This window comes from Planococcus sp. ISL-109 (assembly GCF_018613655.1).
Classification (GTDB): domain Bacteria; phylum Bacillota; class Bacilli; order Bacillales_A; family Planococcaceae; genus Planococcus.
The window spans coordinates 957,991-1,015,661 of record NZ_JAGGPW010000004.1 but is presented as its reverse complement, the minus strand read 5'-3'; the positions used below and the strand labels follow the sequence as shown (position 1 = coordinate 1,015,661).

Below are 57,671 nucleotides of genomic sequence, written 5' to 3'. Positions count from 1 at the left end.
ATTGCAGGTTTCAGAAGGCACCGCTTACCGTGCCATCAAAGAAGCGGAAAACAACCGGCTGGTTTCGACAATTGAGCGCGTCGGCACCATTCGGATCGAGCGCAAGAAAAAAGAAAATATCGAGCGGCTGACTTATGCGGAAATCGTCAAAATCGTCGATGGCCAAGTGCTCGGCGGACGCGCGGGCCTGCACAAATCATTGACCAAGTTCGTCATTGGCGCGATGCAGCTGGAAGATATGATGCGCTATACGGAAGCCGGAAATCTACTTATTGTCGGAAATCGGTACAAAGCGCATGAATATGCAATTCAAGCAGGGGCAGCGGTGCTGGTGACGGGCGGTTTTGAGGCGTCCGAGCAAGTGAAGAAGCTTGCCGATGAATACGAGTTGCCGGTCATTTCGACGAGCTACGACACATTTACTGTGGCGACCATGATCAACCGGGCAATTTACGATCAATTGATTAAAAAAGAGATTCTGCTCATCGAAGACATTTTAATACCACTTGAGAATACCCATTTCCTGCATTACAAAGACCCGATCAGCCGTTACCAGGAGCTTAACAATGAAACGACCCACGGCGGATTCCCGGTCGTTGATTCAAACGGCAAGCTGGTCGGCATCGTCACTTCCCGTGATGTCATCGGCTATTCCGAGACCGATTCGATCGATAAGGTGATGACAAAGGACCCGATTACCGTGTCCCTTCAAACAAGCGTTGCAGCAGCAGGGCACCGGATGATTTGGGAAGGGATCGATCTTCTGCCGATTACGGATGATCACCATAACCTGATGGGCATCATCAGCCGGCAAGACGTCCTGAAAGCTATACAAACGGCTCAGCGTCAGCCACAGCAAGGCGAAACGATTGATGATATCATCAAAAGCCAATTGACCTTATTGCAGGATGAAAAATTAAGTTTGGAGTTCAAGGTGACGCCGCAAATGACCAATGCTTACGGTTCGCTGTCGTACGGAGCTTATACGATGCTTCTCACCGAAGCTGCGGCTACAGCTTTAAAGACGAAAAACCGAAAAGACAGCGTCCTCGAAAATATGACGGTTTATTATTTGAAGCCGGTTCAACTGGATGCAACATTGACCATCCGCCCGACGATTTTGGACATTAGCCGGAAATCTGCGAAAGTCGATGTGGAAGTCCTTTTTGAGCAGAAAGTGATCGGCAAGGCGATGCTGACATTCCAATTGCTTGACCGTTAAACAAAAAAACCCCTCCGCGAAGGAGAGGTTATTTTATGGGTTGAGGCGGGTTTCCTCGTCGAGAAAAGCCTGGTAATGGCGGTTCGCTTTAAAGTTATGAACGATGAGCGCCACACCGAGGACGATGAAAATGCCGGCGATGATATACGTGACCGCTGTTTGGAAAATGAACAGCTGGTTGATACCGAAAAAGGCGATGAAACTGCCGAGAGCCATCGAAGCGCGGCTCGCATACCAGTTTTTCCGTACCGGCAAACGGGTGCGGATTTGTTTTGTTTTATAATAGAGATAAAAGGCAGCAGAAACAATGATCAGAAATATAAATATTAGCATGGGGAACCTCCTGTTGTGCAAATCTACTATCCATTGTAATGTGGATAGCAGGAAAATGCGAATGGATTTCCCCTTCCAACGGAGGATTAAGGCAATGTACAGTCAAATCATCGACACAATTAAACAATTCGATACCATTATCATCCATCGCCATGTACGGCCGGACCCGGATGCTTATGGTTCGCAAATCGGCTTGAAATACATGATCAGCCATAACTATCCCGAAAAGCGTGTGCTAGCAACAGGAACCCATGACTATACGATGGATTTCCTCGACTTCCCGGACGCTGTCGAAGATGCGGATTTCAAAGGTGCATTGGTCATCGTCACCGATACCGCCAATACCGACCGCATTGATGACCAACGCTATACGACAGGTGCAAAATTGATCAAAATCGATCATCACCCGAACGATGATGCCTACGGTGACATTTGCCAAGTCGATCCACAAGCGAGTTCTTCATCCGAAATGATCTATGAATTATTTACATATGGCCAAATTGCAGAAAATTGGAAGCTGTCCGATGCAGGCGCCAGGCTGTTGTATGCCGGAATCATCGGCGACACCGGACGCTTCCTATTCCCGAGCACCACTCAAAAAACTTTTGACGTGGCGGGGGAATTGATTAAATATGGTTTTGACCGTAACGAGCTCCATAACGGCATGTACGAAATGGACCGCAAATTGCTCCATCTTCAAGGGTATATGTATCAAAATTTCCAAATGAATACAAACGGTGCTGCCTTTGTTAAAATCACACGGGATATTTTAGCGGAATTCGATGTGACGCCAACCGATACTTCTTTGCTCGTCGGTACATTAGGCAATGTCAAAGGCATTAGAGCCTGGGTGATTTTAATCGAAGAAGAAACGGAAATCCGTGTACGCCTCCGCTCGAAAGGCCCGGTCATCAATACGCTCGCAAAAGAATTCGGAGGAGGGGGCCATCCGATGGCTTCCGGTGCTGTCGCTTATTCTTGGGACGAGGCGGACCGGGTGATCCGGCGCCTTGAGGAAATTTGCGCGAGCGCTTGAGGAAAGAAGGTGTTGAAATGGTCTATCCGCATATCGTGACGGCGGCCGATCCGCTGCAGAGCACGGTTCGCCTGGAAGAACTCTTCTCCGTTCTTGCCAAGCAAGGTGCACGCGCTGCAGCTCTTGTCAATTCCAAACTATACGGCGTTCTTCCTTTTTGGGACGCATGCAAAAAGGCTGGCATCCACGGGGTGCTCGGCCTTTCCGTGCCGATCGACTTTGAAGGGACTGCACTGCCGGTCATTTTATATGCTGAAAATAATGAAGGCTATCATATGCTCCTGAAACTTACGAGTGCTTTATCCACGCGCCAGGTGAGGGCGGTTCCGAAGAGATGGCTGTCAGCGTATCAACAAGGCTTGATCTGCGTCATCCCGAACAAAACCGAATGGGTGTTGACCGACCGCAGTGCAGCTGTTAGCTATGTGCAGGGGATTTTCGGTGACCGCTTGCTCGCGAGCATTGAGCGGCCGGGTGGTGCTGTCTGCGAAACGGAACAGACGTTTCGCGATTTATGTGCTTCGTTCGGCTTGACGCTTATCGCAAGCCAAGAAAGCCGTTACGTGAAAAAAGAAGACGCATTTGCATACGAAGTAGCAAATGCCATCGGGGGAGGCTTTAAACTAAGTGACTCGGAGCGGCCGCGGCCGGAACATTCAAATGCCTATGTGCCGTCTCGCGAAGAGCTGTCGGAATGGTTTTCGGATCATCCTGAATGGCTGCAAGAGGCGGAAAATTTACTCCTGAAATGCCGAGTCAGCATCCCGCTCCATCGCCAACTGTTGCCGCATTATCCGTTAAAGAGCGGACAGGACAAAGCAGAAGTGATCAAAACGCATTGCATGCGCGGGCTTGAAGAGCGCATCGAAACGGTCACTGCAGATTACCGTGAACGGCTCGACTATGAGTTGGGCATTATCGCATCGATGGGGTATATTGATTATTTTCTTATCGTTTCGGATTTTATGGCGTTCGCAAGGAAGAAAGGGATTTTAACGGGGCCAGGACGCGGATCTTCCGCCGGCTCACTCGTCGCTTTTGCGCTTCGTATCACCGATGTCGATCCGCTGGCACATGGTTTATTGTTCGAGCGTTTCTTGAATCCGGAACGCGTCACTTTACCGGATATCGACATCGATTTTGCCGATCACAGGCGCCAGGAAGTGGTGGAATACGTTGCGCAGAAATATGGCGCATTGCAAACTGCCCAAATCATCACCTTCGGCACATTGTCCGCCAAAGCAGTTGCACGGGATACGGCGAGAGTGTTCGGATTTGAATCCGAAGAGCTCGAGAAGATATCAAAAATGATTCCGAGCCGCCTCGGCATCACGCTGCGCGAAGCATTGCTTGAATCGAAGGCATTTGAAAGTTGGATCATCGGGAATGAAGTGCGTGAACGCTGGTTTAAAACCGCGCTGAAACTGGAAGGCTTGCCGCGCAATTCGTCGATCCATGCGGCAGGCGTTATTTTAAGTCCAGGGCCTCTAGTGGACTATGTTCCGATTGAAAAAGGCCATGACGAGATTTTCATTACACAATGGCCGATGCAAGAGCTCGAAGCAATCGGCTTGCTGAAAATGGATTTTCTTGGATTGCGCAATTTGACTGTATTGGAAAACATGGCGCATATGGTGAAGCGTGATTTGAATGAGCGCATCGATTATCGCAGTTTGCCTCTCGCTGATGCCGCAACGTATACTTTATTGGCAAAAGGCGACACGGCTGGGATTTTTCAGCTGGAATCCCCAGGAATGCGCCGCGCGTTGATGCTGATCAAGCCGAGCGCATTCGGCGACATTGTCGCAGTCAATGCCTTATACCGTCCGGGCCCGATGGAATTCATCCCTCTTTACGCCAGGCGCAAGCACAAGCAGGAGGCGGTAACTTACATTCATCCGGTGCTCGAGCCGATACTCGCGGAAACATACGGTGTTATCGTCTATCAGGAACAAATCATGAAAATTGCCGCCGAAATGGCAGGCTTTAGTTTAGGGGAAGCGGATCTTCTGCGCCGCGCCGTCAGCAAAAAAAGCCGTCAGATCCTCGATGAAGAACGCCAACATTTTGTCAGAGGCGCAACAACAAAAGGCTATGCAAAAAAAGAAGCGGAAGCGGTCTACGACTTGATTGTGCGGTTTGCCGCCTATGGCTTTCCGAAAAGCCATGCAGTCGCTTATAGCATGATTTCCTATCAGCTGGCGTATATGAAAGCCCATTACGCGGTGCAGTTTTATGCGTCGTTGCTGTCGAATAGCCAAGGCAACCAGGAAAAAACCGCTCAGTTCATGCGCGAGATGAAAGAGCGTGGCATCCCGCTTGCCCCGCCGTGCATCGTGAACAGCCGCCATGGCTTCTCCTCGGAAGAAAAGCTTGTAAGAACCGGGCTGAATGCCATAAAAGGTGTTCCCGGGACGGACGTCAAAGCGATTCTGTCGGCCAGACAAGACGGCCCGTTCCACAGCCTGTTCAATATTGCCGAACGGATATCAGCTGTCCACTTTACCCGCAAGGCTATCGAACCGTTGATCAAAGCGGGAGCGCTGGACATGTTGGGTAAAGACCGGGCAGTGTTGCTCGCTTCGCTGGACAGTGCGATCAAGCATGCTGAGCTGGTGAAACCGAATGAAGAGCCAGGCTTGTTTGATGACATGGGTTCATCATTCATGAAACCGAAATACACAAAAGCCGATCCGATGCCCGAAAACCTCAAACTGGATTTTGAAAAAGAAGCACTTGGATTTTATTTGAGCACGCATCCGGTTGCGCGGGAGAAAGAACAGCGTAAAACCAGTTATACGGCGCTCAACGACCTGCCGCAGAAAAAAGACCGTGAACGGGTGGACGTCCTTGGCTTGGTGGAGGATGTGCGTCGCATCCGCACAAAAAAAGGGGATGCGATGGCGTTCGTCACTTTGCAGGATGAAACAGGAGTAGCGTCGATCACCTTATTCCCGAAAGAATATGCCCAGTACAATGAACGGCTCGAAAAAGATGCACTGCTCGAAGTGCAAGGGGCGGTTGAAAATCGCCAAGGAAAGACAGCGATCATCTGCAAAACAGTCTCGATTGAATAGCAATATATTTCCCGATTGCATAAACTATTTCCTATTAAACTGCTTTTCTTTAAAAAGAAAAGCAGTTTTTTCTTTACGGGAGCCGAAATTTTTTGTAAAGTTATAGAAAGATTAGTGGTCAGACCACTTTCAAAAAAATGGAAACAAAAGGAGTTTTCATGAATCAGCCTAAGCGCTATTTAAACATCGTAAGTGAAATGCGGGATATGATCCGCGAACAAAACATACGTCCGGGCGACCGGATTCCATCTGAACGGGAATTGGCGGAAAAGCTCGCAGTGGGGCGCTCGACCATCCGCGAAGCATTGCGCAGCCTGGAACTGCTGGGACTTATTGAAACACGGCGCGGCGAAGGGACGTTTCTATCGGAACCGAGAAATCATCGTCTGGTCGAGCTATTGTCCACTTTTGTTTTGCAAGACAGTAAATCGCATGAAGATGTCCGGGAGACGATGTGCATCCACGAAACGGCGGCTATACAAGCTATCTGTGGAACCGATGCTGCGAAATTGCCGGTTTGGGATAGTTTTCTTGGACGGCTCGAAGCGCATGATTTCAAACGGGAGGATTTTGTCCGGGAGTTGATGGTACTATCCGGCAACCGCCTATCATTGAAAATTTGGTTCTTGTTAAAGCAATATAGCGGCAATCCATATGACGGCGATGTATCGCCTGAGGAAAAAAAACTATTGACGAATATACTGCAAGCGATCGAAGAGCAGGATGCCGAAGCGGCCATCCGGGGCTTTAAAGCCTGGAGCAGTGTCTTAACTAAAGGGGAGAATAAGGAATGGCGATGATACGGGATATATTCAAACGAAAACGCGACGAAAAAGAGGCGACAATTCCATCAAAAGCGGCTAAAGATGTGCCGGAAGGATTGATGACCAAATGCCCGAACTGCAAACACATCACTTTGACGAAAGAACTCGAGCATTTGGGCAAAGTCTGTCCGAAATGCGACCATCATTTCAAGATGACGGCGCACGAGCGCATTGTCCACTTGATGGACGACTCAAGCTTCGAATCGGTGGATGATCATTTGAAGTCGGAAAACCCGCTCAATTTCCCGGGCTACAGCGAGAAAGTGAAATCCGATAGCCAAAAAACCGGTTTGAATGAAGCGGTCTTGACTGGCAGCGGATCGATTAAAGGCCAGCAAGTCGTCATTGCGGTAATGGATTCCCATTTTCGCATGGGCTCGATGGGGTCAGTGGTCGGAGAGAAAATCACCCGCGCCATTGAGCTCGCGACAAAACTGAAAGTGCCATTTCTAATATTCACAGCAAGCGGCGGGGCGCGCATGCAAGAAGGTGTGTTGTCGCTCATGCAGATGGCGAAAACGAGTGTGGCTTTAAAGCGCCATTCGAACGAAGGCTTATTGTTCGTATCGATTTTGACGCATCCGACTACAGGTGGCGTGTCAGCCAGTTTTGCTTCTGTCGGAGACATCAACTTGGCGGAACCGAAAGCGTTGATCGGTTTTGCAGGACGCCGCGTCATCGAACAGACAGTGCGGGAGAAATTGCCGGAAGATTTCCAGACGGCTGAGTTCCTGCTCGCGCACGGCCAATTGGATGCAGTCGTGCATCGCTGCAAAATGCGCGAAACGCTTGCGACCATTGTTCGCTTGCATGTGAAAGGAGCTGGATCCGATGCCTAAAAAGAAAGTGAAAACGATGGCATTCGAAGAGCCGTTGATCGAACTGAGAAGAAAAATCTCGGAATTGAAAGACTATACGAAAACAGCTGATGTGGATCTCAGTACCGAGATTGCATCACTCGAAGAACGCTTTGCCAAACTAGAAGAGGAAATCTACGAAAACATGAAGCCGTGGGATCGCGTTCAAGTGGCACGGCATCCGGAACGGCCGACAACGCTCGATTATTTGTCGCTCGTGTTTACGGACTTTATCGAATTGCACGGCGACCGCCTTTACGGCGACGATGAAGCGATTGTCGGTGGCATCGGCAGTTTTGAAGGGCAGCCCGTGACCATCATCGGCCATCAGCGCGGCAAAGACACAAAAGAAAACGTCCGCCGCAATTTTGGAATGCCGCATCCAGAAGGTTACCGTAAGGCATTGCGCTTGATGAAGCAGGCGGAAAAATTCGGCCGGCCGATTATTTGCCTGATCGATACGAAAGGTGCGTACCCTGGGAAAGCAGCGGAAGAGCGCGGCCAGAGTGAAGCAATCGCCCGCAACCTCGTCGAAATGGCTGGGCTTGAAGTGCCGGTCTTGTCGATTGTCATCGGAGAAGGCGGCAGCGGGGGAGCGCTTGCGCTTGGTGTCGGCAATCAGATCCTGATGCTGGAGAACTCGACGTTCTCGGTCATTTCACCGGAAGGGGCAGCATCGATTCTATGGAAAGACGCAGCACTGGCGAAAACGGCTGCAGAAGCGATGAAAATCACCGCACCGGATCTTTTGGGCATGGGCATTATCGAGCATATGATTCCGGAAGTGCGCGGAGGCGCACATCACAACCCAGCCCGACAGGCGGAGCTGATCAGTGGGGCCATCCGTTATTCACTCAATGAACTGAAAGATTTGAGCGCGGACGAATTGATTGCACAGCGCTACGATAAATTCAGGGCGATCGGTGTTTTTACCGAATAAAAGCAGGCCGCATTTTGCGGTCTTTTTATTTTGGGGTAAAGTACAAAAAAGCGCCCTGCAAACAGGGGTTTTGGACTGACAGCGTACGGCTTGCATGGTAAGGTGAATAAAGTAATAAGGAAGTGTAGGAGGCGGTTCGGGTGAAAAAAATCGGAGTGTTGACAAGTGGCGGCGACTCGCCGGGGATGAATGCGGCGGTCCGTGCCGTTGTTCGTAAAGGCATCTATCACGGTGTTGAAGTAGCGGGCGTTTATTATGGCTACCAAGGCTTGATTGAAGGAAATATCCACGATCTACAGGCGGGAGATGTCGGGGATATTATCCAACGCGGCGGAACTAAGCTATACTCTGCGCGTTGCGAGGAATTCCGCACAGATGCAGGGCAATGGAAAGCAATTGAACAGATGAAAAAGAAAGGTCTCGAAGGCTTGGTTGTCATCGGCGGCGACGGTTCCTACCGTGGGGCGATTGCATTGACGAAAAAGGGATTCCCGAGTATAGGCGTACCGGGCACGATCGATAACGACATTCCGGGAACGGACTACACAATCGGCTTTGATACGGCACTCAATACCGTCATCGAAGCGATCGATAAAATCCGTGATACGGCGACGAGCCATGAACGGACATTCATCGTCGAAGTGATGGGCAGGGACGCAGGAGATCTTGCTTTATGGGCAGGGCTGGCAGGCGGCGCAGAAACGATCCTCATTCCGGAAGATCCATTCGACATGAACGCCATGCTTGAACGGCTGGAAAGCGGACGCAAGCGCGGCAAGAAGCACAGCATCATCATCGTAGCGGAAGGGGTCATGGGCGGTGCGGAACTGGCTTCCCTGATCGCAGACAAAACCGATATTGAAACGCGCGTCTCCGTTCTTGGGCACATTCAGCGCGGCGGTTCACCGACAGCACGGGACCGTGTACTGGGCAGCCTATTCGGTGCTCGGGCAGTGGAAGTGCTGATCGAAGGAAAAGGAGGCCTGGCGATTGGCATGAAAAATCACCAGGTGGTAGACTATGATATGACAACGGCGTTCGAACAAGAGCACGATGCCGATATGCGTTTGTATAAGCTTTCAAAAGAATTATCAATTTAAACAGGTAAATGGAGTGAGCCTATTGAGAAAAACAAAAATCGTCTGCACAATCGGTCCGGCCAGTGAATCGCCGGAAATACTAGAACAATTAATGGAAGCGGGCATGGACGTCGCGCGTTTGAACTTTTCGCATGGCGATCACGAAGAGCATGGGTTGCGCATCAAACGCATTCGCGAAGCTTCTGAGAAGACCGGCATAACGGTCGGTATTCTATTGGATACAAAAGGTCCTGAAATCAGAACACATAAAATGGAAAACGATGAAATCGAACTTGAAACAAACCAGGAAATCACAATTTCGATGATGGAAGTGCTTGGAACAAAAGAGATGTTTTCGATCACATATGACAAGCTGATCGAAGATGTAAATGAAGGTTCAATCATTCTGCTCGACGATGGACTGATTGAACTGCGCGTGACAAGCATCGATCTGGAGCGCGGATTGATCCACACGATCATCGAAAATGCGGGGACATTGAAAACGAAAAAAGGTGTCAACGTGCCGGGAGTTTCCGTGCAATTGCCTGGAATTACCGAAAAAGATGCAGAAGATCTGATGTTCGGTATTGCTCAGGATGTTGATTTCGTTGCGGCTTCATTTGTGCGCCGCCGCTCGGACGTTATGGAAATCCGCAGTTTGCTGGAGAAGAACGGCGGAGCTCATATCCAAATCATTCCGAAAATCGAAAACCAGGAAGGCGTCGACAACTTGGATGAAATCATCATGGTTTCAGACGGTTTAATGGTTGCCCGTGGTGACCTTGGTGTAGAAATTCCAGCAGAAGAAGTGCCGCTCGTGCAAAAATCGATGATCGAAAAATGTAATAGCGCAGGGAAGCCGGTCATCACAGCGACCCAGATGCTTGACTCGATGCAGCGCAATCCACGTCCGACACGCGCAGAAGCGAGCGATGTGGCGAACGCGATTTTCGACGGAACCGATGCAATCATGTTGTCAGGAGAAACGGCAGCAGGGCTTTATCCGGTAGAATCGGTCGAGACGATGCACCGCATTGCCGAGACGACCGAAGCGGCGCTTAATCATAAACAGATCGTCACGAACCGCCGCAAAGAAAAAGAATCGAATATGACCGAAGCGATCGGACAAGCGGTTGCCTATACCGCCCTTAATTTGCGTGTCAAAGCTATTCTTGCTCCGACGGAAAGCGGCCATACAGCGAAAATGATTTCCAAATACCGTCCAGGCTCACCGGTCATTGCCGTGACGTCTACAGCTCGCACAGCCCGGAAACTGACATTGAACTGGGGCGTTCATCCAATTGTCGGCGCTCGTGTGAAAACGACGGACGAAGTACTCGATATTGCCGTTGTAGAAGCGCTGAAACATGGATTAATTAAGCATGGCGATCTCGTCATTATCACAGCTGGTGTTCCAGTCGGTGAAGCCGGTACGACAAATCTCATGAAACTCCGCGTAATCGGAGACATTTTGGCAAAAGGCCAAGGTATTGGGAAAAGTGTCGGTTTCGGCGAAGCAGTCGTTGCCCGCACAGCAGATGAAGCTCTTGGCATGGATACTAAAGGCAAAATCATCGTCACATATGGCACAGACCGCGACATGATGGACGCTATTAATAATTGCGACGGCATCGTGACAGAAGAAGGCGGATTGACGAGCCACGCAGCTGTTGTCGGTCTGAGCCTTGGAATTCCGGTAATTGTCGGCGTCAAAGATGCTGTTGCTAAAATCGAATCCGGCCAGGAAATTACGATTGATGCAGCTTCCGGTGTGATTTATCAAGGACATGCGAGCGTTTTGTAAAGAAAATTTGGAGGTCGATTGACTATGATGAAGTGGATTTTTCTGGCATTGGTGGTCGTACCGACACTTGAGCTTGCGATATTGATTTGGGCAGGTGGCCAAATCGGATTTTTCTGGACGCTTGGATTGATCATCTCGACCGGGTTGCTTGGTGCTTTTTTGGCGAAACGCCAAGGGCTAAGAGCAATCCGTGATATTCAGTCGAGCATGAGCCAAATGGAGGCGCCTGGCGACCGTCTGATCGGTGCCGCGTTTATTTTGGTCGGCGGCACACTGTTGCTGACGCCGGGCTTCATTTCGGATGCTGTCGGGTTCAGCTTATTGTTCAGCCCGACTCAGAAACTATACAAGCCGCTCGTTTATCGGGTGCTTCAGAAGAAGATGAAAAACACCCGGATTATCGTTGGATAATTCCGGGTTCATTCATCATAAGACGATCGATTTTAAAATTTCACGAGCGTTTTCATTCACAAATTGTACAAAGTTGATTATAATAACTAGGTAAGTCTATTTACGGAAAACTGCATGAAAGCAGACGGCTCATTCATTCTGTTTTTTTGGAATGATGAAGTAGAATGAAGAAGGAGAGATTTCCATGACATCATCAAAAGGTTTAGAAGGTGTAGTAGCAACACAATCGGCAATCAGCTCGATTATTGACGACACACTTACATACGTCGGTTACGATATCGATGACTTGGCTGACAATGCCAGTTTCGAAGAAGTGATTTATCTTCTGTGGCACCAACGTTTGCCAAAAGCAGACGAACTGGCTGAACTGAAACAGCAGCTCGCCGACAACATGGCGGTGCCGCAAGCGGTGCTCGACCACTTCAAGACATACGACATCAAACATGTCCACCCGATGGCGGCACTGCGCACAGCGGTGTCCATGCTCGGCCTCTTCGATGAAGAAGCGGAAGTGATGGAAGAAGCGGCGAACTACCGCAAAGCGATCAAGATCCAAGCGAAGATCTCGACGCTCGTGACGGCATTCGGACGCATCCGTGCAGGCAAAGAGCCGGTTCAACCGAAAAAGGACTTGAGCTTCGCGGCGAACTTCCTGTACATGCTATCCGGTGAACTGCCGGAAGACATCGAAGTTGAAGCGTTCAACAAAGCGCTCGTCTTGCACGCCGACCACGAACTGAACGCCTCGACGTTCACTGCGCGTGTAGCGGTTGCGACTTTGTCTGACGTTTACTCCGGTGTGACGGCAGCGATCGGCGCCTTGAAAGGCCCGCTCCACGGCGGCGCCAACGAGCAAGTGATGAAGATGCTGACAGAGATCGGATCGGTCGAAAACGTCGAGCCGTTCATCAAAGAAAAGCTTGCCAACAAAGAAAAGATCATGGGCTTCGGCCACCGCGTCTACCGCAAAGGGGACCCGCGTGCGAAGCATTTGCGCGAGATGTCGAAAAGATTGACGGAGCTTCGCGGCGAACCGAAATGGTACGACATGTCCGTGAAGATCGACGAATTGATCACGAACGCAAAACCGCTTCCGCCGAACGTCGATTTCTACTCGGCATCGGTGTACCATTCCTTGAACATCGAGCATGATTTGTTCACGCCGATCTTCGCGGTATCCCGTGCATCGGGCTGGCTGGCGCACATCTTGGAGCAATACTCCGACAACCGCCTGATCCGTCCGCGCGCGGAATACATCGGACCGGGAATGCAAACTTATGTACCGGTTGAACAGCGCTAATTAAAGCAATAAAATAAAATTTGATGGGGCTGACACATTGTGCAGCCCTATGACTTTGAACTCAGGAGGAAATTATACATGACGAACGGTGAAAAAATTTCAGTTGAAAACGGCGTCTTGAACGTCCCAAATAACGCAGTAATCCCATACATTATCGGTGACGGAACTGGGCCGGATATCTGGAACGCAGCTTCACGCGTATTGGAAGAATCGGTAAAAAAAGCTTATAATGGCGAGAAATCAATCGTCTGGAAAGAAGTCCTTGCTGGACAAAAAGCATTCGACGAAACAGGCGAATGGCTTCCGGAAGAAACGCTTGACGTTATCCGTGAGTACCTGATCGCTATCAAAGGACCGCTTACTACGCCAATCGGCGGCGGTATCCGTTCATTGAACGTAGCTTTGCGCCAAGAATTGGATCTTTACACATGCGTGCGCCCAGTACGTTATTTCGAAGGCGTTCCTTCACCGGTCAAACGCCCTGAAGATACTGACATGGTCATTTTCCGCGAAAACACGGAAGATATCTACGCAGGCATCGAATACGCTAAAGGCTCTGATGAAGTTAAGAAATTGATTGCTTTCCTTACTGACGAAATGGGCGTTAAAAACATCCGCTTCCCAGAAACTTCAGGAATCGGCATCAAACCGATTTCAGAAGAAGGAACTAAACGCCTAGTGCGCGCTGCGATCGACTACGCGATCACTGAAGGCCGCGAATCGTTGACGATTGTCCACAAAGGGAACATCATGAAGTTCACTGAAGGAGCTTTCAAGAACTGGGCCTATGAAGTGGCTGAGCAAGAGTTCGGCGACAAAGTGTTCACATGGAACGAATACGATAAAATCAAAGACGAAAAAGGTACGGATGTTGCGAACAAAGCACAAGAAGACGCTTTGGCTTCCGGCAAACTGCTTGTTAAAGATTCCATCGCTGATATCTTCCTTCAGCAGATCCTTACACGTCCAAGCGAGTTCGATGTTGTTGCAACAATGAACTTGAACGGCGACTATATTTCTGATGCTCTTGCTGCACAAGTCGGCGGAATCGGCATCGCACCTGGTGCGAACATCAACTACGATACAGGCCATGCAATCTTCGAAGCGACTCACGGTACGGCTCCGAAATATGCTGGACTTGATAAAGTAAACCCATCTTCTCTTATCCTGTCAGGTGTTTTGATGCTTGATCACCTTGGCTGGACAGAAGCTTCGAAGTTGATCACAGCTTCTATGGAAAAAACAATTGCTTCTAAAGTTGTTACTTATGATTTTGCCCGCCTAATGGACGGCGCAACAGAAGTGAAAACATCTGAATTCGCTGATGAACTAATTAAAAACATGTAACATTAAAGAGGAGGCTATGCCTCCTCTTTGTTGTATCATCCGATGGGAAGGAGAGTTTTTTATGACATTCAAACGACACAAGATTTCAGTAATCGGTTCTGGGTTTACAGGCGCCACAACCGCATTTTTGCTCGCGCAAAAAGAGTTGGGGGATGTCGTCATCGTGGATATTCCAAATATGGAAAATTCGGTAAAAGGAAAAGCTTTGGATATGGCGGAAGCTGCACCGGTTTTAAATTTTGATGCGAAAATAACCGGCACCGCTGATTACAAGGACACGAGAGATTCCAGCATAGTCATTATTACTGCAGGTGTTGCCCGAAAGCCGGGCATGAGCCGTGATGATCTTGTCTTGACCAATCAGAAAGTGATGAAATCCGTTACGAAAGAAATAGTCAAATACTCACCGAATGCGACAATTCTTGTGCTGACCAATCCGGTTGATGCGATGACTTACACTGTTTTTAAAGAATCCGGCTTTCCGAAAGAGCGGGTAATCGGCCAGTCTGGTGTGCTCGACTCTGCACGGTTCCGCAGCTTTGTTGCCGAGGAACTCAATTTATCGGTAAAAGATATTACCGGATTTGTACTGGGGGGCCACGGCGATGATATGGTGCCGCTCGTCCGCTACTCATTCGCTGGAGGGATTCCACTTGAAAGCCTTATTCCGAAAGACCGGCTGGAGCAAATTGTTGATCGGACAAGAAAAGGCGGGGCAGAAATCGTTAACTTGCTCGGAAGTGGCTCAGCGTATTATGCGCCAGCTGCCTCTCTTGTGGAAATGGCTGAAGCGATCATCCGCGACCAAAAACGCGTCTTGCCGTCCATCGCTTATTTGGAAGGTGAATATGGCTTGGATGGAATTTATTTAGGTGTACCGGCCGTATTAGGTGCGTCTGGTATCGAGAAAATCATTGAAATTGATTTGAACGAAGAAGAGAAACAGGCGCTCGATCAATCGGCTGCTTCAGTGAAGGCGGTCATGGACGTGTTATCATAATGGAAAGACCAGGCAGTTAACCCTGCCTGGTCTTTTTTATAATATGAAAAAGCACAATTTTGAGTGAGCTATGGAGATTGTATGGAAAGCGGACGAACTTGCACATGTACGCTGGAAATTGATACTATAAGGATAAGAAACACTTAGGGGAGGGAAAGCCTGTGTTGCTAGGGAAAAAACGCAAATTGGGCAGGAAAATTGAAGACATTACAGTCGGCGAAAGATTAAAGTTGACGGAAAAAATCGAAGACAAAGATCTATTGCTTTATCTGGGATTGACGAATGATGGAAATCCTTTGTATATTCAGCATGATTTTGCTTCCACGACCAGCTTTGAGAAACCGGTCGTGCCCAATATTATGCTGACAGGTATCGTCACATCAGCAGTTTCCAAATATATACCGGGTCCTGGATCGTATATTTGTGAACAGCATTTAGTATTCAAAAAGCCGGTCTACCATTATGCGACGATCGATTTCTTGTTGGAAGTGGCGGATGTTGACGTTCGGAACAATCAAGTGACGATTCGTGTAGAAGGTAAAGATGAAGAAGGAGCAATTTACATTGATGGCACTATCGTTGCGCAACCACCGAAAACGATCAACCGCCTGACTACGCAAGCAATGGAAAATTTTTAAAGCGGTTTGGAATGGGGGTTCCAAATTGAATTTGGAGGATGTAAAATGCCGAAAAAAATATTGATTATCGAAGATGAACATCCGATTGCAACTCTTTTATCTTATAATCTGGTGCAGGCGGGCTATGAAACGGTCATCGCCAATGACGGGAAACAGGGCTATGATCTTGCATTAAGCGACAAGCCGGATTTGATCGTTCTGGATTTGATGTTGCCGTCAATGGACGGTGTCGAGGTATGCAAATCGCTGCGCCAGCAGAAAGTCAACACACCAATCATCATGCTCACTGCCAAAGGCGACGAATTCGATAAAGTGCTGGGGTTAGAACTAGGGGCTGATGATTATATGACTAAACCATTCAGTCCCCGTGAAGTCGTAGCCCGCATTAAAGCGGTATTGCGTAGAGCTGAGACGAGCCCAGTCATTCAGCAGGACGGGGCTACTCCATATGTTTTCGGCAAATTGCAGATTTTTCCCGATCGCTTTGAAGTGTTTTTAGATGACAAGCAATTGGATTTCACGCCAAAAGAATTCGAATTGCTCGTATACTTGGCCGAAAACAAAAACCGTGTTTTGACGCGCGACCAATTATTGAGCGCAGTGTGGAAATATGATTTTGCGGGCGATACGCGCATTGTTGACGTTCACGTCAGCCATTTACGTGAAAAGATCGAAATCAATACACGGAAACCGACATTCATCAAAACAATTCGGGGCCTCGGATATAAATTCGAGGAGCCGAAAAACTCATGAGCTTCCGGCGGCGCTTGCTGATATCATTGATGATTTGGATCGGTGTGCTGCTCGCTGGCCTTTATTTGATCACGCTCCAATTTTTCCCATTGTATGAAAATGCACAGAATAAATCGGCAGTCTGGATGGCGCTCGGAGTTATTTATTTGACGGGCTTGGCGATTTCCGCCGTGATCGGAAACCGCATCATCCGCCTTCAAGTAGAGCCGATCGAAAATGCGACAGCTACGGCGGTTGAATTAGTTAAAGGTAATTACCGAGCACGGGCGTATGAATCCGATGCACAGGGCAGTCTAGAGCTGAACAAGACGATCAACGTGCTGGCCCGTAATCTTCAGGAAATCGCGACGGTCCGCCAGATGGAGCAGGAACGGCTGAAAACTTTGATCGAAAATATGGGGAGTGCACTCGTCATGATTGACCGCCAAGGCCGGATTTCACTCATCAACCGGGCATTTCTTGAAGAAACCGGTTTGGCCAGCGAGTCGGTACTTGGCAGCATTTACCGTGAAATCAGCATTGCGCCTGAGTTGAAATCGTTTATTGAAAGAGTGTTTATGACCGAAACCCGTTCCCGTGACCAAATTGAGTTTGCCGATGGCATCACGATGAAAAACTTGGATGTCTACGGAGCGCCGGTCATCGGCGAGCATGAGCGCTGGCTCGGCGTGGTGATAGTTTTCCATGACATCACAGAGCTGAAAAAACTGGAGCAAGTGCGGAAAGACTTTGTGGCGAATGTCTCCCATGAATTGCGGACACCCGTCACATCGATCAAAGGCTTTTCCGAAACCTTGCTTGACGGAGCGTATCAAGACACGGACACTTTATTGTCGTTTCTGGAAATCATCCAATCAGAAAGCAACCGTTTGGAGATGCTGATCAACGACTTGCTCAATATATCGAATATGGAACGTTCGGCTTTCCATATACAGGTGGAGCCGACAGATATGAAAGCCATCATCGAACGGGCAGTTGAAACGGTGCATCCGAAACTGGCAGAAAAGAATATTCATATCGATTTGAAGCTGCAGCCGATCACGGTAAATGGCGATGGGAACCGGCTAATCCAGGTGATCGTCAATTTGCTGATCAATGCCGTGACCTATTCCCAAGAAAACACGACGATCTCCGTCCGGCTGTTTGCACAGGCGGAACAAGCGGTCATAACAGTGGAAGACCAAGGGATCGGCATCGAAGCGTCTGAAATCGGGCGATTGTTCGAGCGGTTTTACCGAGTGGACCGGGCCCGCAGCCGAAATTCTGGTGGAACGGGCCTCGGATTGTCCATTGTTAAACACATCATTGAAGCACATCAAGGCAAAGTCGAAGTGGAAAGTAAAGTCGGTGTTGGTACTGTGTTTACAGTATATTTGCCGCTTGTGAGTGAATTTTAGGAGGAACATATGGAAACCAAACACCCTTTTATGCCGATTATTATCGGTACAGATATGAATGCATACAATATGGCCATTTCATTTCATGAAGCATACGGCATCAAGCCGATTTTGATCGGAAAAGAACCGTTATCATTTACTGAAATGAGCTCGATTACAGAAACGATTGAACTAAACAAACAATTGTCTGAACCTGTCCATTTTGCTAATATATTGATTGAAATAGCAGAAAAATACAGAGCACCGGGGAAAACTTTGCTGCTCGTCGGCACGAATGATTTATATGTTCGCCTGATTATCGAAAACGCGAAAGTGTTGCGTGAGCATTACGTCTTTAACTATCCGACAGAAGCGCTCATGAACCAATTGCAGATGAAAGCGAATTTCTACGAATTGTGCGCTCAGCACGGCATTGATACACCGACCACTTATTTTTATGATTGCAGCCAAGATGCACCGTTCGATGACAGCGATATGATGTACCCGGTCGTCGTCAAACCGAGCGATGGCATCGAATACAGCCGCAATAAATTCGTCGGCCAGGAGAAAGTCTATAAAGTCGATAGCCCGAAAGAGTTGTTTGAAGTCGTCCGAAAAATTAAAGCGAGCGGCTACCGCGATGAATTGATCATTCAGGATTTCATCCCTGGTGATGATACATATATGTGGGATTCTGTAATATATGCCAATTCTCAAGGCAAGACGCAGCTGGTGACTTATGCTCAAGTCGTCCTGCAAGAACATACTGTAACTGCAATCGGCAATTACACAGCGCTCATCACGCGCTTCGACAAGGACATGATGCTGAAATTGCAGCATTTCCTCGAAGCGGTCGGTTATACCGGATTTGCCAATTTCGACCTGAAATACGATGCGCGCGATAAGAAGTTCAAAGTATTCGAAGTGAACATCCGCCAAGGACGCTCGAGTTATTATGTGACGGCGCTCGGCCATAATATGGCGGAGTATTTGGTTGGTGACTTGATTTTTCAAGCGGACAAGCCGATTACTTACTTGAACGAAGACTTTCTGTTCACAGTCGTCCCGAAGGTGGTCTTGCGCAATTTCGTCGATAACCAAGCGGTCCAAAAAGACATTAAGCGCTTGATCAAAGAAAAGAAATACGGCAATCCATTATTCTATAAAAAAGATACGCATATGAAACGCAAGCTGTATCTTTTTGCACGCCAAGTGAATTATTATAAAAAATACAAAAACAATCAATGGTAACTTTACACAGCCTTAACACCAGCTTCACAATCGGGTGCTATTCTTTAAAAGAACCCCCTTCAACCGCATGATCTGAAAAAGAGTCCCTCCCCGGACTCTTTTTTTCATTTTCCTGAAACTATTCTACAATCACACCGTATATACAGTTATAAAAGATTTAAGGGGGAAAACAACATGAGTACGAAACGTATATTAGCCATCATCGGGCTTTCGGTATTCGGTATTTTATTATTGGTCGCAGTTATGACGTCCTGGTATACCGTAGATGAGTCGGAACAGGCGGTCATCATTACATTCGGCGAGGCAGGGGAACCAGTGACCGAATCGGGCCTTCATTTCAAAATACCATGGCCGATCCAAAAAGCCGAAGTGATGTCGAAAGAAACCTATAGTTTGCAATTCGGCTATGACCAAAATGAAGAAGGCGAAATCACTACATACGACAAGGAAACGAAAATGATCACAGGTGATGAAAACATCGTCTTGACGGATCTGGTCGTCCAGTGGAAAATCACCGATCCGAAAAAATACTTGTTCAATGCAGAAGATCCGCGCGACATGCTTCATGACGCGACAACTGCTTCGATCCGTTCTATTATCGGAAGCTCCTTGATCGACGATGCCTTGACTGCCGGGAAAGCGGAAATTGAAGCAGAAACGCGTGATCTTTTGTCATCGCTGATCGAGGAATATGATATCGGCATTTCGGTATTAGCTGTAAAGCTGCAAGATGTGGAATTGCCGAATGAAGAAGTGCGAGCAGCGTTTACGAACGTGACGGACGCACGTGAAACGATGAATACGAAAATCAACGAGGCCAATAAATACGAAAACGAGAAACGCAATGGAGCATTGGGTGAGAAATCCGCCATCAATTCACGCGCAGAAGCGAAAAAAGTGGAGCGTGTCGAGCAAGCCCGCGGAGATGTAGCGGTCTTTGACAAGCTTTATGCAGAATATGAAGGCAATCCCGAAGTGACGAAACAGCGCCTCATTATGGAAACTTTGGAGTCGGTGCTGCCGAATGCCAAGCTTTATATCATGAACGACGATGAAGGAACGATGAAATATTTGCCGCTCGGTGAAATGCAGACTGCAATTCCACCAGCAGTGGAAGAAGAAGAAGAAGGAGGCGGCAACTAATGGATCCAAAACAGCCATTCGGCAATTCCAATACGACGGATATATTCGGAAATAGAAATCGCACGAAAAAGCCAAGAGAGCCGAAAGATCCGATCGATTACCGAAAATACTGGAAACAGATCGTAATCTCCACTCTTCTGTTCGTCGCACTTTTAATCGTCCTGACGAATACCTATATCGTGAAAGAAAACGAATACCGCATCGTCCGCCAGTTCGGGGAAGTCGTCAAAGTCCAGGAAGATCCCGGAATCAAAATGAAGGTCCCGTTCATCCAGAGCATTACGACGATTCCGAAATACCAGATGATTTATGATGTTACGGAAGCGGAAATCAACACAAAAGACAAAAAACGCATTCTGATCGATAATTATGCTGTTTGGCGTGTGACAAATCCACTGAGCATGATTTCAAATGCAGGCACAATCGTCAATGCCGAATCGCGCATGGAGGAATTCATTTATTCGGTTGTCCGGACTGAACTAGGCCAGCTGAATTACGATGAAATCATCAACGACGAGAATTCCTCACGCGGTAGCTTGAACGACACCGTGACAGAACGGGTTAATGAACTGCTCTCAACTGACGAATACGGAATTGAAGTCGTCGATGTCCGGATGAAACGGACCGACTTGCCTTCAGAAAACGAACAAGCCGTATTCACTCGGATGATTTCGGAGCGGGATTCGACAGCTCAGGATTACCTATCGCAAGGCGATGCACGTAAACTTGAAATTGAAGCGCAAGCAGACCGGGAAGCCCAGGAATTGATTGCAACCGCCCGGAAAGAAGCAGCTTTGATACAAGCGGACGGGGAAGCGGAAGCGGCACAGATTTACAATGAATCATTCTCGAAAGATCCTGAATTCTATGAGCTGTATCGCTCACTCGAGTCGTATTCGAAAACGATCGGCGAAGATACAGTCATCATTATGCCATCTGATTCACCTTACGCAAGACTGTTATCCGGAAATCTTGAATAATGGTTAGAGCCGTCATTTCTCTTCTTTTTGCCTGCGTGGTAAAATAAAGGGAATGACGGCTTTTTTTTATGGAAAGGGGTAATTTTGTGTCGAAGAAAATATTATTGCTCGATGGCAATAGCTTGGCTTACCGCGCATTTTTCGCGCTGCCGCTACTTACCAACGATAACGGTGTCCATACAAACGCAGTGTACGGCTTTACAATGATGCTGCAAAAACTATTGGAGGAAGAAAAGCCGACACATATGATGGTGGCATTCGATGCCGGCAAAACCACATTCCGAAACGAAACTTTTAAAGAATATAAAGGCGGCAGACAAAAGACTCCGCCGGAACTGTCTGAGCAATTCCCGTATTTGCGGAAGTTGCTTTCAGCATACAAAATCAAACAATACGAACTTGATAATTACGAAGCGGACGATATTATCGGCACGCTCAGTCTGCAAGCGGAACAAGCCGGAGATCAAGTAGTCGTCGTGTCTGGCGACAAGGATTTGACACAGCTCGCTTCCGATTCGACGGTTGTTTATATTACCCGCAAAGGCATCACGGATATTGAAAAATATACTGTGGGGCATATTCAGGAGAAATACGGATTGATGCCCCTTCAGATCATTGACATGAAAGGGCTGATGGGCGATTCCTCCGACAATATTCCAGGCGTTCCCGGTGTCGGAGAGAAAACAGCCTTGAAATTGCTGGCGAAATACCATTCCGTAGAAGGCGTTTACGAGGCGATCGATGATCAAAAAGGCAAAATGAAGGAAAAGCTAGTTGAAAGCGAAGAACTTGCACACCTTTCGAAAAAGCTGGCCACCATCGAGCGGCAGGCGCCAGTGGAAGTATCGATTGATGAGCTGGACTATGCTGGACCTGACCACGACGAACTGGTACGCATTTGGAATGAGTTGGCGTTCAAATCGTTGCTCGAAAAGTTGGATTATACGGCAGAAGAAACGGAAAAAGAAGAGCTGCATTTTGAAGTTCTCCAAACAGTCGACGCAGGGGTACTAGAAGACGACATGGCGGTCCACCTGGAATTGTACGATGAGCACTACCATAGCTGTGAGTTGCTGGGCGTCTCGCTCGCTTCCGACAAAGCGACCTACGTCATCCCGATGGAGGTCGTGGCGGAATCCGAAGCATTCAGAAAATGGCTGGAGAACGATTCGACGAAAAAATACATGTCCGATTCCAAAGCGGCGACAGCGGCATTCTTGCGCAATGGCATCAAGATCGCCGGCGTTGACTTTGATTTAATGCTCGGAGCGTATATCGTCAACCCGTCGTTAAAATATACAGACTTGGCGGATATCGTCCGGGAGTATGGCTATTCGGATGTGTCTACAAACGAGCAAGTATACGGCAAAGGGGCCAAGAAAAAAGTGCCGGAAGCTAGTATCTTGCAAGAGCACATGGCGAGAAAAGCCAGAGCGATCTTTAATGTCCGCCCAGTCGTAGTCAAAAAACTGGAAGAAAACGAACAGTTTGACCTATACGATAAGTTGGAGCTGCCACTGGCAAAAGTGCTTGGCCAGATGGAGTCGCTCGGCGTTAAAGTGGACCGCGAACAATTGGCTGAGATGGGCGTGGAGTTGAAGCGCAAACTCGGAATGATCGAGCAGGAGATTTTTGCACTTGCCGGACAAGAGTTCAATATCAATTCGCCGAAACAGCTCGGCGTCATTTTGTTCGAGCAGCTCGGTTTGCCGACCATCAAAAAGACGAAAACCGGCTACTCGACGGCAGCGGATGTGCTCGAAAAGTTGGAAGGCAAGCACGAGATCATCCATCACATTCTCATGTACCGCCAGCTCGGAAAATTGCTGTCGACGTATATTGAAGGTTTAATCAAGGAAATCCATGAAGACGGCAAGATCCATACGCGTTTCCAGCAGGCATTGACGACGACCGGTCGCCTTAGTTCGACAAACCCGAACTTACAGAACATCCCGGTGCGCCTCGAGGAAGGCCGCAAAATCCGTAAAGCCTTTGTTCCATCAGAACCTGGATGGGTTATGGTCGCAGCCGATTATTCGCAAATCGAGCTACGGGTGCTGGCGCATATGTCGAAAGATGAAAACTTGATCGAAGCGTTTCAGTCGGATATGGATATCCATACGAAGACGGCGAGCGATGTGTTCAACGTCTCTCTTGAGGAAGTGACATCTGATATGCGCCGCGCCGCCAAAGCGGTCAACTTCGGCATCATCTATGGCATCAGCGATTACGGGTTGTCACAAAACTTGAACATCACCCGGAAAGAAGCAGCCGACTTTATCGAGAAATATTTGGCGAGTTTCCCAGGTGTTCAAGGGTATATGTCCTCAATCGTCGATCAGGCGAAAAAAGACGGTTTTGTCACGACATTGATGAACCGCCGCCGTTATTTACCGGACATCAACAGCTCGAACTTCAATTTGCGCAGCTTCGCGGAACGCACGGCAATGAACACGCCGATTCAAGGAAGTGCAGCCGATGTCATCAAACAAGCGATGATCGAAATGGATGCCGCTCTTGAGCGGGAAGGCTTGAAATCAAAGATGCTGCTGCAAGTGCACGATGAGCTCATTTTCGAGGCACCTCCCGAAGAACTCGAGAGATTAATGGAATTGGTGCCAGAGGTCATGGAGTCAGCGGTGGAACTCAATGTTCCGTTAAAAGTGGATATCGCGACAGGTGACACTTGGTACGATACGAAATAAGGAGGAATGACTGATGCCGGAACTTCCGGAAGTTGAAGGGGTGGTCCGGCAAATCCGCCCCGTATCAATCGGCAAACGCATTGTCTCTGTCGATGTGTCCGATACGATTCGCCAGTCGAAGCAGTCTGGCAAAGAAGCCATTTTAAAACGCATTGAGCCGGATGATTTTGAACAGCGTCTGTCAGGCGCGCAAATACTCGCTGTGGAGCGGCGCAGTAAATATATTTACATGACGCTGAAAAAAGAACAGGAATTCCTGCTGGTGAACCATTTGGGGATGTCCGGGGCTTGGTTTTTCGTCGATAGCTTGCTGGCGATTCCGGAAGCCAAGTTCAGGCGTCACGTCCATGTGGTGCTGACTTTAGACGATGGCAATTTATTGGCATTTTCCGATATCCGGCGCTTTGGTGAAATGCGTGTTCTTGCTACTGAATCGGATTTTCCGCCGCTGCTGTTAATGGCGCCGGAGCCTTTTGACGCAGACGCGCCCGAATGGTTTTTGCAGCAGTCAGAGAGCCCAAGATTTTGCAACAAGCCGATCAAGGAAGTCATCATGGACGGTACTGTCATATCGGGCTGCGGCAATATTTATGCGACAGAAGTGCTGTTCCGCATGAAAATCCATCCGAAACGCGCAGCGAGCCGCATCAGCCGCAAGCGGAAAATTGAATTGTTCGAAGCGATTGCCGCCATTTTGCTCGAAAGCATCGAAGCAGGCGGCAGCACTATCTCGGATTACCGCAACATCAATGGCGAATCCGGGAGCATGCAAGACCGCTTTGGCATGTACGGCAAAAAACAATGCACCGTGTGCGGAACCGAGACAAAAACAGTGAAAATCGCAAGCCGGGCATCTGTGTATTGCCCCGCTTGCCAGAAATGAGGAGAAGCGATGATCATCGGACTCACCGGCAGCATTGCGAGCGGTAAAAGCACCGTCTCGCAAATGCTCCAAGAGTTAGGGTATCCGGTCGTTGATGCGGATCTCGTCGCCAGACAAGTCGTCGAGCCGCGTTCGGAAACTTTGCGTAAAATCGAAGAGGCTTTCGGTCCGGAAGTAATCCGTGAAAACGGATCGATGGACCGTGAAAAAGTCGGTGCAATCATCTTCAACAATCCGGCAAGCCGCAAAAAATTGAATGACATCATCCATCCGGCCATTCGCGCTGAAATGCTTAAACAGCGCCAAGCTTATTTGGATGCCGGCTTTAAAACCGTTGTCATGGACATCCCCTTGTTATTTGAAAGCAAGCTGCAACATATGGTCGACAAAATCCTTGTCGTCAGTGTGACGGAACAGGAACAATTAAGGCGTCTTGTCGACCGCAATAACTTCACCGAAAAAGAAGCGCGTGCACGCATTGCCTCCCAATTGCCGATGAGTGTCAAAGAGGCGGGAGCGGACGAGGTGCTGGACAATAACGGCACGGTGGAAGAAACTAAACGCCAGTTGATGCGCATATTGGCCAATTGGCAGACATACGCATAAAAAAGTAGGTGCTTTCTTCAGTTTTCAGGTTCTCTAAAGAGGGTATTGTGTTATACTATATATCGAATTGAAAAATATAAGTATGACTTATTTAATTGGAGGACAAATACATGACAGTTTCGATTGCAATTAACGGGTTTGGCCGCATTGGCCGTATGGTTTTCAGACAGGCGGTTTTGATGGATGATGTAACAATTGTGGCGGTCAATGCCAGTTATCCGGCGGCAACGCTCGCTCATTTGATTAAGTATGACACAAACCATGGCACATTCTCCGGTGAAGTGAAAGCGGAAGAAAATGCGTTGGTGGTAAACGGTAAGCATATTCAATTGGTTAGTGAACGTGATCCGTTGAAACTCCCATGGAAAGAAATGGGCGTTGATATTGTCATTGAAGCAACAGGGAATTTCAACTCTCGCGACAAAGCGGCTCTTCATCTAGAAGCAGGAGCAAAAAAGGTCATACTTACAGCTCCGGGAAAAAATGAGGATGTCACAATCGTTATGGGTGTCAATGAGGATAAATTGGATATCGAGAAACACGACATCATCTCCAATGCCAGCTGCACGACAAACTGTCTCGCACCTGTCGCAAAAGTTTTGAATGACGCATTCGGAATCGAAAACGGTTTGATGACGACAGTCCATGCTTATACGAACGACCAAAAGAATTTGGACAACCCTCATAAGGATCTGCGCCGTGCGCGTTCTTGTGCACAGTCGATCATTCCAACTTCTACGGGTGCCGCTAAAGCTTTGTCATTGGTGATTCCGGAACTTAAAGGGAAATTGCACGGCCTGGCGCTTCGTGTGCCGACACCTAATGTTTCTTTAGTCGATTTGGTCGTTGATGTTCAACAGGACGTAACAGTGGAAGAAGTGAACCAAGCGTTCATCGATGCTTCTGAAGGCGCGCTTGCTGGAATTTTGGATTTGACAATGGAGCCGCTTGTGTCGGTCGACTTCAATACAAACCCGAAATCTGCAATCGTGGATGGCTTGACTACCATGGTAATGGGCGACCGCAAAGTGAAAGTGCTCGCTTGGTATGATAACGAATGGGGCTATTCAGCACGCGTGGTCGACTTGATGAAAAAAGTGGCGAATTCTATGGCTGTCGCTTCCAAATAAGCAAAAAAGATTCCGCTTTTCTTCTTATTGAAAAGCGGATTTTTTTTATGAGGTCTTATTAGAAAAAATGGATTGTATAGCATTTATTTATTGCAATTCAGAAACATTCATCATATACTATAAATCGTAGCAAAAAATAGCTACCACTTCTCAATTCTATATACTTGTAGAGCAAGGAATTAGGAGCGTATATTATTATTCTTTGACTGCTTAAAGGGTTAGGACCTCTCTGGACTAACTTTCCCCCGTGGTAGTCAACTTTGAATATTTTGCGCAAAACCAAAATGTTATCAAAGGGGGAAACGAACCATGGAAACTATGGGACGTCATGTAATTGCAGAACTTTGGCAGTGTGATTTTGACAAATTGAACGATATGGAATATATCGAAAAGACTTTTGTTGATGCAGCACTCAAATCAGGTGCGGAAATCCGCGAAGTCGCTTTTCATAAATTTGCACCACAAGGTGTCAGCGGCGTAGTGATCATTTCTGAATCGCATTTGACCATTCACAGCTTCCCGGAACACGGGTACGCAAGTGTGGATGTATTCACCTGCGGAGATCTCGATCCAACGATTGCGGCCAATTACATCGCACAAGCTTTGGATTCAAAGCAAAGCGAATTAACGGAAATACCGCGTGGCATGGGTCCGGTTGCAGCCGGAATGACAAAAGTGTCATTAACCGTATAATTAACACCAATAAAGCAAAACACGAGCAGGGGAGAATATCCTCTGCTTTTTTTAATGTTCCGGCAAGAATTTTGTTATACTGTTACTACTAGATAGAGAATTTTTGGGGAGATGTCTGCCATGAAATGTCCAGCTTGCCAGCATAACGGCACCCGCGTTGTCGATTCGCGGCCAATAGATGAAATGAAATCGATCCGCCGGCGCCGTGAATGCGAAGCTTGCGGATACCGCTTCACAACATTTGAAAAAGTAGAAGAAATGCCGTTGATCGTCGTCAAAAAAGACGGGTCGCGGGAAGAGTTCAGCCGGGAGAAAGTGCTGCGCGGATTGATCCGTGCTTGTGAAAAGCGTCCCGTGTCGCTGGATATTCTAGAAAGTGTTGTCTTTGATATTGAAAAAGAATTGCGCAGAAGCGGCAATCCGGAAGTGAAATCGGAAGAAGTCGGCGAATTGGTCATGAACCGTTTGGCGGATATTGACGAAGTCGCATACGTCCGCTTTGCCTCGGTCTACCGGCAGTTTAAAGATATCACGGTCTTTATTGACGAACTGAAAGAACTGCTTGACCGCAATCCTGGGAAAAACGACAGCAAATAAGGCGGTGACAACATGACTTTATATAATGAACTTCAGCCCGCCGACCTTTACCGGATCCGCATGCCGTATCCGTTCTCCAATTATGATCGCCAATTGCTGACGCTGTTGTATCAGCCGATGATCGGTTCAGCTGCCGTCTCTCTTTATTTGACGCTATGGGCGGAATGTGAGGCGCGCGGAGAGGATTCGACCCATTACACGTTGATGAATACGCTTGGCACACCGGTCAAAACGATATTCGAATCGCGCATTCAACTTGAAGCGATCGGTTTATTGAAAACATACCGGAAAGATGAAGAAGAACGTTCGTTCATTTACGAGCTATGTCCGCCGCTCAATCCTAAAACCTTTTTTGCCGACCCGCTGTTGTCGATGTTCCTCTTCAGCAAAATCGGTGAGTCTGCATATCGGCGGGTTCGTGATCGTTTCATCATCCAGACGCCTGTTGCGTCCAATTACGAGGAAGTGTCGAGAACATTCACGGATATTTTTCAGCCTGTCCATGCAAAAAGCGGATATCCTGCAGATGACAAAGAGCTCGAGTCCCGCATAAACGGCGACTACAAAATGGACGAAGACTTTGATTTTGCGCTCTTGCGTCAAGGCTTGTCTGAACAGCTTGTGCCAAAGCGCGTCTTGACCCCGTCCATCCGCAAATGGATTGGAAAACTTGCTTTCTTATACGGCTTCGGTCCAATGGAAATGCAGAAGGTCGTGCTGCTCGCGATCGAAGACGATTACCGCCTCGATGCGGAAGGGCTGCGAAGAGCGGCTTCTGATTACTACAAGATGACCGTCACGACGACAGCGCCAAAACTCGAACAAATCAAGCAGATAGAGCCGGATGGCGACAAGCAGGATTCAGCACAGCCACCGGCAACAAAAGAAGATGAATTGGTCGCTTATTTGGAGTCGGCTTCACCCATTCAAGTGCTGCGAGATATTGCAGGGGGCAAAGAACCGCTTCCGGCCGATGTGCAATTGGCCAATCAGTTGGTCACCCAGCACGGCATGGAGCCGGCCGTCGTCAATGTGCTGCTGCAATACGTGTTGCTGCGGACAGATATGAAATTGACGAAAGCGTACGTAGAAAAAATTGCTTCCCACTGGCTGCGCAAAAACGTGACGACGGCCAAGCAGGCGATGGACTTTGCGCGCATAGAGCACGGGCAGTATATGAAGTGGAAAAATGAAGCGGGCTCTGCACCGAAAAAAGCGGCGTCATCCGCGCGCAAACCGATCCGTGAAGAAAAGTTGCCGGAATGGTTCCTTAAAAAAGATGAAGTGGAAGAGCCGGTACAAGGCATTCCGAGCGAAAAGCTGGAGCAAGAAAAGCAAAAACTGCTTGCGAAGCTTGCGCTGAAGAAAAGAAAGGGTGATTAGATGGAACCGATTCGTGAAACGATGAAGCGAGTGGTCAATGCGCCCTCTTTTTCTGATCGCTATAATGAGATGAAAAGAGAAGTGCTGGAGCATCCCGGTGTTGTTAAATTCCTGCAAGCGCATGGCGAGGAGATCGATGATGCGATAGTGGAAAAAGGGCTTGGCAAGCTATATGAATATATTGACCAATCGCACGACTGTAATAAATGTCAGGATCTCAGCGGCTGCATCAACCATTTGAAAGGCTTTGAGCCGAATCTTGTGCTGGAGCGCGGGAACATCGGCATTTCCTACACGAAATGCCGCTTGAAAACGGCTTATGACAACAAACGCCACGCCTCTTCACTAATCCACAGCATGTTTATGCCGAAAGAAGTGATGGAAGCGAAGATCGAGAACTTCGAGCTGGATGATCGCAGGCTTCCCGCTTTCCGGGCGGTTGATGAATTTCTTGAAAAAGCGACAGGTCCGGATTCCCTTCCGGAAAAAGGCTTGTATTTATACGGCAAGTTCGGAACCGGAAAATCTTATCTGCTCAGTGCTGTCGCGAATGAACTGGCTGAAATCAATGTCAAGACGGTACTCGTTTTCGTGCCGGAATTTATGCGTGAAATGAAGCAAGCGATCGGCGATCATACGCTGCAGGAAAAAATCGAGTACGTCAAACGAGCCGATGTACTCATGCTTGATGACATCGGCGCCGAAGCGATGTCGAGCTGGACACGCGACGAAGTGCTCGGTACGATTCTTCATTACCGGATGGCGGAGAAATTGCCGACCTTTATGAGTTCGAACTTCAGCTATTCGGAGCTCGCGCATCATTTGACGTATTCCCAGCGCGGTGAAAAAGAAGATTTGAAAGCGGCTCGCATTATGGAGCGAATCGAAGCACTGACCGTTCCCGTTAAACTCGAAGGCGAAAACCGTCGCAACAAGCACTAGAAACTATTGCCTTTTAGATTTTTTCATCGTATAGTAAGAACCATCAATAATGATTTACATGCATTGACAAGGACATGAGCCTTTATGCGCGGCATACAGAGAGGGAAGACACGGCTGAAAGCTTCCCGGCACAGCGTTTTGGTTTACCCCCTTCGAGCAGCGTCTGCGAACTTAAGTAGCATACGACGGAACCGGCCCGTTAGCCGATGCAGAGCTTCATTCCGTACGGGAGAAATCCGTGCAGAAGAGAAGAAGGGTGGAACCACGAACAAAGCTTCGTCCCTTTTGGGATGGGGCTTTTTGTGTGCACAAAAAGAAAAGCGGAAGTGGCCGTTCTGGCTCGACAGGCGTAAGCTGGGTTCCCGAAGCGGCGCTTTTTGCCGCACAGGGAAACTGGCTTAAGACCCGAGAGGCAGGCCACTGGAGCTAGCCACCAAGAAAAGCGGAAGCGTCTGTTCAGCTCCGACAGGCATAAGACGGGTTCCCGAAGCGGCATCTTTTCAACCCCCAAAAAGCAAGCGGCGATTCAGAACCTATGGATCGCCCTATCCACCAGATGACACTAAAAGGAGAGATTGATATGGCAGACATGATTCAATTAACATTTCCAGACGGCGCAGTAAAAGAATTCGCCAAAGGAACAAGCACTGAAGAAATCGCACAGTCGATAAGCCCCGGCCTTCGCAAAAAAGCAGTAGCAGGCAAGCTATCGGGTAATTTGGTTGATTTGAAAGCTCCACTCGAGCAAGACGGCGAGATTGCAATCGTCACACCGGAATCTGAGGAAGCGCTGGAAGTATTGCGCCATAGTTCAGCCCACTTGATGGCACAAGCGGTCAAACGCTTGTACCCGGATGCTAAACTCGGTGTCGGGCCGGTCATTGAAAATGGCTTCTACTATGATATCGATACAGAGTCAGCGATTACTGCTGAAGATCTACCGGTCATCGAGAAGGAAATGAAGAAAATTATCAACGAAAACTTGGACATCGTCCGTGTGGAAGTGTCAAGAAGCGAAGCACAACAACGCTTTGAGGCGATCAATGATCCGTATAAAATCGAGCTTTTGGAAGCGATTCCGGAAGATGATCAGGTGTCGATCTATGAGCAAGGTGAATTTTTCGACCTATGCCGCGGAATCCACGTGCCATCGACTGGCAAATTGAAGGAATTCAAATTGCTGAGTGTCGCGGGTGCCTACTGGCGCGGCGATAGCGACAACAAGATGCTGCAGCGCATTTACGGCACTGCCTTCTTCAAAAAAGAAGATCTGAAAGCGCATCTCGAAATGCTGGAAGAAGCAAAAGAACGTGACCACCGTAAAATCGGCAAGGAGCTCAACTTGTTCATGAATTCCCAAAAAGTCGGCCAAGGCCTCCCAATGTGGCTGCCTAAAGGTGCGACGATTCGCCGCATCATCGAACGCTACATCGTCGATAAAGAAGAACGGATGGGCTATGACCACGTCTACACACCGGTTCTGGGAAGCGTGGAATTGTACAAAACTAGCGGCCACTGGGATCATTACCAGGAAAATATGTTCCCGGTCATGCAGATGGACAATGAAGATTTGGTGCTGCGCCCAATGAACTGCCCGCATCACATGATGATCTTCAAGCAAGGCATCCATTCCTATCGCCAATTGCCGGTCCGCATTGCGGAACTCGGGCTTATGCACCGCTATGAAATGTCCGGCGCGTTGTCTGGCCTTCAGCGTGTGCGCGGCATGACATTGAACGATGCACATTTGTTCGTGCGACCGGACCAGATCAAAGATGAGTTCAAGCGCGTCGTCAATTTGATCATCGAAGTTTACAAGGACTTTGATTTGAAAGATTATTCGTTCCGCGTTTCCTACCGTGATCCGGAAGATAAGGAAAAATATTTTGATGACGACGCGATGTGGAACCGTGCACAATCGATGTTGAAAGAAGCGATGGATGAGCTCGGCCTTGATTATTTCGAAGCAGAAGGCGAAGCGGCATTCTACGGGCCGAAACTCGATGTCCAAGTGAAAACGGCTCTCGGCAAGGAAGAAACTTTATCGACTGTCCAGCTCGATTTCCTGTTGCCGGAGAGATTCGACTTGTCGTATATTGGAGAAGACGGCAAGCAGCACCGTCCGGTCGTCATCCACCGCGGTGTCGTTTCGACAATGGAACGCTTTGTCGCCTTCCTGATCGAAGAATATAAAGGGGCGTTCCCGACTTGGCTCGCGCCGGTGCAAGTGGAAATCATCCCGGTATCGCTCGATGTGCATAGCGAATATGCTAAAGAGCTTCAGGAGAAGATGCTACAGCATAAACTGCGCGTCGATATCGATGAGCGCGATGAAAAACTAGGCTACAAAATCCGTGAAGCCCAAATGCAAAAAGTACCATATATGCTCGTCATCGGTGATAAGGAACTGGAAAGCGGAGCGGTCAATGTCCGCAAATACGGCGAGCAGAACTCGGAAAGCATGCCGTTTGAAGAGTTCCTGAAACTTGTCCAATCTGAACTTCGCTGAAAGGCTTGACAGTTAAATAACTGCATGCTATCCTTACTAAGGTTATAGAATACTTAATATGTGCAAGCAGGAGCGCCCGCTTCTCACCTGATCGACCGATTGTCGGCAGGTAGACACGATTTGACTGTTACACGCTGTTGCGTGTTGTCATACTATGGCGGGCGGACTTCTGAGTCCGCCCGTTTTTTATTTGGATGCCTGTAGACCGGCTCGTTCGGTTCACACATTTAAGTTATTCGCGACACTACCCGGAGGTGGATCATTATTAGCAGAGACAACAATGTAAACGAAGGCATTCGTGCACGTGAATTACGGGTTATTGACCAAAATGGTGAACAGCTCGGCATTAAATCGCGCAATGATGCACTCGAGATTGCAACTCGTGCCAACCTGGACCTAGTGCTTGTGGCTCCTCAAGCTAAGCCACCGGTCGCACGGATCATGGACCATGGTAAGTTCAAGTTTGAGCAGCAAAAGAAAGAGCGCGAAATTCGTAAAAATCAAAAGATCATCAACGTCAAAGAGGTTCGCTTGAGCCCGGGCATCGATGATCATGACTTTAATACGAAGCTCCGCAATGCTATCAAGTTCCTTGAAAAAGGCGACAAAGTGAAAGCTTCAATCCGTTTCAAAGGCCGTGCGATTACGCACAAAGAAATTGGACAACGCGTCCTTGAGCGCTTCGCAGAAGAATGCAAGGAAGTCGCGACGGTCGAACAGCGCCCGAAAATGGAAGGCCGCAGCATGTTCTTGATGCTGAACCCGGTTAACGAAAAGGAATAACAGCATAATTGTTTAGGAGGAACCCGAAATGCCGAAAATGAAAAGCCACAGTGGAGCGTCTAAGCGCTTCAAAAAAACTGGAACTGGTAAAGTAAGACGTCACAGTTCCCACACTAGCCACTTGTTCGCAAACAAATCAACTAAGCAAAAACGTAAGCTTCGCAAAAGCTCAATGGTTTCTGCAGGCGATTTGAAACGCATCAAATCTTTGATCTATAACATGAAGTAAGAAAAGTCAAAGCGCCCGTATAGATTCGACGGGCATAAGACGAAGGGGCGAAGCAGCGCTTTTGCTGCAAAGCCACTTTGGCTTAAGACCCCGAGAATCTGGGCGCTGAGTCTGAACAAGAACAAAAATTCGAATGAACTATTCAGCAGGAGGTAATTGATATGCCACGCGTAAAAGGCGGAACAGTGACGCGCAAGCGTCGTAAAAGAGTATTAAAATTAGCTAAAGGTTTTTATGGTGCGAAACACTTACTATATAAAGTAGCGAACCAGCAGGTCATGAAATCAGGTAACTATGCTTACCGTGACCGTCGCAACAAAAAACGTGATTTCCGCAGATTGTGGATTACACGCATCAACGCAGCAGCTCGTTTGAATGATATTTCATACAGCCGCTTGATGCACGGATTGAAACTTGCCGGCATCGACATCAACCGTAAAATGCTAGCTGAAATCGCTGTAACTGATGCAGTCGCTTTCACAGCTTTGGTTGACCAAGCGAAAAAAGCTTCTAACATCTAATCATTACTAGGCAACACCTAGTTATATTGAAAAGGCCGGCTAATCGCCGGTCTTTTTCTATGCAAGCTGATTTGGAGGAGACGATATGATTATACTGGCATCCTATTTAGCGGCCATGTCCATTTTCGCCTTCATCATGATGTGGGTCGACAAGCGGCAAGCGAAAATGCGCGGACCGCGTATTCCGGAAAAGCGATTATGGCTCGCCGCGTTTCTTGGTGGAGGCATTGGGGCCTATCTCGGCATGATGCTGTTTAGACATAAAACACAGAAAGATATTTTTCGGGTCGGATTTTTCATGTTGGCTTTATTGCAACTGGTAATTCTGGTCTGGGTCGCATATTGAAAAAAAGAGGGAGAAGCCTAGGCTTCTCCCTCTTTTTTCATCAATTGTTCAATCGGGCTTTTCCAGGAAATATCGGCATCCGGGTAATTCATATGAATCTCCTTCTCCAAAAAATGGAAGTCTTCTTTGGTGAAGCCGATCAGTTTATCCGGCGTTTCGGTCCACACAAATATGGACACGACATCGAAAGCATCCTTGGTCGTACCTAAATATTTCTCACCTTCAAATTGCACACCGCGCAGAGCGATAAAGAAGTTTTTCCGGACGTTTCGCACATCGTCGTAGAAATAATAAGTGCTGGACTCAAGTGCTGCATCGAGCTTTCGTTTCGGGTCGAAAATGAATTTCAGGAGACGGTAAAACATATAGATAATCAAGGCGATAATGATCAAGCGGATCAAAAATGGCATCGTTTTGCCCCCTATCAGAATAGTCTTGTGTATAATACGTAACAGAAGCGCTGAAGTTTCAATACTTTTAGGAAAAGGAGCAAGTTTATGAACTTACAAGAGCTATTTTACATGCAGCGCGAACTCGACAAGTATATCCAGTCGAACCGAAATGTCGAAGAGCCGGTATTCCGAAAAAAAGTACTGGCACTTCAAGTAGAGCTGTCGGAGCTCGCGAATGAGACCCGCTGCTTCAAGTTCTGGAGCACAAAAGGACCATCGGACAAAGAAACTTTGCTGGAAGAATACGTCGATTGTATTCATTTTATGTTGTCGCTTGGCATCGAAAAAGGCTTCGACTCGCTGGACGTATGGCCAAGTCCGCTTGCGGAGCAGGATCTGACTGAACTGTTCTTGGCTGCGCATACGAGCGTCGGGCAATTCGTGGAACAGGCTACTATCGAGGAATACCGAAGCTTATGGCGGACATTCGGTGCAATTGCAACAGCACTCGGGTTCAGCTATGATGAAGTACTGCAAGCCTATGTCGAAAAAAACGAAACCAATTACAAACGCCAACAGGAAGGGTATTAAAAGAATTTTTTGATAACATTGGTATTTTCCTATATAATGGAACAGCAATGACTATTTAGGAGGTCGAAATAATGTCGAAATTAGATGAAACACAACAAATGTTGAAAGATCTTACGGATGCGAATGGCATTCCCGGCAATGAACGCCAGTCCCGCGAAGTCATGAAAAAATACATAGCACCTTTTGCCGATTCCGTTGAAACGGATAACTTAGGCAGTTTGATCGCGAAAAAAGAAGGGCTTGCAGACGGTCCTAAAGTGATGGTCGCTGGCCATTTGGATGAAGTCGGATTCATGATTTCCCAAATCGACGACAAAGGTTTCTTGAGATTCCAAACTGTCGGCGGCTGGTGGAACCAAGTGATGCTCGCACAGCGCGTGACGATCACGACAAGAAGCGGCAAGGAAATAACGGGAGTTATCGGCTCGAAGCCGCCGCACATCCTGTCTCCGGAAGCACGCAAAAAACCGGTGGAAATCAAAGATATGTTCATCGATATCGGTGCATCTTCCCGCGAGGAAGCGAAAGAGTGGGGCGTAACGCCAGGCGATATGGTCACGCCGTATTTCGAGTTCACCGTCATGAACAACGACAAATTGTTGATGGCAAAAGCCTGGGATAACCGCATCGGTTGCGCAATCGCCATCGATGTATTGAAAGGTTTGAAAGGCGTCGATCACCCGAATGTCGTATACGGCGTCGGAACGGTTCAGGAAGAAGTCGGCTTGCGCGGCGCGAAAACGGCGACTGCGTTCATCCAACCGGATATCGGCTTTGCAGTGGATGTCGGGATTGCCGGAGATACACCGGGCGTCACGTCAAAAGAATCCAATAGTAAAATGGGCGACGGCCCGCAGATCTTGTTGTTTGATGCATCGATGGTATCCCACCGCGGCTTGCGTGAGTTGGTCATCGATACAGCGGAAGAGTCAGGGATTCCGTATCAGTTCGAAACGATTGCAGGCGGCGGAACAGATGCCGGCTCGATCCATCTGACTGCAAACGGCGTGCCGGCGCTGGCGATTGGTGTAGCGACGCGCTACATCCACTCACACGCAGGCATTCTGAACCGTGATGATTACGAGAATGCAGTGAAATTGATCATTGAAGTGATCAAAAAACTTGACCGTGACACGGTAACGAAAATTACATTCGATTAAGTTGAAAAGCCCGGCGTATGCCGGGCTTTTTATTAATTTATTATTTGGAGATCCGCAAGCACTTTAAGGAGGACGCGGAATGATTTATGAATACGCATTGATTTTTATAGGGGCGGCGATTCCGTGGTTCGAAATCGCGCTCGTCATTCCGCTCGGCATTGTTTGGGGCCTGTCGCCTAGCATGGTGATGTTCGTGGCATTTGTCGGTAATATGCTGACGGTGCTCATACTCATCGTCGGTTTTGACAAATTCCGCGACTGGTATATAAAGCGCCAGCAAGCAAAAGGGAAAGCCAGATCGAAGAAAAGCGAAAGGGCAGTGCGCATCTGGAATAAATACGGCCTTCCTGGGCTGTCGCTTCTCGGGCCAATTTTGATCGGTACGCACATCGCTGCATTCATCGGCATGACGCTCGGTGCGACAAAGCGCAATACAACCGTGTGGATGGTCATCAGCATCGGTGTCTGGACGCTTGTCTTCGGCATAGTCACTGCGCTCGGCTTTGATTTCTTCACAGCATAAATAGCGCCTATGTTATACTGGAGCTATTCTGAAAAAAGTGGTGAACGTTTATGAAACGAATAGAATCCTTGCAAAATTCACTCGTCAAACATTGGAAAAAACTCAGCACGACCCGAAAAGAACGCGACAAATTTGCGGAGTTTCTGCTCGAAGGCTTTCATTTGACGGAAGAGGCATTGAACAAAAAAGAACTTGTCAAAAGCTTGATTGTCCGTGAAGGCACAACGATTCCGGACAATTGGGACATTGAAGGCGTCCCGCTTTATGTGGTGACGGCACAAATCGCAAAAGAAATTGCGGAAACCGAACATACGCAAGGCATTTTCGCCCATTGCGCACAGCCTGAATTTGACTCGGAGCAGCAGGGACAATGGCAGACGCTGCTATTGGTCGATGCCGTTCAAGATCCGGGCAATGTCGGCACGATGATCCGTACTGCAGCTGCGGCTGGAATCGATGCCGTCATTCTCGGAAAAGGATCGGCGGATGCCTACAATCCGAAAACGGTTCGCTCTGCGCAAGGTGCGCATTTCCAGGTGCCGATCGTCAAAGGCGATTTGTTCGACTGGGTCGGAAACTTGAACGGCCGTGGTATTCCAGTATACGGCACGGCGCTTCATCAATCTGTGCCGATGTACGAAGCCGAATCCCAGCAGCAGTTTGCGCTCATCGTCGGCAATGAAGGAAGCGGCGTCGAACCGCAGTTATTGGAGCAGACGACACAGAATTTGATGGTGCCACTTTACGGTCCGGCGGAATCGCTGAACGTTGCTGTAGCGACAGGAATTTTACTTTATAGCCTCGTTCCGAAAACTGGTGTTTGATTAACCGGTGAAAGTTCATTATAATTAAAGAGAAATAATAAATGCGTTGACCGGGAAAAGTACGTTGATATACTGCATCCAAGGAAGTCCGCCCTCGACTGAAAGCGCGGATATGCAGATTCATCAGAAGTTCACCCCGCGAGCTGTCTGACGGGGACCGGCACATTGCCGTAAAGTCGGGCCGGTGAAGAGCCGTTAGTAAATCGAGTGATCGCATACGTGCGATAACTAGGGTGGTACCGCGAATCTATGCCTCGTCCCTTTTTGGGGGCGGGGCTTTTTTATGTTCAAGGAGGAGAGAAAATGGAAGCAAGATTGCAGGAATTGAAAAAAGAAGCGCTCGGGAAAATCGAGACGGCGCACACAGTAAAAGAATTGACCGACGTCCGTGTTGCGTATTTGGGGAAAAAAGGGCCGATTACAGATGTCTTAAAAGGTATGGGCAAATTGCCTGCAGAAGAGCGTCCGAGAATGGGCGCACTCGTCAACGAAGTGCGCGGGGAAGTAACGGAATCTTTGGATGCGCGCATGGTGATTTTGGAAGAGCAGGCGATCAATGAAAAACTGCAGCGGGAAACGATCGATATTTCCTTGCCGGGGCGTCCTGCCAAAACAGGCAATCCGCACCCGTTGACGCGTGTCGTGGAAGAGATCGAGGACTTGTTCCTGTCGATGGGCTACGAAATCGCAGAAGGACCGGAAGTCGAGAAGGATTATTATAACTTCGAAGCGCTCAATTTGCCGAAAGGCCATCCGGCGCGCGATATGCAGGATTCCTTCTATATAACAGAAGACATTTTGCTGCGCACGCATACTTCACCTGTGCAAGCCCGCACGATGGAAGCGAAAGGCGGAGAGCCGATCAAAATCATCTGCCCAGGGAAAGTGTACCGACGCGACAATGATGACGCGACGCATTCCCATCAGTTCACGCAAATCGAAGGGCTCGTTGTCGGAGAAAACATCCGCATGAGCGATTTGAAAGGGACTTTGTCTGTGTTTGCCAAGAAAATGTTCGGCGAAGACCGCGAAATCCGTCTGCGCCCAAGTTTCTTCCCGTTCACGGAGCCTTCTGTTGAAATGGACATTTCCTGCTTTAAATGCGGTGGCGACGGCTGCAACGTGTGCAAAAAGACCGGTTGGATCGAAATTCTCGGCGCGGGCATGGTGCATCCGAACGTGCTGGAAATGGCCGGATATGACTCGAAACGCCTGACAGGATTCGCGTTCGGAATGGGGCCGGAGCGCATCGCGATGCTTAAATACGCCATCGAAGACATCCGCCATTTCTACACGAACGACGTACGCTTCTTAACGCAATTTCAACGAACGGAATTATAAGGAGGAACTTTCATGTTAGTATCTACAAAATGGCTTAAAGAATATGTCAATACACAACAATTGCCCCCGGCACAACTTGGGGAGAAAATTACACGCGCGGGCATCGAAGTCGACGCGGTCATTGACCGTTCGGAAGATTTGGCGAACTTGGTCGTCGGTTATGTAACGGAATGTTCGAAGCATCCGGAAGCGGATAAACTGTCGATTTGCCAAGTGGATGTCGGCGCAGGTGAAATCGACCAGATCATTTGCGGTGCACCGAACATTGCCAAAGGGCAGTCTGTCATTGTGGCACGACCGGGCGCTCTACTTCCGGGCGGCATGAAAATCAAAAAAGCAAAACTGCGCGGGGAAGAATCGAACGGCATGATTTGCTCGCTTCAGGAACTCGGCATTGAATCGAAGCTTGTGCCGAAAAGCTACGTGGAAGGCATTTACGTGTTGCCTGAACCAGTCGAACCGGGTACGGATGTACTTTCCTATCTGGATTTGGACGACACGGTGCTTGAACTCGGGCTGACGCCGAACCGCGCAGATGCGATGAGCATGCTCGGTGTCGCATACGAAGTCGGCGCGATTTTGGAAGAGGAAGTCACCTTGCCGAAAATGGATTACAAAGAGTCGACTGACCGAGCGGAAAGCATGTTGACTTTGGAAGTCGATGCACCTGAAGCGAACCCGTTATACGTCGCGAAAGTCGTGCGCAATATCGAAGTGAAGGAATCACCGGTCTGGCTGCAGCAGCGTTTGATGGCTGCCGGAGTACGCCCGCACAATAACGTCGTCGATGTGACGAACTATGTGCTGATGGAATACGGCCAGCCTTTGCATGCCTTTGATTACGATTCACTCGGCACCGGCAATATTACAGTGCGCCAAGCTAAAGAAGGCGAGAAAATCACGACGCTCGATGATACGGAACGCACATTGTCTCCGCATCACCTCGTTATCACGAACGGCAAAGATCCAGTCGCACTTGCCGGCGTCATGGGCGGGGCAAACTCCGAAGTGAGCGACAAGACGACGACCGTAGTCATCGAGTCCGCCTATTTCTCAGCCGACTCGATCCGCCGCACGTCAAAAGACCATAACCTCAGAAGCGATGCGAGTTCCCGCTATGAAAAAGGCGTGGATCCGAACCGTGTCATCCCGGCCGCTGAACGCGCGGCCCAATTGCTTTCAGAGCTCGCGGGCGGGGAAGTGCTCGGGGGATCGCTCGTATTCGATGAACTCGACAAACAAGAGCGCATCGTGAAAGTGTCACCGGATTTCATCAATAGCCGTCTCGGCATGAAAATCCCTTTGGAGGACATGCTCGATATTTTGAGCAGGTTGAAATTCAACACAGAAGCGGCAAACAATCAATTGATCATCCAAGTGCCGACGCGCCGCCAGGATATCCAGATTGAAGAAGACGTTGTAGAAGAAATCGCACGGCTTTACGGATACGACGAGATTCCGGCGACCTTGCCGCGCACAGATGCTACACTAGGCGGACTGAGCCCATATCAGGCAAAACGCCGCATCGTCCGCCACTTTCTCGAAGGGGCGGGGCTCTTGCAGGCGACGACGTATTCCTTGAGTTCCGAGCAGTCAGCAACGCAATTTGCTTTAGAGCCGACTGAAACGACACGCCTGCTTATGCCGATGAGCGAAGAACGCAGCACATTGCGTCAAAGCCTGCTGCCTCATTTGCTGGAATCACTCGCTTACAACACGGCTCGCCGCACCGATTCAGTCGCACTGTATGAAACGGGTGCTGTGTTCATGAAAGGCCAAGATGAGCTGCTCGATGAACAAGAACATTTGGCGATCGTCATGACTGGCCTATGGCTTGATCATGGCTGGCAAGGGGAAAAGAAGCCGGTCGACTTTTTCGTCGCGAAAGGCATTGTCGAAGGGCTTGCTGAAAAGCTCGGCTTTGAATTATCATTCGAACGTGGTGAACTCGACGGCTTGCACCCTGGCAGAACGGCGTTTATCATGCTAGACGGAACACGCATCGGCGTCATCGGCGAACTGCATCCGGCCGAGCAGAAAAAGCGCGACCTAAAAAGCACCATCGCTGTGGAGTTGAACTTGGCGACATTACTGACGCTTGAAACGGATGCGCTCATCTACACGCCGGTTCCGCGTTATCCATCGATTTCACGCGATGTGGCACTTGTCTTGTCGAAAAGGGTGGAAGCCCAGTCGATCGAACAAGTAATCCGCAAGGCGGGCGCCAAGCTATTGAAAGATGTCCGCGTCTTTGATTTATACGAAGGTGAAGGAATGGAAGAAGGCAAAAAGTCTTTGGCCTTCTCGCTGACGTATTTCGATCCGGAGAAAACTTTGACGGACGAAGAAGTGAATGCAGCGCATGACAAAGTTATCAACGCGCTCACTGAATCTGGAGCTGAACTGCGCTAATAAATAAAAAAGCTGGCTTGAACTCTATGAGTTCAAGCCAGCTTTTTTACGTGCGTTTTTTCTTCAATGCCAAAGCTTGAGCTTTTTTTGTATTGGCAAAATGCGCTTTCGTGATTGTTTTGAGAAATGCTTCGCCGCACGATAACAAGATTTTCGCGGCCGTCTTATCGACGATGGCACCGGCACCTTTGGGCAAGGTTGTCCCGGCGATGGCACTGAGCCGGTCCATTTCCTCCAGAAAAGCGACACGCGCGATGATTGACGCGCAGGCAACCGAGACGTGGAGGTTTTCCGCTTTTGTTGAAAATAATACGTTTTCCCGGATGATGTCCGGTTCTTTAGCGATGTGTTTGTAATAAATGCCACGTTCGGCGAATTGGTCGATCAGGATTGCATCCGGTTTTTCGGGTGCCATTTTCCGCAACACATGCTTGAGTACCTGATTATGCAGCAAAGCTTTGATTTTTCCTTGTGACCAGCCTTGCGATTGCACTTCGTTGTATTTATCGTTGTTCAATGTCAGGACACTATAGGTGAACGCCGATTGTAAGTCCGGTGCGATTTTGCGCATATAATCATCTGTCAGCTGCTTTGAATCTTTGACTCCGAGCTCTTTCGCGAGTGCGACTTGGTTGGTGGGGACGAAGCAGGCGGCAACGGCGATCGGGCCAAAAAAGTCTCCAGTGCCGGTTTCATCCGAACCGAGAACCGACAGTTGTTCGAAATTCGGAGGAAGCTGATCGCCTTTCGTCTGGGGCGTTTTTTCGGATGCCTGATTTACGATTCCCCATTTTGCAGTTTCTCGTGCCGCACCGGCTCCTTGGAACATCACTTTTCCGGAGTTGTAAACGGTAACCATCACATCCGATAGTTTGGCGGCAAAACGTGCATGGGGATTCTTTGTTTTAATTTCCTCTTTTTGGTAATGGTTGATGAGCCGCTGGAGAGTTTCTTCCGGCAGTTTCAGGACGCTATTGGACATCGGGAGTCCCCTTTCTTATGATTCACAATCTGCTTGTGTTCGTGTTATGATGGTCTATAGAATTCCAAAGGGGGAACGCACAGTGCAAGAACAGCATAAAATTCGCACAGTCGTTGATATATATGGCCATACATATAAGATGTTCGGTACCGAAACATCAGGCCATATGAGGCTTGTCGCTTCAATGGTCGACAGCAAGATGCGGGAGATCAACGCCGCCAATCCATCGCTTGACCAGGCGAAGCTTGCCGTATTGACCGCAGTAAATGCGACACATGAATATCTTAAACTGAAAGAGCAGCTAGAACAAATGGAAATTGAATTGAATAACTTGAAGGGTTGACGGATATGCTAGATTTAATTTTATTGGTATTGTTGTTAGCCGGCGTGTTGATCGGCTTTAAACGCGGACTCGTGCTGCAATTTTTCCACATGGTGGGCTTCGTGGTGGCGCTTATCGTCGCCTACACTTACTTCCGGCCTTTAGCAGAAAACTTTGTGCTGTGGGTGCCGTATCCGACTGTCGATGACAGTTCGCGTATTGCGATTGCAGTCGAGCAATTGAATTTGGACGAAACATTCTACCAGCTTTTGGCGTTCGCAATAATTTTCTTTACAGTGAAGTTTTTGCTGATGCTGATTGCTTCGATGTTCGATTTTGTCAAATATATTCCAGTGCTCGGCTTTCTTAGCCGCATCCTCGGTGCTGTGCTCGGATTCATCGAAGCATATGTCCTGTTGTTCTTCGCAGTATATGTGTTTGCGTTATTGCCAATTGATGGGATCCAAAACCAAATCGAAAATTCCGGAATCGCCCGTGCACTGCTTGAACATACGCCTTATTTCTCTGAGAAAGTGAAGGAATGGTGGTATATTTATATGTAGTAGGAACTTCTCTCTTACGAGGGAAGTTTTTTTATGAACCGATTAGGAGGTTTGTTTTCGATGAATAAAAAAATCATTATCCGCACTTTGGAAAATATTGCGTTATATATGGAATTAAAAGGAGACAATCCGTTCAAAGTATCCGCTTTCCGCAAAGCGGCTCAAGCGCTTGAATTGGACCAGCGCAGCTTAAATGAGATAGAAGACGTCACGAAACTAAAAGGCATCGGCAAAGGAACGGGCGATGTCATCACTGAACTGCTAGCCGAAGGAAAATCCTCCGTGCTCGAGGAATTGCAGGAAGAAGTGCCGAAAGGGCTTGTTCCAATGCTGAAATTGCAAGGCCTCGGCGGCAAGAAAATCGCCAAACTGTATAAAGAACTCGGCGTGGATTCCATGGAAACATTGAAACAGGCATGCTTGGACCAGCGCGTGCAGGCACTTCCAGGGTTCGGGCCGAAATCCGAAGAGAAAATCCTGCTGGAACTGGAAAACTTCGCGACAAACCCGGGCCGCCACCCGATCTGGAAAACGGAAGAAACGGTGGTATTTATCGAAAACTTGTTGGCGACGATTTCCGGCATCACGGACTTTTCGGTAGCCGGCAGCTTCCGCCGAACGAAAGAGACGAGCAAAGACCTCGACTTTATCGTCGCAACGGAAGAACCAGCCAAAGTGAAAGAACAGTTGCTCGCCGGATTGCCGGTAATTGAAACGATCGCCTCGGGGGACACGAAAGTTTCCGTTGCCGTGGAAGTGGTCGAGCCGATCGATGTCGATTTTCGCCTCGTCGCGCCGAAAGAGTTTGTAACGGCACTTCATCACTTTACAGGATCGAAAGACCATAATGTGCGCATGCGCCAGCTCGCCAAAGCGAAAAAGGAAAAAATCAGCGAATACGGTGTCGAACAGGAAGATGGATCCGTATTGACTTTCGATTCCGAAGAGGAATTCTATGCTCATTTCGATTTGCCTTTCATTCCGCCTACCGTGCGTGAAGACGGACGGGAAATCGACCGGATCGACGAATTGCCGTCACTCGTTTCGATTGAAGACATCCGCGGAGATCTCCATATGCATACGACTTGGTCGGACGGCGCCCATTCCATCAATGAAATGATCGACGCGTGCCGCGAGCGCAATTATGAATATATGGTCATCACCGACCATTCCCATTACCTCAAAGTCGCCAACGGCTTAACGCCGGAGCGGCTACTTGAACAAAACGCTAAACTACGGGAAGCCAACTCGCAACATGACGACATTGAAATCATGTCCGGAACGGAAATGGACATCTTGCCGGACGGCAGTTTGGATTTCGATGATGAGGTATTAGAGCAATTGGATTTCGTCATTGCCAGTATCCATTCGAGTTTTCAGCAGCCGCAGGAGCAGATCATGCAGCGCATACTCACAGCGATGAAGAATCCGTACGTCCATATGATTGCGCATCCGACCGGCCGCATCGTCGGCAAACGCGACGGCTATGACCCGGACGTCGAGCAGATCCTCGATTGGGCGAAGGAATACGGCAAGATTGTCGAATTGAACGCAAGCCCCTACCGCTTGGATTTGGCCGTGCCGTATTTGGTCATGGCCCAGGAAAAAGGCGTGCCGGTGGCGATCAATACGGATGCCCACTCGATCGAAGGACTCGACGTCATGGAAACCGGCGTGCGCCATGCACAAAAAGCGTGGCTGAAAAAAGACAATGTGGTCAACACGTGGCCGCTTGAAAAGTTGAAAGAGTTTTTGAAACGATAAAGGAGGAGTTTATATGATCGCGGAGCGCGCATTACGAACTCTCGAATTTTATAAAATCCGCGAAGCAGTGGCGGCTTTTTGCACCTCATCACTCGGGAAAGACTTGGTGAAGGGGCTGCTGCCGTCCACCGACATTGCGGAAGTGAACCGCTTGCTCGAGGAAATGGATGAAGCCTATCAAGTGCTGCGCATCAAAAACAATGTGCCGATGGGCGGGATTTTCGATATCCGCCCACATGCAAAACGTGCACAAATCGGCGGAAGCTTGAGTCCTGTGGAACTGATGGAAGTTTCCGCAACAATTCGGGCAAGCCGGATTTTGCGTCATTTTCTGGAAGCGATCGATGAGGAAGGCGACATTAAAATCCCTCACTTCATGAACAAGAAAGAAAGCATGCCGATTCTAACGCAACTCGAGCACGACATCAATGCGTGCATCGATGATAACGGCGTGGTCGTCGACAGTGCCAGTTCCGAACTCCGCAGCCTACGCCAGTCGCTGCGTGCGCAGGAAAGCCGCGTCCGCGAAAAGCTGGAGAGTTTGATCCGCGGGCGCAATGCGTCGAAAATGTTGTCGGATTCAATCGTCACGATACGTAATGACCGTTTCGTTATTCCCGTCAAACAGGAATACAGAAGCCATTACGGCGGCATCGTCCACGATCAGTCGTCTTCAGGACAGACTTTGTTCATCGAACCGGATGCGGTCGTGCAGGCGAATAATGAAGTGCGGCGCCTCAAGCTGAAAGAAAAAGATGAAATCGACCGCATCCTTCAAATGTTGTCCGCCGAAGTGCAGGAAGTCGCCCATGACTTGTTTACTTTGGTCGGCGTGTTGGCAGAAGTCGATTTGATTTTGGCGAAAGCGAAATACGGGGCGGCGCATAAATGCTCTAAGCCGGACATGAATACAGACGGATATATCAACTTGAAAAAAGCACGCCACCCACTCATCCCACAAGATGAAGTGGTGCCGAATGATATCGAGTTCGGCCGGGACATCACGGCGATCGTCATCACCGGACCGAACACGGGCGGCAAGACTGTCACCTTGAAAACGGTCGGCTTGTCGACTTTGATGGCGCAGGCAGGCATTCCTGTGCCGGCGCTAGAAGGCTCAGAACTTGCAGTGTTTGACCAGATTTTCGCCGATATCGGCGACGAACAATCAATCGAGCAAAGCTTGAGTACGTTTTCTTCCCATATGGTCAACATCGTCGATATTTTGCAGAAGTTCGACGAGAACTCGCTGGTCATTTTCGATGAGCTCGGTGCAGGGACCGACCCCCAAGAAGGCGCGGCACTGGCCATTTCCTTGCTCGATGAAGTTCACGGCAGAGGGGCGCGCGTCATCGCGACTACCCATTACCCGGAACTGAAAGCATACGGGTATAACCGGGAAGGAGTCGCCAATGCCAGCGTCGAATTCGATGTGGAGACATTGAGCCCGACCTACCGTTTATTGATAGGTGTCCCTGGCCGCAGCAACGCTTTCGAAATTTCGAAACGGCTCGGATTGCCGGAACATATCATTGCTCACGCGAAAAGTTTCACCGGAACCGACCGTAAAGAAGTCGATTCGATGATTGCCTCATTAGAGAAAAGCCGTCGTGAAGCGGAGCATGATGCGGAAGAGACAAAATCCGTTCTCGAACAATCGGAAATGTTGAAAAAAGATTTGGCGAAACGCTTGGCTGAGTATGAAAGCCGCCAAGAGCAGCTGGAAGACAAAGCGAAAGAAAAAGCGCGAAAAATTGTCGACCAGGCACGTGCAGAAGCGGATACCGTCATCAGCGAGCTGCGCAAGATGCAGTTGAACCAGCAGGCCGGCATCAAAGAACATCAGTTGATCGATGCGAAAAAACGCTTGGAAAACGCCATGCCCGAAAACCGTGTGTTGAAAAAAGCGAAAAAGAACAACGAACCGGTGCCATTAAAGCCGAACGATGAAGTGAAAGTGCTGTCGTTCGGGCAAAAAGGAACGTTGCTGGAAAAAGTGTCCGACCATGAATGGATTGTGCAAGTCGGCATCCTGAAAATGAAGCTGCCGGAGTCTGACCTCAATTACACGAAACCGGAAAAACAGAAAGAAACACGCACGATGACCACATTGAAAGGCCGCGATGGCTATACGAAGATGGAACTCGACCTGCGCGGTGAGCGCTACGAAGATGCACTGTCGCGCGTGGAAAAATATTTGGACGATGCGCTATTGGCGAATTATCACCAAGTGTCGATTATCCACGGCAAAGGGACAGGCGCACTTCGGCAAGGTGTCCAGCAGTATTTGAAAAAACATCCGCGCGTGAAAAGCTACCGTTTCGGTGAAGCGGGCGAAGGCGGTTCAGGTGTAACGGTCGCTGAATTAAAGTAAGCGCCGGAAAGGAAGGTTATAGATGTTCGAAGATGGATTTTGGACTCATCCTCTCGTTGAAACGGCAGGTTATTTCAGTGTCGTCGTTTTGTGCTTGATCGTAGCGATGGTTATTTTTGAAGCGGTAACGAAGTATAAGAATTGGGAAGAAATCAAAAGCGGGAATCTGGCCGTGGCGATGGCAACCGGCGGAAAAATTTTCGGCATCACGAATATTTTCCGGTTTTCGATCGAGCAGCACTCCACACTTTTTGAGATGATCGGCTGGGGCTTGTTCGGATTCGCACTGTTGATCTTTGCGTATATACTATTTGAGTTTTTGACGCCGAAATTCAAAGTGGATGAGGAAATCGCGCGCGATAACCGGTCGGTCGGCTTGATTTCGATGACCATTTCAATCGGCCTGTCTTTTGTCATTGGAGCAAGTATTTCATAGGAGTTGGAACGCATGGAGAACCTGATCAAAATTTTAATCGTTTTTTGCATATTGTTTGTGCTAGTAGGAATTGTCTTCCTGTTTGTTTTCTGAAACGGCCATTGAGCCGTTTTTTTTTGGAAAAGAACGAAAGTGAAAATAAAGTTTGAAAGCGCTGCCATCTTTCTTTATAATAAAATTAGGAATATTCTCATGATTCCGATAAATAAGGGGAGGTAGAAAGTATGTCTAATAAACCGTGGTTGGCTCATTATCCGCCAGAAATCCCGCACACGCTCACATATCCCAGCATACCGGTACAGGAATATTTAACGAAAGCTTACCAGGATTTTCCGAAAAAGACTGCCATCCATTTTCTTGGCAAGGATGTTAGTTATGAGGAACTGTATCAATCTGCCATGAAGATGGCGAACTATCTCCAAAAGCTCGGCATCCAAAAAGGCGACCGAGTCTCCATCATGCTGCCGAACTGTCCGCAGGCGGTCATCAGTTTCTATGGAATTTTGTATGCTGGGGGCGTCGTCGTTATGACGAATCCACTTTATACAGAACGGGAAATTTCTTACCAGATGAACGATTCAGGCGCTAAAGCCATCATCTCCCTTGATATCTTGTTCCCGCGCATCAACAAAATTCTGAAGGAAACGAAACTGGAAAATGTCATCATCACCGGCATCAAGGACTACTTGACATTCCCGAAAAACTTGATTTATCCGTTCATCCAGAAAAAGCAATACGGCATGACTGTGAAAGTCGAACACCGGGGCATCAATCACTTGTTCACTGAAATCATGAAAACAGCTTCTCCGCAAATTAAGGAAACGCCATTTGATTTCGAGGAAGATTTGGCGCTCCTGCAATATACAGGCGGAACGACCGGTTCACCTAAAGGGGTCATGCTGACACACCGCAACCTGATTTCGAACGCGACGATGTGCGATCACTGGCTCTACAAATGCAAACGAGGCGAAGAAACGATCATGGGCATCATTCCGTTGTTCCACGTTTACGGATTGACGACTGTCTTGATCTTGTCCGTCATGCAAGGCAATAAAATGGTGCTGCTGCCGAAATTCGATGCCGAGCAGGCGCTGAAGACGATCAACAAGCAAAAGCCGACCTTATTCCCAGGTGCACCGACACTTTATATTGGCTTATTGAACCATCCGGATATCGCAAAATACGATTTGTCTTCCATCGAAGCATGCTTGAGCGGATCTGCTCCATTGCCGACGGAAGTGCAGGAGAAATTTGAACGCATCACCGGAGGCAAGCTCGTCGAAGGCTATGGCCTGACGGAAACGTCACCAGTCAGCCACTCGAATCTCGTATGGGGCGAGCGGACGAAAGGCTCGATCGGCATGCCGTACCCGGATACGGATAGTGAAATTTTCTTGCCGGGCACAACTGAACAGGTTCCGAACGGAGCAATTGGAGAAATTGCCATCAAAGGCCCGCAAGTGATGAAAGGCTATTGGAACCGTCCGGACGATACGGCTGCCACGATTGTCGATGGCTGGTTATTGACAGGGGACCTTGGCTATATGAACGACGAAGGCCAATTCTTCATCGTCGATCGGAAAAAAGATATGATTATTGCAGGTGGCTTCAATATTTATCCGCGTGAGATTGAAGAAATCCTTTACGAGCATAAAGCAATTCAGGAATGTGTTGTTGCCGGTATTCCAGACCCTTACCGTGGTGAAACGGTAAAAGCATACATTGTCTTAAAAGAGGGGTATACTGTAACAGAAGAAGAACTTGATAAGCATTGCCGTGAAAATCTGGCAGCATTTAAAGTGCCGCGTATTTATGAGTTCAGAAAAGAATTGCCGAAAACAGCAGTCGGTAAAATCCTGCGCCGTTCTTTGGTGGACGAAGAAGTCGCCAAACAGAACGAAGCGGTTCCATCTTAAATTGATAAAGGCTTGACACAATTTTAACTAAACGATAATATGGAAATATGAATGAATCGCCATTCATATTTCCATATTTTTTTGGGTGGTGAAACGATGATAAAAAAAGACAAGCCGAAATACAAACAGATTATTGATGCTGCCGTCATCGTCATTGCAGAAAATGGCTACCACCAAGCGCAAGTTTCGAAAATTGCCAAGCAAGCAGGGGTAGCAGATGGCACGATCTATCTATATTTCAAAAACAAAGAAGACATACTCATTTCCGTGTTCCAGGAGAAAATGGGCGTTTTCGTTAGTGAACTGGAAAAAATCATCGCTAAAGACGCCACTGCCGCAGAGCAGCTCGGGATGATGATCAACAGCCATTTCAACTTGCTCGCGGGTGATCTGCATCTGGCGATCGTGACGCAACTGGAACTTCGGCAATCCAATCACGATATCCGCACGAAAATCAATAATGTGCTCCGCGGTTATTTGAAATTGATGGATCAAATCCTCATAAACGGCATAGATTCAGGGGAGTTTGATCAGAATATGGATATTAGGTTAGCCCGCCAGATGGTTTTTGGTACAATGGACGAGACCATTACTACCTGGGTGATGAACGATCACAAGTATGATTTGGTCGAACTCGCACCAAAAGTTCAGCGCTTGCTGCTAAAAGGCATGCAAGCATAAGGTAAGGGAAGGGATGAGCAGATGGAATTTATCACTTGGAAAAAACAAGACGGCGTAGCCGTTGCCACAATCAACCGGCCGCCGGCAAACGCTTTGTCGCGCGCATTGATTTTGGAAGTGGATGAGCTATTGAATGAAGTGGAGAACGACGCTGACGTCCGCGCAATCGTCTTGCACGGAGAAGGACGCTTTTTCTCTGCAGGAGCAGACATCAAGGAATTCACCAAAGTAACTTCCGGCGAAGAATTCTCGAAATTGTCAGCGAGCGGACAAGCCGTATTCGAGCGGGTGGAAACTTTCCACAAACCGGTCATTGCCGCTATCCATGGCGCAGCACTTGGAGGTGGTCTGGAGCTTGCGATGAGTTGCCATATGCGTTTTGTCACGGAAAATGCTAAACTAGGATTGCCTGAACTTCAATTGGGCTTGATTCCAGGGTTTGCAGGAACGCAGCGCTTGCCGCGTTTTGTCGGCGTCGCAAAAGCCGCAGAAATGCTGTTGACGAGTGACCCTATTACGGGCACAGAAGCAGCGCAGCTCGGTCTTGCGAACCGTGCTTACAGCGAGGAAGACCTTCTTCCGCAAACGCTTTCAATTGCGAAGAAAATTGCGAAAAAAAGCCCGGTTTCCGTGAAAGCGGCAATCGATATGCTGCAATTCTCCAAGCACGGGGCATTCGATGAAGGCGTAAAAGCAGAAGCGGATTCATTCGGTACAGTTTTTGTATCAGAAGATGCGAAGGAAGGCATTGGAGCATTCCTGGAAAAACGAGAAGCACAATTTAAAGGGAAATAATACTTGGGAGGTTTACGTTCATGAACATTTATGTATTGGTAAAACGCACGTTCGACACAGAAGAAAAGCTAGTGGTTTCCGGTGGCCAGATTCAAGAAGACGGCGCCGAATTCATCATCAACCCATACGACGAGTATGCGATTGAAGAAGCAATTACAGTCCGCGACGCTCACGGCGGCGAAGTGACAGTTGTCACAATCGGCGACGAGGAAGCAGAAAAGCAATTGCGCACAGCGCTTGCTATGGGCGCTGACAAAGCGGTCTTGATCAATACAGAAGACGATGTAGAAGAGCTTGACCAGTTTACTTCCGCGTACATACTGGCAGAGTATTTGAAAGACAAAGAAGCGGACTTGATCTTGGCAGGAAACGTTGCAATTGACGGCGGATCTGGACAAGTCGGGCCGCGTGTCGCTGATCTGCTTGGAATCAACTACGTGACGACAATCACTAGCCTCGAAATCGATGGCGATACAGTGAAAATCATCCGCGATATCGAAGGCGATGCAGAAGAGCTTGAAACGTCATTGCCATTATTGGTAACGGCACAGCAAGGCTTGAACGAGCCGCGCTATCCATCTCTTCCAGGAATCATGAAAGCGAAGAAAAAGCCGCTTGAAGAGCTTGAGCTCGATGATCTTGATATCGACGAAGAAGATGTAGAAGCGAAAACACAAACGCTCGAAGTGTACTTGCCGCCGAAAAAACAAGCCGGCCGTATTTTGGAAGGCGAAATTCCTAGCCAAGTTTCTGAACTAGTCAGCCTGCTTCGCAGCGAAGCGAAAGTCATATAAAACGTACGGCCAATCATTTATTTTCACATCTACTTAGGGGGTTAACGGACTATGTCGAAAAAAGTATTAGTATTGGGCGAAACGCGCGAAGGCGCATTGCGCAACGTATCATTTGAAGCAATTGCTGCAGCCAAGAAAGTTTCAGGCGGCGGAGAAGTTGTCGCTGTCCTGCTCGGTGAAACGGTCAGCGAATTCGGCAGTGAATTGGTGGCTTACGGTGCAGACCGCGTCATCACAGTTGAACACCCGCATTTGAAATCCTATACATCTGATGGCTATAGCCAAGCGTTCATGGCGGTCGTTGACCAGGAACAGCCGCAAGCAATCGTCTTCGGCCATACTGCGGTCGGCAAAGACCTATCGCCGAAAATCGCATCGAAATTGCAAACCGGCTTGATTTCGGATGTAACAGATATCGAAGGAGAAGGCGCAGACGCTGTCTTCATCCGTCCGATCTATTCCGGTAAAGCGTTCGAAAAAGTAAAACTGAAAGATGACGGCGTCGTCTTCATCACAGTACGCCCGAACAACATCGCACCACTTGAGCGCGAAGAACGTTCAGGCGATGTGTCAAGCTTGTCTGTCGATATCACAAACTTGCGCACAATCATCAAAAACGTTGTCCGCAAATCTGCAGAAGGCGTCGATCTTTCGGAAGCGAAAGTTATCATCGCCGGCGGACGCGGCGTCAAGAGCAAAGAAGGCTTTGACTCATTGAATGAACTGGCCAACCTTCTCGGTGGCGCAGTCGGCGCTTCACGCGGTGCGTGTGATGCTGATTACTGCGATTACTCATTGCAAATCGGCCAAACAGGGAAAGTCGTTACGCCTGACCTTTACATTGCAGCAGGAATTTCCGGCGCAATCCAGCACATGGCAGGAATGTCCAACTCCAAAGTCATCGTCGCGATCAACAAAGATCCGGAAGCAAACATCTTCAAAGTAGCAGACTACGGAATCGTCGGAGACCTATTCGACGTCATCCCATTGCTCACAGAAGAATTCAAAAAAGTAATGTAATCAAAACAGCCCGCATTTATGCGGGCTGTTTTTTATGTTGTCGAGATTCTCAAGAAAAACGTGGTTTTCCGAAGCTTACTGCACGCTTTCCGTGGGCTTGTACTCAGGAAAGCGTGCCCCTGCAGCGGAATCTCATGTACTATACCAATACTATCTAAAGATACATTCTCTAGATTTCTAGAAGTCCGTTTACCGGGAAGAACAGCCGGGTATGGAAAGACTAGGCAAATAAATAGCTAGGCAATAACGTGTCTGCTATAATCGAAATATAGTTTGGTTACTACTTAAGGAGGAATTATTCATGGCAATTGTTAAAGGAACAGATCAGAATTTCAAACAAGAAGTTTCAGACGGTCTCGTATTGGTGGACTTTTGGGCAGCATGGTGCGGACCTTGTAAAATGATCGCGCCGGTTCTCGAAGAACTCGATGCAGACATGGATGACAAAGTGAAAATCGTAAAAGTGGATGTTGATGAAAATCAGCAAATAGCTAGCGAATATGGCATCATGTCCATCCCGACACTTCTTTTGTTGAAGAACGGCGAGACGGTCGATAAAGTTGTCGGCTTCCGTCCGAAAGAAGCTTTAGCTGAATTGGTTGAAAAACACGCATAATTCTAAAACCGGGTCCCATTCGTGGAACCCGGTTTTTTAAATAGGGTGAGAAAATGAAAAATCAAATGATTCAACATAAACTGGCGGTATTGCCGGACCAACCGGGCTGCTATTTGATGAAAGACCGGCAAGGGACCATCATCTACGTCGGCAAGGCGAAAGTGCTAAAAAACCGTGTGCGCTCCTATTTTACGGGCAGCCACGACACGAAAACCCAGCGCCTCGTCAACGAAATCGAGGATTTTGAATATATCGTTACCTCTTCCGACAAGGAAGCGCTCATCCTCGAATTGAATCTCATCAAAAAGCATGATCCAAAATACAATATCCGTCTGAAAGACAACAAAACCTACCCGTATTTGAAAATTACGGGCGAACGCCATCCGAAACTGGTCATCACGCGCCAAGTGAAAAAAGATAAAGGGAGGTATTTCGGCCCGTATCCGAATGCCTATGCGGCAAGCGAAACGAAAAAACTTTTGGACCGTTTGTATCCGCTGCGCAAATGCCATACGATGCCAGACCGTGTCTGTCTGTATTATCACTTGGGCCAATGCCTTGCGCCGTGCGTCAAGCCGGTCGAAAAAGAGACATACCGCGAAATGATCGATGGCATCAGCCGCTTCCTAAACGGCGGGTTCCGTGAAGTAAAGCAAGAGCTGACGGAAAAGATGAGCGAGGCTGCGGAAAATTTAGAGTTTGAACGTGCGAAAGAATATCGCGACCAAATCAGCCACATCGAATCGGTCATGGAAAAACAGAAGATGGCGATGAATGATTTCACCAATCGCGACGTGTTCGCCTATGCTGTCGATAAAGGCTGGATGTGCGTGCAAGTATTTTTCGTCCGCCAAGGCAAACTGATCGAGCGGGAAGCCTCGATGTTTCCGCTGTACCGGGATCCGGAAGAAGAGTTTTTGACATTCCTCGGTCAGTTCTACGAAAAGCCGAATCACGTCAAACCGCAGGAAATCCTGCTTCCTGAAGCTGAAGATGAGGAGTTTCTGAAAGAGTGGCTCGGTGCGAAAGTGCTCGTTCCGCAGCGAGGGAAGAAGAAAGACTTATTGCTGCTGGCGCGCAAAAACGCAGAAATTGCGATCAAAGAGAAGTTCCAATTGCTCGAACGGCAAGAAGAGCGGACAGTCGGCGCCTGCAAAGAACTTGGTGAAGCGATGAACATCCACACACCGCTGCGCATAGAAGCGTTCGATAACTCCCATATCCAAGGGGCCGATGCGGTGTCTGCAATGGTCGTCTTCGTGGACGGCAAGCCATCGAAAAAAGATTATCGCAAATACAAAACGCGTTCCACCTCGAAACCCGATGATTACGCGGCGATGCGGGAAGTTGTCCGCAGGCGCTATAGCCGGGTGTTGAAAGACGGCTTGCCGTTGCCGGATTTGATCATCATCGATGGCGGCAAAGGGCAGATTGAAGCAGCGCGTGAGATTTTGGAAGATGAGCTCGGCTTGGACATTCCGATTGCAGGGCTGGCAAAAGACGCCAAACACCAGACCTCGCAGCTGCTGTACGGCAATCCAGTGGAAATGGTGCCGCTGAAGCGTACGAGCGAGGCATTTTATTTAATGCAACGTGTACAAGATGAAGTCCACCGGTTCGTTATTACGTTTCACCGCCAATTGCGCGGCAAAAATTCGATCCAGTCGGCACTCGATGGACTCGAAGGCATCGGGCCGAAACGCAAGCAGCAATTGCTCAAGTATTTCGGTTCTGTGCGGAAAATCAAAGAAGCGAACGCTGAAGAAATCCAGCAAGCCGGCATCCCAGAGAAGTTGGCACTGCAGATCGAGCAGCATTTCCAGGAACAACCGTTGCAACAGGAATAAGAACGTGTTATTGTAAAACCACATTTGAATCACTTGTAAAAGTGATGATAGAGGCGCGGACGCCATTAGTAAGCATTCCGAGATTTGCAGAATCGAAGAAGAATGCCGAAAGGGACGCCCGCCGAAGTATACAGTGCACTGCTTGCGCGTATGCTGGTTCTGCATTTAAGAGATGCAGAGCTGTCAGAGTTCAAACTCTGGAGGGCTATCTCACATGGACGGATGAAATCGTACATGAGAAGAGAGGTAGCTTGCCGAGCAATCGGCGAGTTGCCTCTTTTTTGTTGAGGGCCACTTAACTTAAGTGGGAGTGAAGGAAATGACAACAATCGTAATGAAATTCGGAGGGACGTCGGTGGCGACTCCTGAGAAAATCTTGGGTGTGGCAAAACGCGCCATCCGTGAAAAAGAACAAGGCAAGCGCGTCGTCATCGTCGTTTCAGCGATGGGCAAAACAACAGATACATTACTCGGCCTTGCGAGTGACATTTCACAGGAGCCGTCCAAGCGGGAGATGGACATGCTGCTTGCGACAGGAGAACAAGTGACGATTTCACTGCTCGCAATGGCATTAAAAAAACTCGGCCATGACGCGCTTAGCTTTACAGGATGGCAAGCCGGCATCGAAACAGAGTCGGTCCCGAGGAATGCGCGCATCGAAACAATCCATACGAAACGGCTCGAAGATGCACTCGAGCTCGGGTTTTTCTGTGTCGTCGCGGGGTTCCAAGGAGTCGATCGCAGCGGCAATATCACCACGCTTGGCCGTGGGGGATCAGATACGACTGCTGTCGCATTAGCGGCCGCTTTGGAAGCAGAGAAATGCGAAATCTATACCGATGTGGACGGGGTCTATACATCCGACCCACGCTATGTGACGGGTGCGCGAAAACTGAAACAAATTTCGTATGATGAAATGCTTGAACTGGCCAATCTCGGTGCGGGCGTTCTTCACCCGCGTGCTGTGGAGTTTGCAAAAAACAATTTAGTGCCCTTATCTGTTCGGGCCAGCTACTCGGATGAACCGGGGACAATCATTCAAGAGGTGATCACTGTGGAAAAAAATCTAATCGTTCGTGGCGTAGCGTTCGAGCCTGGAATTGCACGTATCACTGTCAGCTATAGCAAACCGTTCAACGGCTCTCTCGCCAACATCTTTACCAAACTGGCAGAACATCTGATCGATGTTGACATCATCGTGCAAAGCATCAGCGATGAGTTCCCGCCGTCGGTATCGTTCTCCATCAAAGAAGACAGCCTTGATGACGCTAAGCGTGTGCTGGCGGATGCCCGGGAGCATATTGGCTTTACAGCAGTTAACGTCGAAACCGATTTGGCGAAAGTGTCGATTGTCGGCTCCGGCATGGTGTCGAATCCTGGTGTCGCAGCCAGAATGTTTGATATTCTGCGTGCACAAGATGTGCCGGTGAAAATGGTCAGTACATCAGAAATCAAAATATCGGTCGTTGTCCCGTCGAGCATGATGAAGCTCTCGGCGAATGCGCTTCATGATGCATACGGATTGACGCCAGCCACAGTTCAATAAGTATTCGAGCCCGTGTGCACCGGGCTTTTTTTTCGTTGAAATTAGCTTGTGTAAAAATTCACAATTTGTTCAAA

The 57,671-nt window shown here is 48.5% G+C and carries 52 protein-coding genes, 1 pseudogene, 1 riboswitch and 1 other annotated feature (1 of these 55 running past the window's edge); of the genes and pseudogenes, 50 read left to right on the top strand and 3 right to left on the bottom strand.

The features are described 5' to 3' along the window. Positions 1 to 1,222 carry the 3' portion of a DRTGG domain-containing protein gene (locus tag J7E21_RS06840; protein WP_215105922.1) on the top strand. It extends 86 nt beyond the left edge of the window, so only the last 1,222 of its 1,308 coding nucleotides appear in the window; its start codon lies off the left edge, out of view; its stop codon occupies positions 1,220 to 1,222. A gap of 33 nt (positions 1,223 to 1,255) precedes the next feature. On the opposite strand, the gene J7E21_RS06835 is transcribed toward J7E21_RS06840, so the two are convergent. Further along, complete coding sequence (locus tag J7E21_RS06835; RefSeq protein ID WP_215105920.1) at positions 1,256 to 1,555, bottom strand: YtpI family protein; 300 nt, start codon at positions 1,553 to 1,555, stop codon at positions 1,256 to 1,258. A 94-nt stretch (positions 1,556 to 1,649) separates the two neighbouring features. On the opposite strand from J7E21_RS06835, the gene J7E21_RS06830 reads away from it, so the two are divergent. The 30 genes and pseudogenes from J7E21_RS06830 to J7E21_RS06685 all read left to right on the top strand — a co-directional run bounded on the left by J7E21_RS06830 (position 1,650) and on the right by J7E21_RS06685 (position 34,698). Beyond that, a complete protein-coding gene (locus tag J7E21_RS06830) occupies positions 1,650 to 2,591 on the top strand; it encodes a DHH family phosphoesterase (RefSeq protein WP_215105919.1) in 942 nt (313 codons plus the stop codon). Between the two features lie 17 nt (positions 2,592 to 2,608). Next, on the top strand, positions 2,609 to 5,668 hold the full coding sequence (gene dnaE / locus J7E21_RS06825) for a DNA polymerase III subunit alpha (protein ID WP_215105917.1): 3,060 nt from the start codon (positions 2,609 to 2,611) through the stop codon (positions 5,666 to 5,668). A 158-nt stretch (positions 5,669 to 5,826) separates the two neighbouring features. Next, positions 5,827 to 6,468 carry a FadR/GntR family transcriptional regulator gene (locus J7E21_RS06820; protein ID WP_215105915.1) on the top strand — a complete coding sequence of 214 codons (642 nt, stop codon included), beginning with the start codon at positions 5,827 to 5,829 and terminating at the stop codon, positions 6,466 to 6,468. Further along, positions 6,459 to 7,331, top strand: a complete 873-nt coding sequence (accD, locus tag J7E21_RS06815; RefSeq protein WP_215105913.1) for an acetyl-CoA carboxylase, carboxyltransferase subunit beta — start codon at positions 6,459 to 6,461, stop codon at positions 7,329 to 7,331. Before J7E21_RS06820 ends, accD begins: the two co-directional genes overlap by 10 nt. Further along, on the top strand, positions 7,324 to 8,289 hold the full coding sequence (gene accA, locus J7E21_RS06810; protein WP_215105912.1) for an acetyl-CoA carboxylase carboxyl transferase subunit alpha: 966 nt from the start codon (positions 7,324 to 7,326) through the stop codon (positions 8,287 to 8,289). Before accD ends, accA begins: the two co-directional genes overlap by 8 nt. A 140-nt stretch (positions 8,290 to 8,429) precedes the next feature. After that, positions 8,430 to 9,389: a 6-phosphofructokinase gene (gene pfkA / locus J7E21_RS06805; RefSeq protein ID WP_215105911.1), complete on the top strand. Its 960-nt coding sequence runs from the start codon at positions 8,430 to 8,432 to the stop codon at positions 9,387 to 9,389. A 22-nt stretch (positions 9,390 to 9,411) separates the two neighbouring features. After that, complete coding sequence (gene pyk, locus J7E21_RS06800; protein ID WP_215105910.1) at positions 9,412 to 11,172, top strand: pyruvate kinase; 1,761 nt, start codon at positions 9,412 to 9,414, stop codon at positions 11,170 to 11,172. Positions 11,173 to 11,196: 24 nt separating this feature from the next. After that, positions 11,197 to 11,583, top strand: a complete 387-nt coding sequence (locus tag J7E21_RS06795) for an FxsA family protein (protein ID WP_215105909.1) — start codon at positions 11,197 to 11,199, stop codon at positions 11,581 to 11,583. A 184-nt stretch (positions 11,584 to 11,767) separates the two neighbouring features. After that, positions 11,768 to 12,820, top strand: a pseudogene (citZ, locus tag J7E21_RS06790) (citrate synthase); the annotation flags it as partial. A gap of 141 nt (positions 12,821 to 12,961) precedes the next feature. After that, a complete protein-coding gene (gene icd / locus J7E21_RS06785; protein WP_215105907.1) occupies positions 12,962 to 14,230 on the top strand; it encodes an NADP-dependent isocitrate dehydrogenase in 1,269 nt (422 codons plus the stop codon). Positions 14,231 to 14,291: 61 nt separating this feature from the next. Further along, positions 14,292 to 15,230 (top strand): malate dehydrogenase, encoded by a 939-nt coding sequence (gene mdh, locus J7E21_RS06780; protein WP_215105905.1) that lies wholly within the window; start codon positions 14,292 to 14,294, stop codon positions 15,228 to 15,230. 161 nt (positions 15,231 to 15,391) lie between these two features. Beyond that, positions 15,392 to 15,868 (top strand): MaoC family dehydratase, encoded by a 477-nt coding sequence (locus tag J7E21_RS06775; protein WP_215105903.1) that lies wholly within the window; start codon positions 15,392 to 15,394, stop codon positions 15,866 to 15,868. A 45-nt stretch (positions 15,869 to 15,913) separates the two neighbouring features. Next, a complete protein-coding gene (locus J7E21_RS06770) occupies positions 15,914 to 16,621 on the top strand; it encodes a response regulator transcription factor (protein WP_215105901.1) in 708 nt (235 codons plus the stop codon). After that, entirely contained in the window at positions 16,618 to 18,018 is a 1,401-nt protein-coding gene (gene pnpS, locus J7E21_RS06765; RefSeq protein ID WP_215105899.1) for a two-component system histidine kinase PnpS, read from the top strand. Before J7E21_RS06770 ends, pnpS begins: the two co-directional genes overlap by 4 nt. Before the next feature lie 9 nt (positions 18,019 to 18,027). Beyond that, positions 18,028 to 19,248, top strand: a complete 1,221-nt coding sequence (locus J7E21_RS06760) for a carboxylate--amine ligase (RefSeq protein WP_215105897.1) — start codon at positions 18,028 to 18,030, stop codon at positions 19,246 to 19,248. Between the two features lie 174 nt (positions 19,249 to 19,422). After that, positions 19,423 to 20,391 carry an FtsH protease activity modulator HflK gene (hflK, locus tag J7E21_RS06755; RefSeq protein WP_215105895.1) on the top strand — a complete coding sequence of 323 codons (969 nt, stop codon included), beginning with the start codon at positions 19,423 to 19,425 and terminating at the stop codon, positions 20,389 to 20,391. Then, complete coding sequence (gene hflC, locus J7E21_RS06750) at positions 20,391 to 21,371, top strand: protease modulator HflC (RefSeq protein ID WP_215105893.1); 981 nt, start codon at positions 20,391 to 20,393, stop codon at positions 21,369 to 21,371. The genes hflK and hflC overlap by 1 nt, the downstream gene beginning before the upstream one ends. Before the next feature lie 68 nt (positions 21,372 to 21,439). Beyond that, entirely contained in the window at positions 21,440 to 24,076 is a 2,637-nt protein-coding gene (gene polA / locus J7E21_RS06745; protein WP_215105891.1) for a DNA polymerase I, read from the top strand. Between the two features lie 13 nt (positions 24,077 to 24,089). Continuing rightward, entirely contained in the window at positions 24,090 to 24,959 is an 870-nt protein-coding gene (gene mutM / locus J7E21_RS06740) for a bifunctional DNA-formamidopyrimidine glycosylase/DNA-(apurinic or apyrimidinic site) lyase (protein ID WP_215105889.1), read from the top strand. 9 nt (positions 24,960 to 24,968) lie between these two features. Beyond that, positions 24,969 to 25,565: a dephospho-CoA kinase gene (coaE, locus tag J7E21_RS06735; protein WP_215105887.1), complete on the top strand. Its 597-nt coding sequence runs from the start codon at positions 24,969 to 24,971 to the stop codon at positions 25,563 to 25,565. A gap of 110 nt (positions 25,566 to 25,675) precedes the next feature. Next, the gene (locus tag J7E21_RS06730; RefSeq protein ID WP_215105885.1) at positions 25,676 to 26,695 is read left to right on the top strand and encodes a glyceraldehyde-3-phosphate dehydrogenase; all 1,020 of its coding nucleotides are present in this window, start codon (positions 25,676 to 25,678) and stop codon (positions 26,693 to 26,695) included. Between the two features lie 309 nt (positions 26,696 to 27,004). After that, positions 27,005 to 27,388, top strand: a complete 384-nt coding sequence (gene speD, locus J7E21_RS06725) for an adenosylmethionine decarboxylase (protein WP_215105883.1) — start codon at positions 27,005 to 27,007, stop codon at positions 27,386 to 27,388. A gap of 120 nt (positions 27,389 to 27,508) precedes the next feature. Beyond that, on the top strand, positions 27,509 to 27,985 hold the full coding sequence (gene nrdR / locus J7E21_RS06720) for a transcriptional regulator NrdR (protein WP_215105881.1): 477 nt from the start codon (positions 27,509 to 27,511) through the stop codon (positions 27,983 to 27,985). Positions 27,986 to 27,997: 12 nt separating this feature from the next. Beyond that, a complete protein-coding gene (locus J7E21_RS06715; protein ID WP_215105879.1) occupies positions 27,998 to 29,368 on the top strand; it encodes a replication initiation and membrane attachment family protein in 1,371 nt (456 codons plus the stop codon). Next, positions 29,369 to 30,310: a primosomal protein DnaI gene (gene dnaI / locus J7E21_RS06710; RefSeq protein ID WP_215105877.1), complete on the top strand. Its 942-nt coding sequence runs from the start codon at positions 29,369 to 29,371 to the stop codon at positions 30,308 to 30,310. A 580-nt stretch (positions 30,311 to 30,890) separates the two neighbouring features. Then, on the top strand, positions 30,891 to 32,819 hold the full coding sequence (gene thrS, locus J7E21_RS06705) for a threonine--tRNA ligase (protein WP_215105875.1): 1,929 nt from the start codon (positions 30,891 to 30,893) through the stop codon (positions 32,817 to 32,819). A 261-nt stretch (positions 32,820 to 33,080) separates the two neighbouring features. Continuing rightward, positions 33,081 to 33,602 (top strand): translation initiation factor IF-3, encoded by a 522-nt coding sequence (gene infC, locus J7E21_RS06700; protein ID WP_215106168.1) that lies wholly within the window; start codon positions 33,081 to 33,083, stop codon positions 33,600 to 33,602. Positions 33,603 to 33,630: 28 nt separating this feature from the next. Further along, entirely contained in the window at positions 33,631 to 33,831 is a 201-nt protein-coding gene (rpmI, locus tag J7E21_RS06695; protein WP_215105873.1) for a 50S ribosomal protein L35, read from the top strand. A gap of 161 nt (positions 33,832 to 33,992) precedes the next feature. Further along, a complete protein-coding gene (rplT, locus tag J7E21_RS06690) occupies positions 33,993 to 34,352 on the top strand; it encodes a 50S ribosomal protein L20 (protein ID WP_215105871.1) in 360 nt (119 codons plus the stop codon). Between the two features lie 85 nt (positions 34,353 to 34,437). Beyond that, entirely contained in the window at positions 34,438 to 34,698 is a 261-nt protein-coding gene (locus tag J7E21_RS06685) for a DUF1294 domain-containing protein (protein ID WP_215105869.1), read from the top strand. A 17-nt stretch (positions 34,699 to 34,715) separates the two neighbouring features. On the opposite strand, the gene J7E21_RS06680 is transcribed toward J7E21_RS06685, so the two are convergent. Continuing rightward, on the bottom strand, positions 34,716 to 35,108 hold the full coding sequence (locus J7E21_RS06680) for a sigma-w pathway protein ysdB (RefSeq protein ID WP_215105867.1): 393 nt from the start codon (positions 35,106 to 35,108) through the stop codon (positions 34,716 to 34,718). 87 nt (positions 35,109 to 35,195) lie between these two features. On the opposite strand from J7E21_RS06680, the gene J7E21_RS06675 reads away from it, so the two are divergent. The 6 genes from J7E21_RS06675 to pheT all read left to right on the top strand — a co-directional run bounded on the left by J7E21_RS06675 (position 35,196) and on the right by pheT (position 41,941). After that, positions 35,196 to 35,681, top strand: coding sequence for a dUTP diphosphatase (locus J7E21_RS06675; protein WP_215105865.1), 486 nt, complete (start codon positions 35,196 to 35,198; stop codon positions 35,679 to 35,681). A 71-nt stretch (positions 35,682 to 35,752) separates the two neighbouring features. After that, positions 35,753 to 36,841, top strand: coding sequence for a M42 family metallopeptidase (locus J7E21_RS06670; RefSeq protein ID WP_215105863.1), 1,089 nt, complete (start codon positions 35,753 to 35,755; stop codon positions 36,839 to 36,841). A gap of 79 nt (positions 36,842 to 36,920) precedes the next feature. Continuing rightward, positions 36,921 to 37,364, top strand: coding sequence for a small multi-drug export protein (locus tag J7E21_RS06665; RefSeq protein WP_215105861.1), 444 nt, complete (start codon positions 36,921 to 36,923; stop codon positions 37,362 to 37,364). Positions 37,365 to 37,414: 50 nt separating this feature from the next. Then, positions 37,415 to 38,188 carry a TrmH family RNA methyltransferase gene (locus J7E21_RS06660; RefSeq protein ID WP_215105859.1) on the top strand — a complete coding sequence of 258 codons (774 nt, stop codon included), beginning with the start codon at positions 37,415 to 37,417 and terminating at the stop codon, positions 38,186 to 38,188. Between the two features lie 37 nt (positions 38,189 to 38,225). Then, positions 38,226 to 38,453: a binding site (T-box leader), on the top strand. A gap of 38 nt (positions 38,454 to 38,491) precedes the next feature. Beyond that, a complete protein-coding gene (gene pheS, locus J7E21_RS06655; RefSeq protein WP_215105857.1) occupies positions 38,492 to 39,529 on the top strand; it encodes a phenylalanine--tRNA ligase subunit alpha in 1,038 nt (345 codons plus the stop codon). 12 nt (positions 39,530 to 39,541) lie between these two features. Next, positions 39,542 to 41,941 (top strand): phenylalanine--tRNA ligase subunit beta, encoded by a 2,400-nt coding sequence (gene pheT, locus J7E21_RS06650; RefSeq protein ID WP_215105855.1) that lies wholly within the window; start codon positions 39,542 to 39,544, stop codon positions 41,939 to 41,941. A 46-nt stretch (positions 41,942 to 41,987) separates the two neighbouring features. Here the strand turns inward: pheT and rnhC are convergent, their stop codons facing one another. Then, positions 41,988 to 42,923 (bottom strand): ribonuclease HIII, encoded by a 936-nt coding sequence (rnhC, locus tag J7E21_RS06645; RefSeq protein ID WP_215105853.1) that lies wholly within the window; start codon positions 42,921 to 42,923, stop codon positions 41,988 to 41,990. An 82-nt stretch (positions 42,924 to 43,005) separates the two neighbouring features. Here rnhC and zapA point away from each other — a divergent pair, with 82 nt between their 5' ends. The 13 genes from zapA (at position 43,006) to J7E21_RS06580 (ending at position 57,597) form a co-directional block, all read left to right on the top strand. After that, positions 43,006 to 43,266 carry a cell division protein ZapA gene (zapA, locus tag J7E21_RS06640; protein ID WP_215105851.1) on the top strand — a complete coding sequence of 87 codons (261 nt, stop codon included), beginning with the start codon at positions 43,006 to 43,008 and terminating at the stop codon, positions 43,264 to 43,266. A gap of 5 nt (positions 43,267 to 43,271) precedes the next feature. After that, complete coding sequence (locus J7E21_RS06635; protein WP_215105849.1) at positions 43,272 to 43,808, top strand: CvpA family protein; 537 nt, start codon at positions 43,272 to 43,274, stop codon at positions 43,806 to 43,808. Between the two features lie 60 nt (positions 43,809 to 43,868). After that, positions 43,869 to 45,572: a DNA polymerase/3'-5' exonuclease PolX gene (gene polX / locus J7E21_RS06630; protein ID WP_215105847.1), complete on the top strand. Its 1,704-nt coding sequence runs from the start codon at positions 43,869 to 43,871 to the stop codon at positions 45,570 to 45,572. A 13-nt stretch (positions 45,573 to 45,585) separates the two neighbouring features. After that, positions 45,586 to 47,946, top strand: coding sequence for an endonuclease MutS2 (locus J7E21_RS06625; RefSeq protein ID WP_215105845.1), 2,361 nt, complete (start codon positions 45,586 to 45,588; stop codon positions 47,944 to 47,946). Positions 47,947 to 47,968: 22 nt separating this feature from the next. Further along, positions 47,969 to 48,382, top strand: a complete 414-nt coding sequence (locus J7E21_RS06620) for a DUF350 domain-containing protein (RefSeq protein ID WP_215105842.1) — start codon at positions 47,969 to 47,971, stop codon at positions 48,380 to 48,382. Positions 48,383 to 48,606: 224 nt separating this feature from the next. Beyond that, positions 48,607 to 50,298: an AMP-binding protein gene (locus tag J7E21_RS06615; RefSeq protein ID WP_215105840.1), complete on the top strand. Its 1,692-nt coding sequence runs from the start codon at positions 48,607 to 48,609 to the stop codon at positions 50,296 to 50,298. A gap of 96 nt (positions 50,299 to 50,394) precedes the next feature. After that, positions 50,395 to 50,979, top strand: a complete 585-nt coding sequence (locus J7E21_RS06610; RefSeq protein ID WP_251047801.1) for a fatty acid metabolism transcriptional regulator FadR — start codon at positions 50,395 to 50,397, stop codon at positions 50,977 to 50,979. A gap of 21 nt (positions 50,980 to 51,000) precedes the next feature. Further along, positions 51,001 to 51,774 carry an enoyl-CoA hydratase gene (locus J7E21_RS06605; RefSeq protein ID WP_215105838.1) on the top strand — a complete coding sequence of 258 codons (774 nt, stop codon included), beginning with the start codon at positions 51,001 to 51,003 and terminating at the stop codon, positions 51,772 to 51,774. A 20-nt stretch (positions 51,775 to 51,794) separates the two neighbouring features. Next, positions 51,795 to 52,568, top strand: coding sequence for an electron transfer flavoprotein subunit beta/FixA family protein (locus tag J7E21_RS06600; RefSeq protein WP_215105836.1), 774 nt, complete (start codon positions 51,795 to 51,797; stop codon positions 52,566 to 52,568). 51 nt (positions 52,569 to 52,619) lie between these two features. Further along, positions 52,620 to 53,588 (top strand): electron transfer flavoprotein subunit alpha/FixB family protein, encoded by a 969-nt coding sequence (locus tag J7E21_RS06595; protein ID WP_215105834.1) that lies wholly within the window; start codon positions 52,620 to 52,622, stop codon positions 53,586 to 53,588. 301 nt (positions 53,589 to 53,889) lie between these two features. Further along, on the top strand, positions 53,890 to 54,204 hold the full coding sequence (trxA, locus tag J7E21_RS06590) for a thioredoxin (RefSeq protein ID WP_215105832.1): 315 nt from the start codon (positions 53,890 to 53,892) through the stop codon (positions 54,202 to 54,204). Positions 54,205 to 54,257: 53 nt separating this feature from the next. Beyond that, positions 54,258 to 56,051, top strand: coding sequence for an excinuclease ABC subunit UvrC (uvrC, locus tag J7E21_RS06585; protein WP_215105830.1), 1,794 nt, complete (start codon positions 54,258 to 54,260; stop codon positions 56,049 to 56,051). Positions 56,052 to 56,091: 40 nt separating this feature from the next. Further along, positions 56,092 to 56,267: riboswitch (Lysine riboswitch) on the top strand. Between the two features lie 103 nt (positions 56,268 to 56,370). Beyond that, a complete protein-coding gene (locus J7E21_RS06580; RefSeq protein ID WP_215105828.1) occupies positions 56,371 to 57,597 on the top strand; it encodes an aspartate kinase in 1,227 nt (408 codons plus the stop codon). The last annotated feature ends 74 nt before the right edge of the window (positions 57,598 to 57,671 follow it).

Coding starts and splice junctions, on each gene's coding strand:
- J7E21_RS06835 (WP_215105920.1), bottom strand. CDS start 1,555: ATGCTAATATTTATATTTCTGATCATTGTTTCTGCTGCCTTTTATCTC.
- J7E21_RS06830 (WP_215105919.1), top strand. CDS start 1,650: ATGTACAGTCAAATCATCGACACAATTAAACAATTCGATACCATTATC.
- dnaE (WP_215105917.1), top strand. CDS start 2,609: ATGGTCTATCCGCATATCGTGACGGCGGCCGATCCGCTGCAGAGCACG.
- J7E21_RS06820 (WP_215105915.1), top strand. CDS start 5,827: ATGAATCAGCCTAAGCGCTATTTAAACATCGTAAGTGAAATGCGGGAT.
- accD (WP_215105913.1), top strand. CDS start 6,459: ATGGCGATGATACGGGATATATTCAAACGAAAACGCGACGAAAAAGAG.
- accA (WP_215105912.1), top strand. CDS start 7,324: ATGCCTAAAAAGAAAGTGAAAACGATGGCATTCGAAGAGCCGTTGATC.
- J7E21_RS06795 (WP_215105909.1), top strand. CDS start 11,197: ATGATGAAGTGGATTTTTCTGGCATTGGTGGTCGTACCGACACTTGAG.
- icd (WP_215105907.1), top strand. CDS start 12,962: ATGACGAACGGTGAAAAAATTTCAGTTGAAAACGGCGTCTTGAACGTC.
- mdh (WP_215105905.1), top strand. CDS start 14,292: ATGACATTCAAACGACACAAGATTTCAGTAATCGGTTCTGGGTTTACA.
- J7E21_RS06770 (WP_215105901.1), top strand. CDS start 15,914: ATGCCGAAAAAAATATTGATTATCGAAGATGAACATCCGATTGCAACT.
- pnpS (WP_215105899.1), top strand. CDS start 16,618: ATGAGCTTCCGGCGGCGCTTGCTGATATCATTGATGATTTGGATCGGT.
- J7E21_RS06760 (WP_215105897.1), top strand. CDS start 18,028: ATGGAAACCAAACACCCTTTTATGCCGATTATTATCGGTACAGATATG.
- hflK (WP_215105895.1), top strand. CDS start 19,423: ATGAGTACGAAACGTATATTAGCCATCATCGGGCTTTCGGTATTCGGT.
- hflC (WP_215105893.1), top strand. CDS start 20,391: ATGGATCCAAAACAGCCATTCGGCAATTCCAATACGACGGATATATTC.
- polA (WP_215105891.1), top strand. CDS start 21,440: ATGGAAAGGGGTAATTTTGTGTCGAAGAAAATATTATTGCTCGATGGC.
- mutM (WP_215105889.1), top strand. CDS start 24,090: ATGCCGGAACTTCCGGAAGTTGAAGGGGTGGTCCGGCAAATCCGCCCC.
- coaE (WP_215105887.1), top strand. CDS start 24,969: ATGATCATCGGACTCACCGGCAGCATTGCGAGCGGTAAAAGCACCGTC.
- J7E21_RS06730 (WP_215105885.1), top strand. CDS start 25,676: ATGACAGTTTCGATTGCAATTAACGGGTTTGGCCGCATTGGCCGTATG.
- speD (WP_215105883.1), top strand. CDS start 27,005: ATGGAAACTATGGGACGTCATGTAATTGCAGAACTTTGGCAGTGTGAT.
- nrdR (WP_215105881.1), top strand. CDS start 27,509: ATGAAATGTCCAGCTTGCCAGCATAACGGCACCCGCGTTGTCGATTCG.
- J7E21_RS06715 (WP_215105879.1), top strand. CDS start 27,998: ATGACTTTATATAATGAACTTCAGCCCGCCGACCTTTACCGGATCCGC.
- dnaI (WP_215105877.1), top strand. CDS start 29,369: ATGGAACCGATTCGTGAAACGATGAAGCGAGTGGTCAATGCGCCCTCT.
- thrS (WP_215105875.1), top strand. CDS start 30,891: ATGGCAGACATGATTCAATTAACATTTCCAGACGGCGCAGTAAAAGAA.
- rpmI (WP_215105873.1), top strand. CDS start 33,631: ATGCCGAAAATGAAAAGCCACAGTGGAGCGTCTAAGCGCTTCAAAAAA.
- rplT (WP_215105871.1), top strand. CDS start 33,993: ATGCCACGCGTAAAAGGCGGAACAGTGACGCGCAAGCGTCGTAAAAGA.
- J7E21_RS06685 (WP_215105869.1), top strand. CDS start 34,438: ATGATTATACTGGCATCCTATTTAGCGGCCATGTCCATTTTCGCCTTC.
- J7E21_RS06680 (WP_215105867.1), bottom strand. CDS start 35,108: ATGCCATTTTTGATCCGCTTGATCATTATCGCCTTGATTATCTATATG.
- J7E21_RS06675 (WP_215105865.1), top strand. CDS start 35,196: ATGAACTTACAAGAGCTATTTTACATGCAGCGCGAACTCGACAAGTAT.
- J7E21_RS06670 (WP_215105863.1), top strand. CDS start 35,753: ATGTCGAAATTAGATGAAACACAACAAATGTTGAAAGATCTTACGGAT.
- J7E21_RS06665 (WP_215105861.1), top strand. CDS start 36,921: ATGATTTATGAATACGCATTGATTTTTATAGGGGCGGCGATTCCGTGG.
- J7E21_RS06660 (WP_215105859.1), top strand. CDS start 37,415: ATGAAACGAATAGAATCCTTGCAAAATTCACTCGTCAAACATTGGAAA.
- pheS (WP_215105857.1), top strand. CDS start 38,492: ATGGAAGCAAGATTGCAGGAATTGAAAAAAGAAGCGCTCGGGAAAATC.
- pheT (WP_215105855.1), top strand. CDS start 39,542: ATGTTAGTATCTACAAAATGGCTTAAAGAATATGTCAATACACAACAA.
- rnhC (WP_215105853.1), bottom strand. CDS start 42,923: ATGTCCAATAGCGTCCTGAAACTGCCGGAAGAAACTCTCCAGCGGCTC.
- J7E21_RS06635 (WP_215105849.1), top strand. CDS start 43,272: ATGCTAGATTTAATTTTATTGGTATTGTTGTTAGCCGGCGTGTTGATC.
- polX (WP_215105847.1), top strand. CDS start 43,869: ATGAATAAAAAAATCATTATCCGCACTTTGGAAAATATTGCGTTATAT.
- J7E21_RS06625 (WP_215105845.1), top strand. CDS start 45,586: ATGATCGCGGAGCGCGCATTACGAACTCTCGAATTTTATAAAATCCGC.
- J7E21_RS06620 (WP_215105842.1), top strand. CDS start 47,969: ATGTTCGAAGATGGATTTTGGACTCATCCTCTCGTTGAAACGGCAGGT.
- J7E21_RS06615 (WP_215105840.1), top strand. CDS start 48,607: ATGTCTAATAAACCGTGGTTGGCTCATTATCCGCCAGAAATCCCGCAC.
- J7E21_RS06610 (WP_251047801.1), top strand. CDS start 50,395: ATGATAAAAAAAGACAAGCCGAAATACAAACAGATTATTGATGCTGCC.
- J7E21_RS06605 (WP_215105838.1), top strand. CDS start 51,001: ATGGAATTTATCACTTGGAAAAAACAAGACGGCGTAGCCGTTGCCACA.
- J7E21_RS06600 (WP_215105836.1), top strand. CDS start 51,795: ATGAACATTTATGTATTGGTAAAACGCACGTTCGACACAGAAGAAAAG.
- J7E21_RS06595 (WP_215105834.1), top strand. CDS start 52,620: ATGTCGAAAAAAGTATTAGTATTGGGCGAAACGCGCGAAGGCGCATTG.
- trxA (WP_215105832.1), top strand. CDS start 53,890: ATGGCAATTGTTAAAGGAACAGATCAGAATTTCAAACAAGAAGTTTCA.
- uvrC (WP_215105830.1), top strand. CDS start 54,258: ATGAAAAATCAAATGATTCAACATAAACTGGCGGTATTGCCGGACCAA.
- J7E21_RS06580 (WP_215105828.1), top strand. CDS start 56,371: ATGACAACAATCGTAATGAAATTCGGAGGGACGTCGGTGGCGACTCCT.